This window comes from Pseudomonas sp. B34(2017) (genome assembly GCF_002112915.1).
Classification (GTDB): domain Bacteria; phylum Pseudomonadota; class Gammaproteobacteria; order Pseudomonadales; family Pseudomonadaceae; genus Aquipseudomonas; species Aquipseudomonas pharyngis.
The window spans coordinates 112,785-170,455 of the sequence record NZ_NEJA01000003.1; the positions used below are offsets into that span (position 1 = coordinate 112,785).

General features: G+C 60.0%; 51 protein-coding genes (2 of these 51 cut by a window edge). 37 read left to right on the top strand and 14 right to left on the bottom strand.

Going from position 1 to position 57,671, the window contains the following annotated elements; translation table 11 throughout:
* The 4 genes from glyQ to CAF80_RS10160 all read left to right on the top strand — a co-directional run.
* Positions 1-383 carry the final stretch of a glycine--tRNA ligase subunit alpha gene (glyQ, locus tag CAF80_RS10145; RefSeq protein ID WP_003187265.1) on the top strand. Its footprint begins 571 nt before the window's first position, so 383 of the gene's 954 nt are visible here — the last part of the coding sequence; its start codon lies off the left edge, out of view; its stop codon occupies positions 381-383.
* Entirely contained in the window at positions 380-2,434 is a 2,055-nt protein-coding gene (glyS, locus tag CAF80_RS10150) for a glycine--tRNA ligase subunit beta (RefSeq protein WP_064592404.1), read from the top strand. The genes glyQ and glyS overlap by 4 nt, the downstream gene beginning before the upstream one ends.
* Before the next feature lie 4 nt (positions 2,435-2,438).
* Positions 2,439-2,978, top strand: coding sequence for a D-glycero-beta-D-manno-heptose 1,7-bisphosphate 7-phosphatase (gmhB, locus tag CAF80_RS10155; RefSeq protein WP_170928282.1), 540 nt, complete (start codon positions 2,439-2,441; stop codon positions 2,976-2,978).
* Positions 2,979-3,060: 82 nt separating this feature from the next.
* Positions 3,061-3,840, top strand: a complete 780-nt coding sequence (locus CAF80_RS10160) for a 1-acyl-sn-glycerol-3-phosphate acyltransferase (protein ID WP_085667302.1) — start codon at positions 3,061-3,063, stop codon at positions 3,838-3,840.
* Between the two features lie 157 nt (positions 3,841-3,997).
* On the opposite strand, the gene CAF80_RS10165 is transcribed toward CAF80_RS10160, so the two are convergent.
* Positions 3,998-5,539, bottom strand: a complete 1,542-nt coding sequence (locus CAF80_RS10165) for a HAMP domain-containing sensor histidine kinase (RefSeq protein WP_085667303.1) — start codon at positions 5,537-5,539, stop codon at positions 3,998-4,000.
* Positions 5,540-5,705: 166 nt separating this feature from the next.
* Between CAF80_RS10165 and CAF80_RS10170 the strand changes: the two genes are divergently transcribed.
* On the top strand, positions 5,706-6,422 hold the full coding sequence (locus CAF80_RS10170; RefSeq protein WP_085667304.1) for a response regulator transcription factor: 717 nt from the start codon (positions 5,706-5,708) through the stop codon (positions 6,420-6,422).
* 62 nt (positions 6,423-6,484) lie between these two features.
* Here CAF80_RS10170 and gyrB read toward each other — a convergent pair whose 3' ends face one another.
* From gyrB to dnaA, 4 genes are read right to left on the bottom strand one after another with little or no spacing between them, the layout of a single operon-like run.
* Complete coding sequence (gene gyrB, locus CAF80_RS10175; RefSeq protein WP_011331734.1) at positions 6,485-8,902, bottom strand: DNA topoisomerase (ATP-hydrolyzing) subunit B; 2,418 nt, start codon at positions 8,900-8,902, stop codon at positions 6,485-6,487.
* Between the two features lie 5 nt (positions 8,903-8,907).
* Positions 8,908-10,011, bottom strand: a complete 1,104-nt coding sequence (gene recF, locus CAF80_RS10180; RefSeq protein WP_003220208.1) for a DNA replication/repair protein RecF — start codon at positions 10,009-10,011, stop codon at positions 8,908-8,910.
* A 14-nt stretch (positions 10,012-10,025) separates the two neighbouring features.
* Positions 10,026-11,129, bottom strand: a complete 1,104-nt coding sequence (gene dnaN, locus CAF80_RS10185) for a DNA polymerase III subunit beta (RefSeq protein ID WP_011331733.1) — start codon at positions 11,127-11,129, stop codon at positions 10,026-10,028.
* A gap of 39 nt (positions 11,130-11,168) precedes the next feature.
* Positions 11,169-12,692 carry a chromosomal replication initiator protein DnaA gene (dnaA, locus tag CAF80_RS10190; RefSeq protein WP_039764962.1) on the bottom strand — a complete coding sequence of 508 codons (1,524 nt, stop codon included), beginning with the start codon at positions 12,690-12,692 and terminating at the stop codon, positions 11,169-11,171.
* Positions 12,693-13,260: 568 nt separating this feature from the next.
* Here dnaA and rpmH point away from each other — a divergent pair.
* The 25 genes from rpmH to CAF80_RS10320 all read left to right on the top strand — a co-directional run bounded on the left by rpmH (position 13,261) and on the right by CAF80_RS10320 (position 38,601).
* Entirely contained in the window at positions 13,261-13,395 is a 135-nt protein-coding gene (gene rpmH / locus CAF80_RS10195) for a 50S ribosomal protein L34 (protein WP_003213577.1), read from the top strand.
* Positions 13,396-13,411: 16 nt separating this feature from the next.
* The gene (rnpA, locus tag CAF80_RS10200; protein WP_039765426.1) at positions 13,412-13,813 is read left to right on the top strand and encodes a ribonuclease P protein component; all 402 of its coding nucleotides are present in this window, start codon (positions 13,412-13,414) and stop codon (positions 13,811-13,813) included.
* Entirely contained in the window at positions 13,806-14,051 is a 246-nt protein-coding gene (yidD, locus tag CAF80_RS10205; RefSeq protein ID WP_010465488.1) for a membrane protein insertion efficiency factor YidD, read from the top strand. The genes rnpA and yidD overlap by 8 nt, the downstream gene beginning before the upstream one ends.
* 2 nt (positions 14,052-14,053) lie before the next feature.
* Positions 14,054-15,736 (top strand): membrane protein insertase YidC, encoded by a 1,683-nt coding sequence (gene yidC, locus CAF80_RS10210; protein ID WP_074689782.1) that lies wholly within the window; start codon positions 14,054-14,056, stop codon positions 15,734-15,736.
* A gap of 81 nt (positions 15,737-15,817) precedes the next feature.
* Positions 15,818-17,188, top strand: a complete 1,371-nt coding sequence (gene mnmE, locus CAF80_RS10215) for a tRNA uridine-5-carboxymethylaminomethyl(34) synthesis GTPase MnmE (protein ID WP_039764968.1) — start codon at positions 15,818-15,820, stop codon at positions 17,186-17,188.
* A gap of 552 nt (positions 17,189-17,740) precedes the next feature.
* Positions 17,741-19,639: a tRNA uridine-5-carboxymethylaminomethyl(34) synthesis enzyme MnmG gene (mnmG, locus tag CAF80_RS10225; RefSeq protein WP_074689783.1), complete on the top strand. Its 1,899-nt coding sequence runs from the start codon at positions 17,741-17,743 to the stop codon at positions 19,637-19,639.
* Positions 19,636-20,280 (top strand): 16S rRNA (guanine(527)-N(7))-methyltransferase RsmG, encoded by a 645-nt coding sequence (rsmG, locus tag CAF80_RS10230; RefSeq protein WP_074689784.1) that lies wholly within the window; start codon positions 19,636-19,638, stop codon positions 20,278-20,280. Before mnmG ends, rsmG begins: the two co-directional genes overlap by 4 nt.
* An 18-nt stretch (positions 20,281-20,298) precedes the next feature.
* The gene (locus tag CAF80_RS10235; protein WP_039764974.1) at positions 20,299-21,096 is read left to right on the top strand and encodes a ParA family protein; all 798 of its coding nucleotides are present in this window, start codon (positions 20,299-20,301) and stop codon (positions 21,094-21,096) included.
* 9 nt (positions 21,097-21,105) lie between these two features.
* Complete coding sequence (locus CAF80_RS10240) at positions 21,106-21,978, top strand: ParB/RepB/Spo0J family partition protein (RefSeq protein WP_011336720.1); 873 nt, start codon at positions 21,106-21,108, stop codon at positions 21,976-21,978.
* Positions 21,979-22,126: 148 nt separating this feature from the next.
* Positions 22,127-22,534, top strand: a complete 408-nt coding sequence (locus CAF80_RS10245; RefSeq protein WP_003229783.1) for a F0F1 ATP synthase subunit I — start codon at positions 22,127-22,129, stop codon at positions 22,532-22,534.
* Between the two features lie 16 nt (positions 22,535-22,550).
* Positions 22,551-23,420: a F0F1 ATP synthase subunit A gene (gene atpB, locus CAF80_RS10250; protein ID WP_039764981.1), complete on the top strand. Its 870-nt coding sequence runs from the start codon at positions 22,551-22,553 to the stop codon at positions 23,418-23,420.
* A gap of 134 nt (positions 23,421-23,554) precedes the next feature.
* The gene (atpE, locus tag CAF80_RS10255) at positions 23,555-23,812 is read left to right on the top strand and encodes a F0F1 ATP synthase subunit C (protein ID WP_003097235.1); all 258 of its coding nucleotides are present in this window, start codon (positions 23,555-23,557) and stop codon (positions 23,810-23,812) included.
* Positions 23,813-23,869: 57 nt separating this feature from the next.
* Positions 23,870-24,340 (top strand): F0F1 ATP synthase subunit B, encoded by a 471-nt coding sequence (locus CAF80_RS10260; protein ID WP_007954149.1) that lies wholly within the window; start codon positions 23,870-23,872, stop codon positions 24,338-24,340.
* Between the two features lie 12 nt (positions 24,341-24,352).
* Positions 24,353-24,889, top strand: a complete 537-nt coding sequence (locus CAF80_RS10265; RefSeq protein WP_011336717.1) for a F0F1 ATP synthase subunit delta — start codon at positions 24,353-24,355, stop codon at positions 24,887-24,889.
* 21 nt (positions 24,890-24,910) lie between these two features.
* On the top strand, positions 24,911-26,455 hold the full coding sequence (gene atpA, locus CAF80_RS10270) for a F0F1 ATP synthase subunit alpha (protein WP_039764983.1): 1,545 nt from the start codon (positions 24,911-24,913) through the stop codon (positions 26,453-26,455).
* 50 nt (positions 26,456-26,505) lie between these two features.
* The gene (gene atpG, locus CAF80_RS10275) at positions 26,506-27,366 is read left to right on the top strand and encodes a F0F1 ATP synthase subunit gamma (protein WP_007954161.1); all 861 of its coding nucleotides are present in this window, start codon (positions 26,506-26,508) and stop codon (positions 27,364-27,366) included.
* A 27-nt stretch (positions 27,367-27,393) separates the two neighbouring features.
* Positions 27,394-28,770 (top strand): F0F1 ATP synthase subunit beta, encoded by a 1,377-nt coding sequence (gene atpD, locus CAF80_RS10280; protein ID WP_007954162.1) that lies wholly within the window; start codon positions 27,394-27,396, stop codon positions 28,768-28,770.
* Positions 28,771-28,815: 45 nt separating this feature from the next.
* Positions 28,816-29,241 (top strand): F0F1 ATP synthase subunit epsilon, encoded by a 426-nt coding sequence (locus CAF80_RS10285; RefSeq protein WP_007954164.1) that lies wholly within the window; start codon positions 28,816-28,818, stop codon positions 29,239-29,241.
* A gap of 118 nt (positions 29,242-29,359) precedes the next feature.
* Positions 29,360-30,727, top strand: a complete 1,368-nt coding sequence (gene glmU / locus CAF80_RS10290; protein WP_085667305.1) for a bifunctional UDP-N-acetylglucosamine diphosphorylase/glucosamine-1-phosphate N-acetyltransferase GlmU — start codon at positions 29,360-29,362, stop codon at positions 30,725-30,727.
* A gap of 127 nt (positions 30,728-30,854) precedes the next feature.
* The gene (locus CAF80_RS10295; protein ID WP_039764989.1) at positions 30,855-31,631 is read left to right on the top strand and encodes a DeoR/GlpR family DNA-binding transcription regulator; all 777 of its coding nucleotides are present in this window, start codon (positions 30,855-30,857) and stop codon (positions 31,629-31,631) included.
* 2 nt (positions 31,632-31,633) lie between these two features.
* Positions 31,634-33,466, top strand: coding sequence for a glutamine--fructose-6-phosphate transaminase (isomerizing) (glmS, locus tag CAF80_RS10300; protein ID WP_039764991.1), 1,833 nt, complete (start codon positions 31,634-31,636; stop codon positions 33,464-33,466).
* A gap of 198 nt (positions 33,467-33,664) precedes the next feature.
* Complete coding sequence (locus CAF80_RS10305; RefSeq protein ID WP_239065528.1) at positions 33,665-34,864, top strand: Fic family protein; 1,200 nt, start codon at positions 33,665-33,667, stop codon at positions 34,862-34,864.
* A gap of 10 nt (positions 34,865-34,874) precedes the next feature.
* A complete protein-coding gene (locus CAF80_RS10310; RefSeq protein WP_085667306.1) occupies positions 34,875-35,801 on the top strand; it encodes a LysR family transcriptional regulator in 927 nt (308 codons plus the stop codon).
* 104 nt (positions 35,802-35,905) lie between these two features.
* Positions 35,906-36,532, top strand: a complete 627-nt coding sequence (locus CAF80_RS10315; protein WP_085612468.1) for a glutathione S-transferase family protein — start codon at positions 35,906-35,908, stop codon at positions 36,530-36,532.
* Positions 36,533-36,570: 38 nt separating this feature from the next.
* Positions 36,571-38,601, top strand: a complete 2,031-nt coding sequence (locus CAF80_RS10320) for a pyridoxamine 5'-phosphate oxidase family protein (RefSeq protein WP_085667307.1) — start codon at positions 36,571-36,573, stop codon at positions 38,599-38,601.
* A gap of 4 nt (positions 38,602-38,605) precedes the next feature.
* Here CAF80_RS10320 and CAF80_RS10325 read toward each other — a convergent pair whose 3' ends face one another.
* The 8 genes from CAF80_RS10325 to CAF80_RS10360 are packed head-to-tail and all read right to left on the bottom strand — an operon-like array spanning position 38,606 to position 47,595.
* Positions 38,606-39,736 carry a glycosyltransferase family 4 protein gene (locus tag CAF80_RS10325; protein WP_085667308.1) on the bottom strand — a complete coding sequence of 377 codons (1,131 nt, stop codon included), beginning with the start codon at positions 39,734-39,736 and terminating at the stop codon, positions 38,606-38,608.
* Positions 39,737-40,867, bottom strand: coding sequence for a glycosyltransferase family 1 protein (locus CAF80_RS10330; RefSeq protein ID WP_085667309.1), 1,131 nt, complete (start codon positions 40,865-40,867; stop codon positions 39,737-39,739).
* Positions 40,851-42,218 (bottom strand): glycosyltransferase family 1 protein, encoded by a 1,368-nt coding sequence (locus tag CAF80_RS10335; RefSeq protein ID WP_085667310.1) that lies wholly within the window; start codon positions 42,216-42,218, stop codon positions 40,851-40,853. Before CAF80_RS10335 ends, CAF80_RS10330 begins: the two co-directional genes overlap by 17 nt.
* Positions 42,215-43,465 (bottom strand): ABC transporter ATP-binding protein, encoded by a 1,251-nt coding sequence (locus tag CAF80_RS10340; RefSeq protein WP_085667311.1) that lies wholly within the window; start codon positions 43,463-43,465, stop codon positions 42,215-42,217. The genes CAF80_RS10335 and CAF80_RS10340 overlap by 4 nt, the downstream gene beginning before the upstream one ends.
* On the bottom strand, positions 43,465-44,262 hold the full coding sequence (locus tag CAF80_RS10345; protein WP_085612464.1) for an ABC transporter permease: 798 nt from the start codon (positions 44,260-44,262) through the stop codon (positions 43,465-43,467). Before CAF80_RS10345 ends, CAF80_RS10340 begins: the two co-directional genes overlap by 1 nt.
* On the bottom strand, positions 44,263-45,705 hold the full coding sequence (locus tag CAF80_RS10350; protein WP_085667312.1) for a mannose-1-phosphate guanylyltransferase/mannose-6-phosphate isomerase: 1,443 nt from the start codon (positions 45,703-45,705) through the stop codon (positions 44,263-44,265).
* Between the two features lie 7 nt (positions 45,706-45,712).
* Positions 45,713-46,684 carry a GDP-mannose 4,6-dehydratase gene (gene gmd, locus CAF80_RS10355; RefSeq protein WP_039765008.1) on the bottom strand — a complete coding sequence of 324 codons (972 nt, stop codon included), beginning with the start codon at positions 46,682-46,684 and terminating at the stop codon, positions 45,713-45,715.
* On the bottom strand, positions 46,681-47,595 hold the full coding sequence (locus tag CAF80_RS10360; protein ID WP_085667313.1) for a GDP-mannose 4,6-dehydratase: 915 nt from the start codon (positions 47,593-47,595) through the stop codon (positions 46,681-46,683). Before CAF80_RS10360 ends, gmd begins: the two co-directional genes overlap by 4 nt.
* A 426-nt stretch (positions 47,596-48,021) precedes the next feature.
* Between CAF80_RS10360 and CAF80_RS10365 the strand changes: the two genes are divergently transcribed.
* The 7 genes from CAF80_RS10365 to CAF80_RS10395 are packed head-to-tail and all read left to right on the top strand — an operon-like array spanning position 48,022 to position 57,078.
* Positions 48,022-49,569 carry a glycosyltransferase gene (locus CAF80_RS10365; protein ID WP_235375855.1) on the top strand — a complete coding sequence of 516 codons (1,548 nt, stop codon included), beginning with the start codon at positions 48,022-48,024 and terminating at the stop codon, positions 49,567-49,569.
* Complete coding sequence (locus tag CAF80_RS10370) at positions 49,563-50,867, top strand: glycosyltransferase (protein ID WP_039765013.1); 1,305 nt, start codon at positions 49,563-49,565, stop codon at positions 50,865-50,867. Before CAF80_RS10365 ends, CAF80_RS10370 begins: the two co-directional genes overlap by 7 nt.
* On the top strand, positions 50,864-51,748 hold the full coding sequence (locus tag CAF80_RS10375) for a class I SAM-dependent methyltransferase (RefSeq protein WP_085667314.1): 885 nt from the start codon (positions 50,864-50,866) through the stop codon (positions 51,746-51,748). Before CAF80_RS10370 ends, CAF80_RS10375 begins: the two co-directional genes overlap by 4 nt.
* Positions 51,745-52,899 carry an acyltransferase gene (locus CAF80_RS10380; protein ID WP_085667315.1) on the top strand — a complete coding sequence of 385 codons (1,155 nt, stop codon included), beginning with the start codon at positions 51,745-51,747 and terminating at the stop codon, positions 52,897-52,899. Before CAF80_RS10375 ends, CAF80_RS10380 begins: the two co-directional genes overlap by 4 nt.
* The gene (locus CAF80_RS10385) at positions 52,893-53,711 is read left to right on the top strand and encodes a class I SAM-dependent methyltransferase (RefSeq protein WP_064379692.1); all 819 of its coding nucleotides are present in this window, start codon (positions 52,893-52,895) and stop codon (positions 53,709-53,711) included. The genes CAF80_RS10380 and CAF80_RS10385 overlap by 7 nt, the downstream gene beginning before the upstream one ends.
* A gap of 48 nt (positions 53,712-53,759) precedes the next feature.
* On the top strand, positions 53,760-54,953 hold the full coding sequence (locus CAF80_RS10390) for a DUF3142 domain-containing protein (protein WP_085667316.1): 1,194 nt from the start codon (positions 53,760-53,762) through the stop codon (positions 54,951-54,953).
* Positions 54,940-57,078, top strand: coding sequence for a hypothetical protein (locus CAF80_RS10395; RefSeq protein ID WP_085667317.1), 2,139 nt, complete (start codon positions 54,940-54,942; stop codon positions 57,076-57,078). Before CAF80_RS10390 ends, CAF80_RS10395 begins: the two co-directional genes overlap by 14 nt.
* Here the strand turns inward: CAF80_RS10395 and CAF80_RS10400 are convergent.
* Positions 57,075-57,671, bottom strand: partial view of a LysE family translocator gene (locus tag CAF80_RS10400; protein ID WP_039765022.1) — the 3' portion only. 33 nt of this gene lie beyond the right edge of the window; 597 of the gene's 630 nt are visible here — the last part of the coding sequence; its start codon lies off the right edge, out of view; the stop codon is at positions 57,075-57,077. The two genes, CAF80_RS10395 and CAF80_RS10400, sit on opposite strands and share 4 nt — an antisense overlap.

Here is a 57,671-nt window from a genome sequence, read left to right on the forward strand (position 1 = left end):
CGTTCGGCAAAGTGACCTACGGCGACGTGTTCCACCAGAACGAAGTGGAGCAGTCCACCTACAACTTCGAACACGCCAACGTCGACAAACTGTTCGAACTGTTCGACTTCTATGAAAGCGAAGCCAAGCGCCTGATCGAACTCGACCAGCCGCTGCCGTTGCCAAGCTACGAAATGGTCCTGAAGGCCTCGCACACCTTCAATCTGCTGGATGCGCGCCGGGCGATCTCGGTGACTGCGCGTCAGCAATACATTCTGCGCGTTCGCACCCTGGCGCGTTCCGTCGCCCAAGCCTACCTGCTGGCCCGCGCCAAGCTGGGCTTCCCGATGGCAACCCCGGACCTGCGTGACGAAGTACTGGCCAAGCTGGAGGCTGCACAATGAGTGCTCAAGATTTTCTGGTTGAACTGGGCACCGAAGAACTGCCACCCAAAGCCCTGAACACCCTGGCCGAAGCGTTCCTGGCCGGTATCGACAAGGGCCTGCAGGCTGCCGGCCTGAATTACGAGAGCAAAACCGTTTACGCCGCGCCGCGTCGCCTGGCTGTGCTGATCACTGCGCTGGCCACCCAGCAGCCGGACCGCAGCATCAACCTCGACGGCCCGCCACGTCAGGCTGCGTTCGATGCAGAAGGCAATCCGACTCAAGCGGCACTGGGTTTTGCCAAGAAGTGCGGCGTCGAGTTGAGCGAAATCGACCAGAGCGGTCCGAAACTGCGCTACAGCCAGAACATCGCCGGCAAGCCGACTGCAAGTCTGCTGCCGACCATCGTCGAAGACTCGCTGAACGACCTGCCGATCCCGAAACGCATGCGTTGGGGTGCGCGCAAGGAAGAGTTCGTGCGTCCGACCCAGTGGCTGGTGATGCTGCTCGGCGATCAGGTCATCGACTGCACGATCCTCGCGCAGAAGGCTGGCCGTGAATCCCGTGGCCACCGTTTCCACCACCCGCAAAGCGTGCGCATCGGTTCGCCTTCGAGCTACCTGGCCGACCTGCGTGCCGCCTACGTGCTGGCCGATGCCAACGAGCGTCGCGAAATCATCAGCAAGCGCACCGAAGAACTGGCGACCCGTCAGGAAGGCACCGCGATCGTGCCTCCTGCGTTGCTCGACGAAGTGACCGCGCTGGTCGAGTGGCCGGTGCCGCTGGTGTGCTCGTTCGAGGAACGCTTCCTCGACGTGCCGCAGGAAGCGCTGATCACCACCATGCAGGACAACCAGAAGTACTTCTGCCTGCTGGATGCCGACGGCAAGTTGCTGCCACGTTTCATCACTGTGGCCAACATCGAATCCAAAGACCCGCAGCAGATCATCGCCGGTAACGAGAAGGTGGTTCGCCCACGCCTGACCGACGCCGAGTTCTTCTTCAAGCAGGACAAGAAGCAGAAGCTCGAAGCGTTCAACGATCGCCTGCAGAACGTGGTGTTCCAGGAGAAACTCGGCAGCGTCTACGACAAGGCCGAGCGCGTGTCGAAACTGGCCGCGTACATCGCCGCACGCATCGGCGGCAACGCTTCGTGGGCTGCCCGTGCAGGCCTGCTGTCGAAGTGCGACCTGGCCACCGAAATGGTCGGCGAGTTCCCGGAGATGCAAGGTGTCGCCGGTTACTACTACGCCCTCAATGACGGCGAGCCGGAAGACGTCGCCCTGGCGCTGAACGAGCAGTACATGCCGCGCGGTGCCGGCGCTGAACTGCCTGCCACCCTGACCGGTGCGGCCGTGGCCATCGCCGACAAGCTCGACACCCTGGTCGGCATCTTCGGCATCGGCATGCTGCCGACCGGGAGCAAAGACCCGTATGCCCTGCGCCGTGCGGCATTGGGCGTGCTGCGGATCCTGATCGAGAAACAACTGGATCTGGACCTGAACGACGCCGTGGCGTTCGCCGTGAATGCCTTCGGTGCCAAGGTCAAGGCTGCCGGCCTGAACGACGCGGTGCTGGAGTTCATCTTCGACCGTCTGCGTGCGCGTTACGAAGACGAAGGCGTGGATGTCGCCACCTACCTGTCGGTGCGTGCCCTGAAGCCGGGTTCGGCGCTGGACTTCGACCAGCGTGTGCAAGCGGTTCAGGCCTTCCGCAAACTGCCGGAAGCGGCAGCGCTGGCGGCGGTGAACAAGCGCGTATCGAACCTGTTGAGCAAGGTGGAAGGCTCGGTGCCGACCGAAGTCCAGGCCAAATACTTCGACAACGCCAACGAGTTCTCGCTGTACTCGGCGATCCAGCAAGCGGACCAGGCTGTACAGCCAATGGCTGCGGCGCGTCAGTACAACGAATCGCTGGCACGTCTGGCTGCACTGCGCGAGCCGGTGGATGCGTTCTTCGACGCGGTGATGGTCAATGCCGACGACGCCAATGTGCGGGCCAACCGTTACGCGCTGCTGGCGCGTCTGCGGGGCCTGTTCCTGGGCGTTGCCGACATTTCGCTGCTGGGTTGAGGGATTGCTGTTGAAACTGCTGATTCTCGATCGGGACGGAGTGATCAATTACGACTCCGACGCTTACATCAAGTCGGTGGAAGAGTGGATTCCGCTGCCCGGCTCGATCGAAGCGATTGCGCAGTTGAGCAAGGCCGGCTGGACGGTGGCGGTCGCCACCAACCAGTCGGGCATTGCTCGCGGCTACTACGACCTCGCCACCCTCGATGCCATGCACGCGCGTCTGCGCGAACTGGTGGCGGAGCAGGGCGGAGAAGTCGGGTTGATCGTGTATTGCCCGCATGGGCCGGACGAGGGTTGCGACTGCCGCAAGCCGAAACCGGGGATGTTGAGAACCATCGCGCAGCATTACAACGTCGCGCTGACGAATGTCTGGTTCGTCGGCGACAGCCTTGGTGACCTGGAGGCCGCCAAAGCCGTCGATTCACAGCCCGTTTTGGTAAAGACCGGGAAAGGCGAAAAGACTCAGGCCAAGACCTTGCCGGTGGGCACCCTGATTTTTGACGATCTCGCGGCAATTGCCGCAGAACTTATCCACAACTAGAGTGCTTCTGAAGTTCCTGACCAGGGATTGATCGGGAGTGCGCTTGAACAGTCGGGCATTGCCCGTAACGGTAAACGTCGCCATGTCGATACTGCAGGCCATCAGAATCTTCCTCTTTTACCTGCTGCTGGGTACCACCGCTCTGCTGTGGTGCAGCCTGAGCTTTTTTATCGCGCCCTTTCTGCCGTTCAAGGCGCGCTATCGTTTCATCAACGTGTACTGGTGCCGTTGCGCCTTGTGGTTGACCAAGGTGTTCCTCGGTATCAGTTACGAAGTCAAAGGCGCGGAAAACGTGCCTGACCGGCCCTGCGTGATTCAATCGAACCACCAGAGCACCTGGGAGACGTTCTTTCTCTCCGCTTATTTCTCGCCCTTGAGCCAGGTGCTCAAGCGCGAATTGCTGTACGTGCCGTTCTTCGGCTGGGCCATGGCCATGCTGCGACCGATCGCGATTGACCGCGACAACCCGAAAGCCGCCCTCAAGCAGGTGGCGGCGAAAGGTGACGAGCTGCTCAAGGACAATGTCTGGGTGCTGATCTTCCCTGAAGGCACTCGCGTTCCCCACGGCACCATCGGCAAGTTCTCCCGCAGTGGCAGCGCATTGGCGGTGAATGCGGGGCTTCCGGTACTGCCGATTGCACACAATGCCGGCAAGTTCTGGCCGAAAATCGGTTGGGGTAAAAAGCAGGGTGTGATTACCGTGGTCATCGGTGAGCCGATGTACGCCGAGGGTAGTGGCCCGCGCGCCATCGCCGATCTGAATGACCGGGTGCAGGCGTGGAACGAGAAAACACAACGAGAAATGGGCTCGCTGCCTCCGGCCCCTCAGGCACCGGCTGCGAACGATCAGATCGCTGTCTGAGATTTGTGGATAACCTGTGTACGGTTTGTTCGCAAAATCCCGAATTATCGAATTAACTTACTGATTTACTTATATATTTCCGAAGCTGATAAAACACCGTAAAAGGTGCATAAGTTTTTTTCGGAAGTAAGGAAACCGGCTGATATAGCCGGTTTTTTTATGCCTGCTCTTCAGGAATCAGTGGCAGTTCCAGACGGAACGTCGTGCCTTGATCGACCACACTCAGGCATTCGATCCGACCGCCGTGGTGATCGACCACGGCTTTGACCATCGACAGTCCAAGCCCCACGCCATCGATACCCTGCGCAGAGGAAAACCGCCGGTACTGGCTGAACAGGTCAGGCAGTTCTTCTGCAGCGATGCCTTTGCCTTGATCGGACAGTTCACAACGCAGCCAGTCGTTGTCGCAACTGACACGCAGATTCACTGTGGATCCAGCCGGGCTGTACTTGATCGCATTTTCCAGCAGGTTGAACAGGGCGCGGGTCAACAAGCCTTGATCGGCCAAAATCAGACGCTCCTGTGATTGTTCGTCCATGTCGCTCAAGAGCTCGATGCGTTTTTGCTGAGCGATGGGCAACGCCTGATCCAGAACGTCCATGACCAGCATCCCGAACAGGCTCGGTTGAAACTGGTACGCCTCGGATTCCGCACGGGCCAGCAGAACGAAGCCGTCGGTGAGTTCCAGCGCCCGGCGTACCTGGCGCTCAATCTGTTCGAACAGTGGCGAATCCGTTCCCGCCTGATGTCGGTGCACATCGAGCAGGGCAAGAATCGCCGAATGGGGCGCGCGCAGGTCATGGGACAGGAAGCGCAGCAACACACCGCGCTGTTCCTCGGCGGCGCGTTCGGCGCTGAGGTCAGTGAGACTCAGGAGCCAGCCGATCGGCAGGTCGCCATCAACCGGCAACAATGCGGCGCGTTCCAGGCGCAGGCTACGTTCCTTGTGGTCACGAAACTCCAGCAGAGGCAGCTCGGACAGCGGCGGGTGTGGCTCTGTGGATAACTCCGGATAGCCCAGGCCCGCCAGTTGATCGAGCACATCCTCGCCCACCAGATTGTGATCGAACAGGCTCCGGGCCTTGCGATTGCCCAACAAGACTTGCCCCCGTGGATCGCTGATCAGGGTCGCGACCGGCAGATACTCCAGCCCGTCGGCGATGAATCGGCGGGTATCGCGAGTGCGGCTCATGGCTTGCTCAAGCGCCATGATCTGCCCCTGCAAGCGGTCGGCGCTGGGAAACTGCGCCCGACGCCGTTCGGGAAAGACTTTCGGTTCACTGTCCAGCCGCGCCAGCTCCCAGCCGAAGTAGGTCAGCACCACACTCAGGCGTCGCCAGTTCCAGATCAGATAGCCGAACAGCATGCCCAGCACCGCAGGCGTGGGTGACCACCAACGCCGCATTTCAGCCAGGCCTGCACTGGTCAGCAGCACACAGGCCATCCCGCCCAAAGTCAGCCAGAGCGCCAGGGGCGGGCGCCACAGCAGCAACCCAAGTACGCACGCGACCAAGGCAACTGAAAGTCCCGCGCCCATCAACGGAGCCGGATCATGCAAATTGATCTGCGCACGCCAGGAAAGCAGTGCAGTCAGCGGCAACAGCACTAGACTTATCCACACCCACTCGCGCACCAGTTGCCGGAACAAACGCTGAACCTGGCTGGGTACGCGGCTTTCGTGTCGGCGGTGGTTATTCATGGGAAACAGGGCAGGGCGGGTTGAATGGTTTCATAGGCGGCCGGTCTGAGGACGTAGACCCGAAGAATCATAGCGGCTCACCCCACGGCGTGCCGCTTACTTTCACTGCATGGAGTGAGCCGATCCGGTCGGCACCCATTGCCCGAGCGACAAGGAATCACCGCGTATGCGCGTTGCGATACTGGACGATGAACCCGCCGAACTGCGCCGGGTCGAGCAGACCCTGCAACAAATGGCCGAGGTCGGGGGGCAGCCCTGGTCACTGCACAGCTTCGAAAGCGGTGAAGTCCTGCTGCGACAGTTGCGCCGGGAAACCTTCGACCTGCTGATCCTCGACTGGCAATTGCCCGACCTCACCGGCCTGGCGCTGCTGCGCTGGACCCGCGAACACATGGAAGCACCACCGGCGGCCATCATGCTCACCAGCCGCGATGGCGAGAGCGATATCGTTCAGGCGCTGAATGCGGGAGCCGACGATTATGTCAGCAAGCCGTTTCGGCCCAATGAACTGAAGGCCCGCGTGGCGGCGGTATTGCGCCGGCACAACCTGCAACGCAGCACCCCGGCCGACGTCCTGCGTTTCAACGATCTGGTGTTCGACGACGCCGAACTGACCGTCACCCGCGATGGAAAACCGATCGTCATGACCGAGCGCGAGTATCGTCTCGCCCATTGCCTGTTCAGCAACCTCGGCCGACCACTGTCACGGGATTACCTGTACGAACGATTCTGGCCCCACGAAGAGATGTCCACCTCGCGACCGCTGGACACGCATATCTATCGCCTGCGCAACAAGCTCGGGCTGACGGCGGATCGGGGTTGGCAGTTGCTGACGATTTATGGGTATGGGTATCGGTTGGAGAGTGTGGCAGCGGGGGAGTGAATCGCAGGCAATAAAAAAGGCCAACGCTGGTGCGTTGGCCTTTTCGTTGGTGCTGACCGGGATCAGAAATCCAGGTTGGACACCGCCAGAGCATTGCTCTCGATGAAGTCACGGCGAGGTTCGACCGCATCACCCATCAGGGTGTTGAAGATCTGGTCTGCGCCAATGGCGTCTTCGATGGTGACTTTCAGCATGCGGCGCACGCTTGGGTCCATGGTGGTTTCCCAAAGCTGATCCGGGTTCATTTCACCCAGACCTTTGTATCGCTGGATGGTGTGGCGCTTGGTGCTTTCGGCCATCAGCCAGTCCAGGGCCTCCTTGAACTCGGTGACCGCTTTCTTGCGCTCGCCACGCTGGATGTACGCGCCTTCGTCGAGCAGGGTGCTCAGTTGAGCGCCGAGGGTGACGACGGTCTTGTAGTCGTTGCTGCCGAAGAAATCGCGGTTGAAGGTGACGTAGTTCGACAGGCCGTGGGAGATCAGTTCGACCTCTGGCAGCCACACGCCACGCTCGCGGTCTTCACGCAGGCTGGCCTTGTAGACCAGGCCCGACTTCTCGACGGTGCGCAGACGGACTTCGTACTGGGCCAGCCAGTCCTGCATCTTCGCGTGGTCGCCGAGCATTTCCAGGCTGACGGCCGGCAGATAGATGAAGTGCTCGGTCAGCTCCTGCGGGTACAGGCGCGACAGACGCTTGAGGGTCTTCATCACCATGCGGAAGTCGTTCACCAGACGTTCCAGCGCTTCACCGGAAATACCCGGGGCGTCTTCGTTCAGGTGCAGGCTCGCATCTTCCAGGGCCGACTGCGTCATGTACTCTTCCATGGCGTCGTCGTCTTTGATGTATTGCTCTTGCTTGCCTTTCTTGACCTTGTACAGCGGCGGCTGGGCGATGTAGATGTAGCCGCGCTCAATCAGCTCCGGCAACTGACGGAAGAAGAAGGTCAGCAGCAGGGTACGGATGTGCGAACCGTCGACGTCAGCATCGGTCATGATGATGATGTTGTGATAGCGCAGCTTGTCGATGTTGTACTCTTCGCGACCGATACCGCAGCCCAGCGCGGTAATCAGGGTGCCCACTTCCTGGGACGAGATCATCTTGTCGAAACGAGCTTTCTCGACGTTGAGGATCTTGCCCTTCAGCGGCAGGATGGCCTGGGTCTTCCGGTTGCGTCCCTGCTTGGCAGAGCCGCCCGCGGAGTCACCTTCCACAAGGTACAGTTCGGACAGCGCCGGGTCTTTTTCCTGGCAGTCAGCGAGCTTGCCCGGCAGGCCGGCGATGTCCAGCGCGCCTTTGCGGCGGGTCATCTCACGAGCCTTGCGCGCGGCTTCACGGGCACGGGCGGCGTCGATCATCTTGCCGACAACCAGTTTGGCTTCGTTCGGGTTTTCCAGCAGGAAGTCGGAGAAGTACTTGCCCATTTCCTGTTCGACCGCGGTCTTCACTTCGGAAGACACCAGCTTGTCTTTGGTCTGGGAGCTGAACTTAGGATCCGGCACCTTTACCGAGATGATCGCGGTCAGGCCTTCACGGGCATCGTCACCGGTGGTGGCGACTTTGTGCTTCTTCGCCAGACCTTCCTGCTCAATGTAGTTGTTCAGGTTACGCGTCAGTGCGGAACGGAAGCCCACCAGGTGGGTACCGCCGTCGCGCTGTGGAATGTTGTTGGTGAAGCACAAGAGGTTCTCGTTGAAGCTGTCGTTCCACTGCAGGGCGATTTCCACGCCGATGCCGTCTTCACGCTGGATGTTGAAGTGGAACACCTGGTTGACCGCAGTCTTGTTGGTGTTCAGGTATTCAACGAACGCACGCAGGCCGCCTTCGTATTTGAACAGCTCTTCCTTGCCGCTGCGTTCGTCCTTGAGGACGATACCGACACCAGAGTTGAGGAAGGACAGTTCACGAATGCGCTTGGCCAGGATGTCCCAGCTGAAATGAATATTCTTGAAGGTTTCGCTGGAAGCCTTGAAGTGAATCTGGGTGCCGGTGGTTTCGCTGTCGCCAACGATCGCCATCGGTGCCTGAGGTACGCCGTGGACGTAGGTCTGTTCCCAGATCTTGCCGCTGCGGCGAACGGTCAGGACCAGTTCTTCGGACAGCGCGTTCACAACCGAAACACCTACACCGTGCAGACCGCCGGATACCTTGTAGGAGTTGTCGTCGAACTTACCGCCGGCGTGGAGGACAGTCATGATGACCTCGGCGGCGGAAACGCCTTCCTCTTTGTGCACGTCTACCGGGATGCCACGGCCGTTGTCTTTAACGGTGATGGACTCATCCGGGTGGATGATGATGCTGATGTCGTCGCAATGGCCGGCGAGGGCTTCGTCGATCGAGTTGTCGACCACCTCGAACACCATGTGGTGCAGACCGCTGCCATCGTCGGTGTCACCAATGTACATACCGGGACGTTTGCGCACGGCATCCAGGCCTTTCAGCACTTTAATGCTCGATGAGTCGTACGTATTTTCTTCGCTCAATGCCTTCACTCCCGATGGTCGTGGGTCTGGGTGATACGGCCCTGTTCCACGTGGAACAGAGCGACTGGCGTTTCCGTCTGCCAGCCTTCCCTCAATAATTCGTGATCTACACAGGTGATAAAAACCTGGCAGCGTAAGTCTTCCAGCAAGCGGCACAGCGCGCGACGGTGGCTCTCGTCCAGTTCGGACGGCAAGTCATCCACCAGATAAATACACTGGCCGCGTCGGGCCTGGCTCACCAGATGCCCCTGGGCAATCCGCAACGCACAGACCACCAACTTCTGCTGACCCCGGGACAAGATGTCCGCGGCGTTGTGTGCGCCCAATCTAAGACGCAAGTCAGCCCGTTGTGGACCGGCCTGGGTATGACCCATTTGCTGGTCCCGTTGCACGGATCCGGCAAGTACGGCGCTCAATTCCCGGTCTTTGTCCCAGCCCCGGTAATAGCTGAGCGTCAAACCTTCGAGCTCAACCAGTTCGCTCAAGGTTTGTTCAAAGACTGGTTTCAAGGCTTTGATGTAAGCGCGGCGGTATTCATCGATTTCAGCGCTGGCCTGGCACAGTTCCCTGTCCCAAACCGCTTGCGAAACGGCGTCAAGTGTACCATGCCGCAGCCAGGAGTTTCTCTGGCGCAAGGCCTTCTGCAAACGCTGCCAGGTGGCCATGAACCGTGGCTCGACGTGGAATACGCCCCAATCGAGGAACTGCCGGCGAATCTTCGGCGCACCCTCCAGCAGGCGAAAGCTGTCGGGGTTGATCAACTGCAGCGGCAGAATCTCCGCCAGTTGCGCAGCACTGCGTGCATTCTGACCGTCAATGCGAATCTGGAACTCGCCCTGACGATCGCGAGATATCCCCAATGCACTATGGCCACCCTCGGCAAGTTCAACCTGACCGAATACGGTGCAGGCGAGTTGCTCATACTGGATGACCGGCAACAGCCGCGTGCTACGAAACGAACGGGCAAGCCCCAGCAGGTGAATGGCTTCCAGAACACTGGTTTTGCCGCTGCCGTTGGCGCCGTAAAGAATGTTGATTCGGGGGGAGGGGGAGAAGGTCACCGGGTGCAGATTGCGCACCGCGGTGACCGAAACGCGACTTAACGACATCCAGAGTCAGCTGATTACAGACGCATCGGCATGACAACGTAAGCCGAATCGTCGTTGTCGGACTCTTGCACCAGCGCACTGCTGTTGGAGTCGGACAGGATCAGACGAACCTGCTCGGTGGTCATCACGCCCAGCACGTCGAGCAGATAGCTGACGTTGAAGCCGATTTCCAGAGAGCCGCCGTTGTATTCCACGCCTACTTCTTCTTCCGCTTCTTCCTGCTCCGGGTTGTTGGCCTGGATCTTCAACTGACCGCTGGCCAGTTGCAGACGGATACCGCGGTACTTCTCGTTGGACAGAATCGCGGTACGGCTGAACGCTTCACGCAGCGCCTGACGATCGCCCAGTACCAACTTGTCGCCGCCTTTCGGCAGAACACGCTCGTAGTCCGGGAACTTGCCGTCGACCAGCTTGGAGGTGAAGGTGAATTCGCCGGTGGTCGCGCGGATGTGGTGCTGGCCCAGCACGATGCTGACATTGCCATCAGGCTCGGTGAGCAGACGTGCCAGTTCGAGAATACCTTTACGAGGCACAATCACCTGATGGCGATCCTGCTGGCCGATGTCGGCCTGCATCGAGCACATGGCCAGACGGTGACCGTCGGTGGCCACGGCACGGATCACACCGGTCGACACTTCCAGCAACATGCCGTTGAGGTAATAACGCACGTCTTGCTGGGCCATGGCGAAACTGGTGCGTTCGATCAGACGACGCAGCTTGCTCTGTTCCAGGCTGGTGGTCAGCGAACCCGGGCCTTCTTCCACAGTCGGGAAGTCGTTGGCCGGCAGGGTCGACAGGGTGAAACGGCTACGGCCGGCTTTCACCACCAGCTTCTGCTCGTCGACCTTGATGTCGATCAGCGCATCGTTTGGCAGGCTCTTGCAGATGTCCATCAGCTTGCGCGCAGGCACGGTGATGGAACCCGTTTCAGCCGGCTCCTCGAGTTGCACGCGACCGACCAGCTCGACTTCCAGGTCGGTACCGGTCAGCGACAGTTGCTGGCCATCGACAACCAGCAGCACGTTGGACAGTACCGGCAAGGTCTGTCGGCGCTCGACGACGCCTGCGACCAGTTGCAGGGGTTTCAACAGGGCTTCGCGTTGAATGGTGAAATGCATGGTCTAGTCCCTTGCCTTAATAAGCTGCGCTGGTGTTCATCAAGTGGTCAGTGTACGCAGCAGGTTCTTGTAGTCCTCGCGGATGTCCGCGTCGGATTCCTTAAGTTCATTGATCTTGCGGCAGGCGTGCAACACGGTCGTGTGGTCGCGACCGCCAAACACATCGCCGATTTCCGGCAGGCTGTGGTTGGTCAGTTCCTTGGACAATGCCATGGCCACCTGACGCGGACGAGCGACCGAACGCGAACGGCGCTTGGACAGCAAGTCGGAGATCTTGATCTTGTAGTACTCGGCGACGGTGCGCTGAATGTTATCCACAGAGACCAGTTTGTCCTGCAGCGCCAACAGGTCTTTCAGGGATTCGCGAATCAACTCGATGGTGATGTCGCGGCCCATGAAGTGCGAGTGGGCGATCACGCGTTTCAGCGCGCCTTCCAGCTCACGGACGTTGGAGCGAATGCGCTGGGCAATGAAGAACGCCGCATCGTGTGGCAACTCGACTTTGGCCTGGTCGGCCTTCTTCATCAAGATGGCGACGCGGGTTTCCAGCTCCGGCGGCTCGACGGCAACCGTCAGGCCCCAGCCGAAGCGGGATTTGAGGCGCTCTTCAAGGCCTTCGATTTCTTTCGGGTAGCGATCACTGGTGAGGATGACCTGCTGGCCACCTTCAAGCAGGGCGTTGAAGGTGTGGAAAAACTCTTCCTGGGAACGTTCCTTGCGGGCGAAGAACTGAATGTCGTCGATCAACAGGGCGTCCACCGAACGGTAGAAACGCTTGAACTCGTTGATCGCGTTCAGCTGCAGCGCCTTGACCATGTCGGCCACGAAACGCTCGGAATGCAGGTATACAACCTTGGCATTCGGGTTCTTCTTTAATAGATGGTTGCCCACCGCGTGCATCAAGTGCGTCTTACCCAGACCCACGCCACCATAAAGGAAGAGCGGGTTGTAGCCGTGCTTGGGATTGTCTGCCACTTGCCAGGCCGCCGCACGGGCGAGCTGGTTGGATTTACCTTCGACGAAGTTTTCGAAGGTGAAGGTGCGATTCAGGTAGCTGGTGTGTTTGAGCGCGCCTTCGACTTGCACGGTGCGCTGTTCGGCGCGAACCGGGGCTTGTTGCGAAGCGGCACCGGCCATCGGATCGAAGCTGTCGCGGGACGGCTCTTCACTGATTTCTTCGGTTTTCTGCGTCGAACGCTTGGTCGGTGCAGGCGTGGGAGCTGGCGCTGGCGCGCTTGCCGGCGCGGCATTGGTCTGAGCCTGGGACACTTGCGCAGCGGCCAATGGCGCATTCGGTGCGGCACGCGGTGCCGAACTGCGTTTGCTGCCTATTAATAAGGAAAGCGACGGTGCCAGACCGTTGCCATGCTCATCCAGCAGTTCAAGGACGCGCCCCAGGTACTTTTCGTTGACCCAGTCCAGAACAAAACGGTTCGGTGCGTAGACGCGCAACTCGTCGCCTTCGGCTTCGACCTGTAGTGGACGGATCCAGGTGTTGAATTGTTGGGCAGGCAGCTCTTCGCGCAAAAGCTCCACGCACTGCTGCCAAAGTTCCACTGACACGGATATCCCCTAAGTTGAAAGCCGGTGAGGCAAAAACAAGCGGCCATTGTAGCGGCCAGTCGTCCACTTATCCACATGCAGGTTGCCCGGTGGACATGATTTATCAATGCGTTAAACGAGAAAAAGGCGACCGACGGTGTGTGCATAAGCTCTGTGGATAACCCTATCTGAGCACACTGGACAACTGGGGGCGAAACTCGGTGGATAACCATCCTGTGGATAACCACCCATTCCACACACAGGTTATCCGACAGCACAGCACAGGCTGAACACGGTTTTCCACTGTAGTTGTCATTCTCTGTACATCGCTTGAAACAAGGCCTTGAGCCAGTTATCCACAGACAGTGGTGTTCCTAGCTTTTACAAGCTTTACAGAAAAGCTTTAAATAATTCCCTTCTTTATTTTTATCTCTGGCAAACCGAGTAATCAGGTCCTGACAGCTCCGAAGATCTATTTATAAGGAAACGTTGGTTGGAAATTGACCTATTGGCTTGCTTTCTCTAGAATCCCCGGTCTCTTAAAACGGGGGCCATTCCGGCCCGTTGTGGACGAACCAGGTAACACGACATGAAACGTACTTTCCAACCAAGCACTATCAAACGCGCTCGTACCCACGGTTTCCGTGCTCGCATGGCTACCAAGAACGGTCGTGCCGTACTGTCGCGTCGTCGCGCCAAAGGCCGCGCACGTCTGGCAGTTTGATAATCCGGCACTGGAGGTGAGTCAGGACTTCAGTCGGGAAAAGCGTCTGCTTACTCCCCGGCATTTCAAGGCAGTCTTTGACTCCCCTACCGGCAAGGTTCCGGGGAAAAATCTCCTGCTCCTTGCGCGCAACAACGATCTCGATCACCCCCGTCTCGGACTGGTTATCGGGAAAAAGAGTGTAAAACTCTCCGTCGAGCGCAATCGCCTCAAACGTCTGATGCGCGAATCGTTTCGCCTGCACCAGGATTCACTGGTCGGCTGGGACATCGTTATCGTCGCGCGCAAAGGTTTGGGTGACGTAGAAAACCCCGAATTGATTCAGCATTTCGGCAAACTCTGGAAACGTCTGGCACGCAACAAGCCGGCACCAGCAGTCAAAACCGAAACTGTAGGGGTAGACAGTCCAGATGCGTAAACTGGCACTCGTTCCGATCCAGTTTTATCGCTACGCTATTAGTCCCCTGATGGCCAGTCACTGTCGTTTCTACCCCAGTTGTTCTTGCTACGCGTATGAAGCCATCGAAAATCATGGCCTTCTGCGCGGTGGCTGGCTGACCTTTCGTCGTTTAGGTCGCTGTCATCCGTGGAATCCCGGTGGTTATGACCCGGTTCCACCTATCCCTACCTCCCGTTCTTCTTCGATGGCCGAGTAATCATGGATATCAAACGCACGATCCTGATCGTCGCCCTGGCAATCGTGTCCTATGTCATGGTCCTTAAATGGAACCAGGACTATGGCCAGGCTGCCCTGCCGACTCAGAATGTTGCTTCCAGTACGACTACATCCGGTTTGCCGGACACCGCCACTGGCAATAATGCTGCTGCCAGTGACGATATTCCGCGCGCCGCAAGTGATACCAGCGCACCTGCCGAAACGCCGGTCGCCGTCAGCAAGGATCTGATCCAGATCAAGACCGACGTGCTCGATCTCGCGATCGATCCACAAGGCGGTGATGTTGCCCAGCTGACCTTGCCGCTGTATCCACGTCGTCAGGATCGTCCGGACGTTCCGTTCCAGCTGTTCGACAACGGTGGTGAACGTACTTATCTGGCACAGAGCGGTCTGATTGGCACCAACGGTCCGGATGCAAACCCGGCCGGTCGTCCGATCTACTCCTCGGAGAAGAAGACTTATCAACTGGCTGACGGTCAGGACCAACTGGTCGTCGACCTGAAATTCAGCAAGGACGGCGTCAATTACATCAAGCGTTTCACTCTGAAACGTGGCCTGTATGACGTGACCGTGACCTATCTGATCGACAACCAGAGCGCTCAGCCCTGGTCCGGTTCGATGTTCGCCCAGCTGAAACGCGATGCCAGCGCCGATCCTTCGTCCACAACTGCAACCGGTACCGCGACGTACCTGGGCGCCGCCCTGTGGACAAGTTCCGAGCCGTACAAGAAAGTGTCCATGAAGGACATGGACAAAGCTCAGCTCAAGGAAACCGTCACCGGTGGTTGGGTAGCCTGGCTGCAACACTACTTCGTGACTGCATGGGTTGCTCCGAAGGGCGAAAACAACATCGTCCAGACCCGTAAAGACAGCAAAGGCAACTACATCATCGGTTACACCGGTCCTTCGCTGACCGCTGCACCGGGTGCGAAAGTCGAGACCAGCGCTGTTCTTTACGCCGGTCCGAAAAGCCAGGCGGTGCTGAAAGAGTTGTCCCCAGGTCTGGAACTGACTGTCGACTACGGCATTCTGTGGTTCATTGCCCAGCCAATCTTCTGGCTGCTGCAACATATCCACAGCATCGTCGGCAACTGGGGCTGGTCGATCATCTTCCTGACCATGCTGATCAAAGGGATTTTCTTCCCTCTGTCGGCCGCCAGCTACAAGTCGATGGCCCGCATGCGCGCCGTGGCTCCGAAACTGGCTGCACTGAAAGAGCAACATGGCGATGACCGGCAGAAAATGTCGCAAGCCATGATGGAGCTGTACAAGAAAGAGAAGATCAATCCGCTGGGTGGCTGCTTGCCGATCCTGGTGCAGATGCCGGTTTTCCTTTCCCTGTACTGGGTTCTGCTGGAAAGCGTGGAAATGCGCCAGGCGCCGTTCATGCTGTGGATTACCGACCTGTCGATCAAGGATCCGTTCTTCATCCTGCCGATCATCATGGGCGCGACCATGTTCATCCAGCAGCGTCTGAACCCAACACCTCCGGATCCGATGCAGGCCAAGGTGATGAAAATGATGCCAATCATCTTCACCTTCTTCTTCCTGTGGTTCCCGGCGGGTCTGGTGCTGTACTGGGTTGTGAACAACTGCCTGTCGATTGCCCAACAGTGGTACATCACGCGTAAGATCGAAGCGGCGACGAAAAAAGCCGAGGCGTAACTTACTCTGTGGATAACACCACTCAAAACGCCCCCTAGTGGGGCGTTTTGCTATCTGCCATTTTTGTCTGGATACCGGTTTATGAGCGCACCTCGTGAAACCATCGCAGCCGTCGCTACCGCCCAGGGCCGTGGCGGCGTGGGCATCGTTCGAATTTCCGGGCCGCTGGCCAGTGTTGCGGCCAAAGCCATCAGCGGCCGTGAACTGAAACCACGGTTTGCCCACTACGGCCCGTTCTTCAGTGACGACCAACAGGTGCTGGATGAAGGTCTGGCGCTGTATTTCCCCGGGCCGAACTCGTTCACCGGCGAAGATGTACTGGAACTGCAGGGCCACGGTGGCCCGATCGTCCTCGACATGTTGCTCAAGCGTTGTCTGGAACTGGGCTGCCGTCTGGCCCGTCCCGGAGAATTCAGCGAACGCGCCTTCCTCAATGACAAACTCGACCTTGCTCAGGCCGAGGCCATCGCCGACCTGATCGAAGCCAGTTCTGCACAGGCCGCGCGCAACGCCTTGCGCTCCTTGCAAGGTGCATTTTCCCAACGTGTGCATAACCTCACCGAACAGCTGATCGGCCTGCGGATCTATGTAGAAGCGGCTATCGACTTCCCGGAAGAAGAAATCGATTTTCTCGCCGATGGCCACGTGCTGAGCATGCTCGACAAGGTTCGTAACGAGTTATCCACCGTATTGCGCGAAGCCGGGCAGGGCGCGTTGCTGCGGGACGGTATGACCGTGGTGATCGCCGGTCGTCCGAATGCCGGTAAATCCAGCCTGCTGAATGCGCTGGCCGGTCGTGAAGCCGCGATCGTGACCGAAATCGCCGGCACCACTCGGGATATCTTGCGCGAACATATCCACATCGACGGCATGCCGCTGCACGTTGTGGACACCGCCGGTCTGCGCGATACCGATGACCATGTGGAAAAAATCGGCGTTGAACGAGCATTGAAAGCCATTGGCGAGGCTGACCGAGTGCTGCTGGTAGTCGACGCCACTGCGCCAGAGGCCGCCGATCCGTTCGCCTTGTGGCCGGAATTCCTCGAAACCCGGCCGGATCCGGCGAAGGTCACATTGATCCGCAACAAAGCCGATCTGACTGGCGAAGCCATTGCCCTGGAAGTCAGTGACGATGGCCATGTGACGATCAGCCTGAGCGCCAAATCTGCGGGAGAAGGTCTGGATCTGCTGCGTGATCACCTCAAAGCCTGCATGGGTTACGAGCAAACTTCGGAAAGCAGCTTCAGCGCACGACGCCGGCACCTGGAAGCCTTGCGTCATGCCAGTGATGCCCTGGAACATGGACGTGCCCAGCTGACGTTGGCGGGTGCTGGTGAACTGCTGGCCGAAGACCTGCGTCAGGCCCAGCAGTCCCTTGGGGAAATCACCGGAGCGTTCAGCTCGGATGATCTGCTGGGACGGATCTTTTCCAGCTTCTGCATCGGTAAATAAGCCTTCCGTTGTCCACAGACAGGTCCGTTTGCGACCTGTCTGTTCTCCCTCCCTCGTATTTCCTTCCTCCAGTGCCGGACAGATTCCTGTTCCTGAGCGGATTTTCTGTGTCCGCGATTCCTTCATTCACCCGATTTCTGTGGATTAAGCCCTGTGAATAACTGCCACTGAGGGCAGTTGATAACAGGACCTGAAAGCTGAACATAACTACCTCTGTGGATAACCTACCCTTTCATCCACAGGCTTACACCGGTTATCCAACGGCCTCATGGCGACATGGCCACAGGGTTTTGAATCTCTGTACACATTGAAAATAAAGGCCTGTGTAAATCTATCCACAGAAATCATGGGCAGTAAGAATAAGCTTTAAAACAAAGGTTTTATAAATTTCTCTCTTTTTTATTCTTTTAACCGCGAGTTCTCCACAGCTGGTTAAATTTTGTGCAAAGGGTTCTTTAGGAAGGGCGAAGTCCCTATACTTGCCGACCAGGTCCAGAAACCTGATCTCAAACTATTCCTGAATTACCTACTTAAGCAGGCACGAGGTGCGTGGTGGATTTCCCTTCCCGTTTTGAAGTGATCGTCATCGGCGGCGGTCATGCCGGTACCGAGGCAGCACTGGCCTCAGCACGCATGGGTGCAAAAACCCTTCTGCTGACGCACAACGTGGAAACCCTCGGTGCCATGAGTTGCAACCCGGCTATCGGTGGCATCGGCAAAAGCCATCTGGTCAAGGAAATCGACGCCCTCGGCGGCGCGATGGCCATGGCCACCGATCTGGGCGGTATCCAGTTTCGCGTGTTGAACAGCCGCAAAGGCCCGGCCGTACGGGCGACCCGTGCGCAAGCCGACCGGATTTTGTACAAAGCCGCTGTCCGCGAAATACTGGAAAACCAGCCGAACCTGTGGATATTTCAACAAGCCGCTGACGACCTGATCGTCGAGCAGGAACAGGTACGCGGTGTCGTCACGCAAATGGGTCTGCGTTTCTTCGCCGATTCCGTGGTTTTGACCACCGGTACGTTCCTGGGCGGACTTATCCACATCGGCTTGCAGAATTTTTCCGGTGGTCGCGCCGGTGATCCACCATCGATCGCCCTGGCGCATCGTCTGCGTGAATTGCCGCTGCGTGTCGGTCGCCTGAAAACCGGTACGCCACCACGTATCGACGGCAAGTCTGTGGATTTCTCGGTGATGACCGAGCAGCCAGGCGATACGCCGATCCCGGTGATGTCGTTCATGGGCAACAAGGAACAACATCCACGGCAAGTCAGTTGCTGGATTACCCACACCAACGCCCGCACTCACGAAATCATTGCCGCGAACCTCGATCGCTCGCCGATGTATTCCGCTGCAGGCGAAATCGAAGGCATTGGTCCGCGTTATTGCCCGTCGATCGAAGACAAGATTCACCGATTTGCCGACAAGGAAAGCCATCAGGTGTTCATCGAGCCGGAAGGCCTGACCACCCATGAGCTTTATCCGAACGGGATATCCACAAGCTTGCCGTTCGACGTGCAATTGCAGATCGTGCAATCGATCCGCGGCATGGAAAATGCGCACATCGTGCGTCCGGGTTATGCGATCGAGTACGACTATTTCGATCCGCGCGACCTGAAGTACAGCCTGGAAACCAAAGTCATCGGCGGCCTGTTCTTCGCTGGCCAGATCAACGGCACCACCGGTTACGAAGAAGCCGGTGCGCAGGGTTTGCTCGCCGGTGCCAACGCCGCATTGCGTGCGAAAGGCAAAGAAGCCTGGTGCCCGCGTCGCGACGAAGCCTACATTGGGGTATTGGTCGACGACCTGATCACCCTCGGTACCCAAGAGCCGTACCGCATGTTCACTTCCCGTGCCGAGTACCGCCTGATCCTGCGTGAGGACAACGCCGACCTGCGTCTGACCGAAAAAGGTCGCGAACTGGGCCTGGTCGATGACGCGCGCTGGGCAGCGTTCTGCAAGAAACGCGAAAGCATCGAAATCGAAGAGCAACGCCTGAAAAGCACCTGGGTTCGCCCGGGCACCGCGCAGGGCGATGCGATTGCCGACAAATTCGGCACGCCGCTGACTCACGAATACAACTTGCTCAATCTCTTGAGCCGTCCGGAAATCGACTACGCTGGTCTGGTCGAAGTGACCGGGCAGGGCGCCGAAGATCCACAGGTCGCCGAACAGGTCGAGATCAAGACCAAGTACGCCGGTTACATCGATCGCCAACAGGACGAAATCGCCCGTCTGCGTGCCAGTGAAGACACGAAACTGCCTGTGGATATCGATTACACCAACATTTCCGGTCTCTCCAAGGAGATCCAGAGCAAGCTGGGTGCCACGCGTCCCGAGACGCTGGGCCAGGCTTCGCGGATCCCCGGTGTGACCCCGGCAGCGATCTCGCTGTTGATGATTCATTTGAAAAAACGCGGCGCGGGCCGTCAGTTGGAGCAAAGCGCTTGAGTTCTAAGGTCACTTCGCAACACGCCGAAGAGTTATCCACAGGAGCCAGCGAGCTCGGTGTCAATCTCACTGAAACCCAGCACGAACTGCTGCTTGGTTATCTGGCCCTGTTGATCAAATGGAACCAGGCCTACAACCTGACTGCCGTTCGCGATCCGGACGAAATGGTTTCCCGTCATTTGCTCGATAGCCTGAGCGTGATGTCGTTCATCGAAAATGGGCGCTGGCTGGATGTCGGCAGCGGCGGCGGTATGCCGGGGATCCCTCTGGCGATCCTGTATCCGGACTCGCAGGTGACCTGTCTGGACAGCAACGGCAAGAAAACCCGCTTCCTGACCCAGGTCAAACTCGAACTCAAACTGGATAACCTGCAAGTTATCCACAGTCGCGTCGAAGCCTTCCAGCCTGCACAGCCGTTCAACGGGATCATTTCCCGGGCGTTCAGCAGCATGGAGAACTTCACCAACTGGACTCGCCACCTCGGCGACGCCGATACGCGCTGGCTGGCAATGAAGGGCGTCCATCCGGCGGATGAGCTGGTAGCATTGCCGGCAGACTTCAAACTCGATAGCGAACACGCCCTGGCCGTACCCGGTTGCCAAGGCCAACGCCATCTGCTGATACTGCGCCGCACGGCATGATTGGGAACACAAGCAAGAATGGCTAAGGTATTCGCGATAGCGAACCAGAAGGGTGGTGTGGGCAAGACCACCACCTGCATCAACCTCGCAGCATCCCTGGTCGCGACCAAGCGCCGGGTGCTGTTGATCGATCTCGATCCACAGGGCAACGCCACCATGGGTAGCGGTGTGGATAAGCATGGCCTGGAAAACTCGGTCTATGACCTGCTGATCGGCGAATGCGATCTGGCCCAGGCAATGCACTACTCCGAACATGGCGGCTATCAACTGCTGCCGGCCAACCGTGACCTGACGGCGGCCGAAGTGGTGTTGCTGGAAATGCAGATGAAAGAAAGCCGTCTGCGCAGCGCGCTGGCGCCGATCCGCGAGAACTACGATTACATTCTGATCGACTGCCCGCCGTCACTGTCGATGCTCACGCTGAACGCACTGGTCGCCGCTGACGGGGTCATTATCCCCATGCAGTGCGAGTACTTTGCGCTCGAAGGTCTGAGCGACCTTGTGGATAACATCAAGCGCATCGCTGAACTGCTGAACCCGAACCTGAAAGTCGAAGGCCTGTTGCGGACCATGTACGACCCGCGTCTGAGCCTGATGAACGACGTTTCAGCCCAGCTCAAGGAACACTTCGGCGATCAACTGTACGACACGGTGATCCCGCGCAACATTCGTCTGGCCGAAGCACCGAGCTACGGCATGCCGGCGCTGGCCTACGACAAGCAATCGCGTGGCGCGCTGGCCTATCTGGCCCTGGCGGGCGAGATGGTTCGCCGTCAGCGCAAAAATTCACGCACCGCCGCTGCCCAGCCAACTTAAGGAATCCCCATGGCCGTCAAGAAACGAGGTCTCGGACGAGGACTGGATGCGCTGTTGAGCGGTCCGACTGTCAGCTCGCTGGAAGAACAAGCGGCGCAGGCTGACAGCCGCGAGTTGCAGCACCTGCCGCTGGACCTGCTGCAGCGCGGCAAGTATCAGCCACGCCGGGACATGGATCCGCAGGCGCTGGAAGAGCTGGCGCAGTCGATCAAGGCCCAGGGCGTGATGCAGCCGATCGTGGTTCGCCCGATTGGTGGTGGTCGTTTTGAAATCATTGCCGGCGAGCGTCGCTGGCGCGCGAGTCAACAAGCCGGGCAGGAAACCATCCCGGCGATGGTGCGCGATGTGCCGGATGAAACGGCAATCGCCATTGCGCTGATCGAGAACATCCAGCGCGAAGACCTGAACCCGATCGAAGAGGCGGTAGCCCTGCAGCGCTTGCAGCAGGAATTCCAGCTCACTCAGCAACAGGTGGCCGAGGCTGTGGGTAAGTCCCGCGTCACCGTGGCCAACCTGTTGCGCCTGATTGCGCTGCCGGAAGTCATCAAGACCATGTTGTCCCATGGCGACCTGGAGATGGGTCATGCCCGTGCATTGCTCGGTCTGCCGGACAATCAGCAGGTGGAAGGGGCGCGACATGTTGTCGCACGCGGTCTTACCGTGCGCCAAACTGAGGCACTGGTTCGCCAATGGTTGAGTGGCAAACCGGAGCCGGTAGAGCCTGCCAAACCTGACCCGGATATCGCCCGCCTCGAACAGCGTCTGGCCGAGCGCCTGGGCTCTGCGGTGCAGATCCGCCACGGGAAGAAGGGCAAGGGTCAGCTGGTGATCGGATACAACTCCCTCGATGAGCTTCAAGGTGTGCTCGCACACATCCGCTGAAACAATTCCTCTTGTAGCGCGCAGTCGGAAATCACTACCTGACAGTTGAATAGGGGCAGAACCGCCCCTATACTCTGCGCGCATTTTGTCGGCACAAATTATGCCAAGTTATTGAATTTCGGCAGCCGACCATTGGAGAGCAATAGTGATGGAAACCCGCAAGCCAAACCGCCTGCCGTTCCATCGCCTGGCGGTTTTTCCGGTGTTAATGGCTCAATTTGTCATTTTGCTCATTGCCGCTTTGGCGCTCTGGCAATGGCACGGAGTCGTTGCCGGATACTCGGGACTTTGCGGAGGCCTGATAGCCTTGCTGCCCAATGTTTATTTCGCTCACAAGGCATTTCGGTTTTCCGGCGCCCGAGCAGCCCAGTCCATCGTCCGGTCTTTCTATGCCGGCGAGGCAGGCAAACTGATTTTGACGGCAGTGCTGTTTGCACTGGTGTTTGCAGGTGTGAAGCCACTGGCGCCGATCGCTGTATTCGGCGCCTTCGTGCTGACTCAGTCGGTCAGCTGGTTCGCTCCCCTGCTGATGAGAACAAGACTTTCGAGACCTTAGGGCGTTTGAGGCAACCATGGCAGAAACAACCGCTTCGGGCTATATCCAGCACCACTTGCAGAACCTGACCTTCGGTCAGCTACCCAACGGCGGCTGGGGCTTTGCCCACACCGCAGCAGAAGCCAAGGAAATGGGCTTCTGGGCTTTCCACGTCGATACCCTCGGCTGGTCGGTCGCGCTGGGTCTGATCTTCGTCATTCTTTTCCGCATGGCGGCCAAGAAGGCGACTTCCGGTCAGCCGGGTGCACTGCAGAACTTCGTTGAAGTCCTGGTCGAATTCGTCGATGGCAGCGTGAAAGACAGCTTCCATGGCCGTAGCCCGGTGATCGCACCGCTGGCACTGACCATCTTCGTCTGGGTGTTCCTGATGAACGCCGTCGACCTGGTACCGGTCGACTGGATTCCTCAGCTGGCCATCCTGATCTCCGGCGACCACCACATCCCGTTCCGCGCCGTGTCGACTACCGACCCGAACGCGACCCTGGGCATGGCGTTCTCGGTTTTCGCACTGATCATTTTCTATAGCATCAAGGTCAAGGGCATCGGCGGTTTCATCGGCGAACTGACCCTGCACCCGTTCGGCAGCAAGAACATCTTCGTTCAGGCCCTGCTGATCCCGGTGAACTTCCTGCTGGAATTCGTGACCCTGATCGCCAAACCGATCTCTCTGGCTCTGCGTCTGTTCGGCAACATGTATGCCGGCGAGCTGGTGTTCATCCTGATCGCTGTGATGTTCGGCAGCGGCCTGCTCTGGCTCAGCGGCCTGGGCGTTGTCCTGCAGTGGGCGTGGGCTGTGTTCCACATCCTGATCATCACCCTGCAGGCGTTCATCTTCATGATGCTGACCATCGTCTACCTGTCGATGGCGCACGAAGAAAACCATTAAGACCAGTCTCGACTAGTCTGATGTCCTTCCCGGTCAAACGGGAAGGGGCTCCTCACGGGGCACCATGAAACGATTTGTTTTACCGCTTTAATCTAAAAAACCTAAACCATACGACGTAAAAGTCGGGAGGAAAGATGGAAACTGTAGTTGGTCTAACCGCTATCGCTGTTGCACTGTTGATCGGCCTGGGCGCACTGGGTACCGCAATTGGTTTCGGCCTGCTGGGCGGCAAGTTCCTGGAAGGCGCAGCGCGTCAGCCAGAAATGGTTCCAATGCTGCAAGTTAAAATGTTCATCGTTGCCGGTCTGCTCGACGCCGTAACCATGATCGGTGTTGGTATCGCTCTGTTCTTCACCTTTGCGAACCCGTTCGTTGGTCAGATCGCTGGCTAATCATTCGGATCTCCGAGTGATTTGGTGTGATGGACAACGTAACTGCGAGGTGTTGGCGTGAACATTAATGCGACCCTGATTGGCCAGTCCGTTGCGTTCCTGATTTTTGTACTGTTCTGCATGAAGTTCGTATGGCCTCCGGTCATCGCAGCTCTGCACGAACGTCAAAAGAAGATCGCTGATGGTCTGGACGCTGCCAGCCGTGCAGCTCGCGACCTGGAGTTGGCCCAAGAGAAAGCGGGTCAGCAACTGCGCGAAGCGAAAGCTCAGGCAGCTGAAATCATCGAGCAAGCCAAGAAACGCGGTAACCAGATTGTCGAAGAGGCCGTTGAAAAGGCCCGCGTCGACGCTGACCGTGTGAAGGTTCAGGCTCAAGCCGAGATCGAACAGGAACTGAACAGTGTCAAAGACAAGCTGCGCGCCCAAGTGGGCTTGCTGGCTGTCGGCGGCGCCGAGAAGATCCTGGGTGCCACAATCGATCAAAACGCGCACGCAGAGCTGGTTAACCAACTGGCTGCTGAAATCTAAGCGAGGGCGATCATGGCAGAACTGACCACGTTGGCCCGACCTTACGCTAAGGCGGCCTTCGAGCACGCTCAGGCCCACCAGCAACTGGCCAATTGGTCAGCCATGCTCGGCCTGGCAGCAGCGGTGTCGCAAGACGACACCATGCAGCGCGTGCTCAAGGCCCCGCGACTGACGAGCGCAGAAAAGGCCGCCACGTTCATTGACGTGTGCGGCGACAAGTTTGATGCCAAGGCACAGAACTTCATCAATGTCGTTGCCGAAAACGACCGTCTCCCGCTTCTGCCGGAGATCGCCGCTCTTTTCGACCTGTACAAGGCCGAGCAAGAGAAATCGGTAGACGTTGAAGTGACCAGTGCTTTTGCATTGAACCAAGAACAGCAAGACAAACTCGCCAAGGTTCTCAGTGCACGACTCAACCGGGAAGTGCGCCTGCAAGTCGAGGAAGACAGCTCCCTTATCGGGGGTGTGGTCATCCGCGCCGGCGACCTGGTTATCGATGGCTCGATTCGCGGCAAAATCGCGAAACTTGCCGAAGCATTGAAATCTTGAGTTTGAAGGGGCAGCAGAGCAATGCAGCAACTCAATCCTTCCGAAATAAGTGAAATTATCAAGGGCCGCATCGAAAAGCTCGATGTGACCTCCCAAGCCCGTAACGAAGGCACTGTCGTCAGCGTATCTGACGGCATCGTGCGGATTCACGGTCTGGCCGACGTCATGTACGGCGAGATGATCGAGTTTCCGGGCGGCGTCTACGGTATGGCCCTCAACCTGGAGCAAGACTCCGTAGGTGCCGTTGTACTGGGCGCGTACACCAGTCTGGCTGAAGGCATGAGCGCCAAGTGCACCGGCCGCATCCTCGAAGTTCCGGTTGGTAAGGAACTGCTGGGTCGCGTTGTCGACGCACTGGGTAACCCTGTTGACGGCAAAGGTCCACTGGGCAACACCGAGACCGACGCGGTCGAGAAAGTTGCTCCGGGCGTGATCTGGCGTAAGTCGGTAGACCAGCCTGTACAGACTGGCTACAAGGCTGTCGATGCCATGATCCCTGTCGGCCGTGGCCAGCGTGAGCTGATCATCGGTGACCGTCAGATCGGTAAAACCGCTCTGGCGATCGACGCGATCATCAACCAGAAAGACAGCGGCATTTTCTGCGTCTACGTGGCAATCGGTCAGAAGCAATCGACCATCGCCAACGTGGTTCGCAAGCTGGAAGAAAACGGTGCACTGGCTAACACCATCATCGTTGCAGCGAGCGCCTCGGAATCTGCAGCACTGCAATTCCTGGCTCCGTACTCCGGTTGCACCATGGGTGAATTCTTCCGCGACCGCGGTGAAGACGCGCTGATCGTCTATGACGATCTGTCCAAGCAAGCAGTGGCTTACCGCCAGATTTCCCTGCTGCTGCGCCGTCCACCAGGCCGTGAAGCTTACCCAGGCGACGTGTTCTATCTCCACTCCCGTCTGCTGGAGCGTGCATCCCGCGTTTCGGAAGAGTACGTAGAGAAGTTCACCAACGGCGCAGTGACCGGCAAAACCGGTTCCCTGACCGCACTGCCGATCATCGAAACCCAGGCTGGCGACGTTTCCGCGTTCGTTCCGACCAACGTGATTTCCATCACCGACGGTCAGATCTTCCTGGAATCGGCCATGTTCAACTCGGGCATCCGCCCTGCAGTGAACGCCGGTGTTTCGGTATCCCGTGTGGGTGGTGCCGCTCAGACCAAGATCATCAAGAAGCTGTCCGGTGGTATCCGTACCGCTCTGGCTCAGTACCGTGAACTGGCGGCATTCGCCCAGTTCGCTTCTGACCTGGACGAAGCGACCCGCAAGCAACTTGAGCATGGTCAGCGCGTTACCGAGCTGATGAAGCAGAAGCAATACGCGCCAATGTCGATCGCCGACATGTCGCTGTCGCTGTATGCCGCTGAGCGTGGGTTCCTGACTGACATTGAAATCGCCAAGATCGGCAGCTTCGAACAAGCGCTGATTGCTTTCTTCAACCGCGATCACGCCGATTTGATGGCGAAGATCAACGTTAAAGGTGACTTCAATGACGAAATCGACGCTGGCCTGAAGGCTGGTATCGAGAAGTTCAAGGCCACCCAAACCTGGTAAGCCGCAGCGGGAGCCGCAAGGCTCCCGCTTGCTAACCTGATAGGTGTTACATGGCAGGCGCAAAAGAGATTCGCAGTAAGATTGCGAGCATCAAAAGCACGCAAAAAATTACCAGCGCCATGGAAAAAGTGGCGGTCAGCAAAATGCGCAAGGCACAAATGCGCATGGCTGCTAGCCGTCCTTATGCGGAGCGTATCCGCCAGGTAATTGGGCATCTGGCCAACGCCAACCCGGAATACCGCCATCCGTTCATGATCGATCGCGAAGTAAAGCGCGTCGGTTATGTCGTGGTGAGCAGTGACCGTGGTCTGTGCGGCGGCTTGAACACCAACCTGTTCAAGGCCCTGGTCAAGGACATGGCGGTAAACCGCGAAAACGGCGTCGAGATCGATCTGTGTGTCGTTGGTAGCAAGGGTGCGGCCTTTTTCCGCAACTTCGGCGGTAACGTCGTTGCAGCTATCAGCCACCTGGGTGAAGAGCCGTCGATCAATGATCTGATCGGCAGCGTCAAGGTGATGCTGGATGCCTACCTGGACGGCCGTATCGACCGCCTGTCCGTGGTATCCAACAAGTTCATCAACACCATGACGCAACAGCCTACCGTGGAGCAGTTGATTCCATTGGTGGCGACCCCGGATCAAGAACTCAAGCACCACTGGGACTACCTCTACGAACCAGACGCCAAAGAGCTGCTTGACGGCTTGATGGTGCGTTACGTGGAGTCGCAGGTGTACCAGGCGGTGGTCGAGAACAACGCGGCTGAACAGGCTGCGCGGATGATCGCGATGAAGAACGCTACCGACAACGCCGGTGATTTGATCAGCGATTTGCAGCTGATCTACAACAAGGCGCGTCAGGCTGCGATCACCCAAGAGATCTCGGAAATCGTCGGCGGCGCTGCCGCGGTTTAACGGTTCAAATATTCAGAGGATCCAGCTATGAGTAGCGGACGTATCGTTCAAATCATCGGCGCCGTTATCGACGTGGAATTTCCACGCGACAGCGTACCGAGCATCTACGACGCCTTGAAGGTTCAAGGCGCCGAAACCACTCTGGAAGTTCAGCAGCAGCTGGGCGACGGCGTGGTTCGTACCATTGCGATGGGCTCCACCGAAGGCTTGAAGCGCGGTCTGGACGTCAACAACACTGGCGCAGCCATCTCCGTACCGGTCGGTAAAGCGACTCTGGGCCGGATCATGGACGTACTGGGCAACCCGATCGACGAAGCTGGCCCGATCGGCGAAGAAGAGCGCTGGGGTATCCACCGCGCCGCTCCTTCCTTCGCTGAACAGGCCGGTGGCAACGAGCTGCTGGAAACTGGCATCAAGGTTATCGACCTGGTTTGCCCGTTCGCCAAGGGCGGTAAAGTCGGTCTGTTCGGTGGTGCCGGTGTAGGCAAGACCGTAAACATGATGGAACTGATCCGTAACATCGCCATCGAGCACAGCGGTTATTCCGTGTTCGCCGGTGTGGGTGAGCGTACTCGTGAGGGTAACGACTTCTACCACGAGATGAAGGACTCCAACGTTCTCGACAAGGTAGCCCTGGTCTACGGTCAGATGAACGAGCCACCGGGAAACCGTCTGCGTGTAGCGCTGACCGGTCTGACCATGGCCGAGAAGTTCCGTGACGAAGGTAACGACGTTCTGCTGTTCGTCGACAACATCTATCGTTACACCCTGGCCGGTACCGAAGTATCCGCACTGCTGGGCCGTATGCCTTCGGCAGTAGGTTACCAGCCGACCCTGGCTGAAGAGATGGGCGTGCTGCAAGAGCGCATCACTTCGACCAAGCAAGGTTCGATTACTTCGATCCAGGCCGTATACGTACCAGCGGACGACTTGACTGACCCGTCGCCAGCGACCACGTTTGCTCACCTGGACGCCACCGTCGTTCTGTCCCGTGACATCGCTTCCCTGGGTATCTACCCGGCGGTAGACCCACTGGACTCGACTTCGCGTCAGCTGGACCCGAACGTGATCGGCAATGATCACTACGAGACCGCTCGTGGTGTTCAGTACGTGCTGCAGCGTTACAAAGAGCTGAAGGACATCATCGCGATCCTGGGTATGGACGAGCTGTCGGAAGCCGACAAGCAGTTGGTAAACCGTGCTCGTAAGATCCAGCGCTTCTTGTCGCAGCCGTTCTTCGTGGCTGAAGTCTTCACCGGTGCTTCGGGTAAATACGTTTCCCTGAAAGACACCATTGCTGGCTTCAAAGGCATCCTCAACGGTGACTACGACCACCTGCCAGAACAAGCGTTCTACATGGTCGGCGGCATCGAAGAAGCGATCGAGAAAGCCAAGAAACTGTAATCCAGGCGCCCGGCAACGGGCGCTAATTTAGGTTGAGGCAATCAGATGGCTATGACAGTCCATTGCGACATCGTCAGCGCGGAAGGAGAAATCTTTTCCGGCCTGGTCGAGATGGTGATTGCGCACGGTGCTCTGGGTGATCTTGGTATCGCTCTGGGCCACGCGCCGCTGATCACTAATCTGAAGCCAGGTCCGATCCGCCTGATCAAGCAAGGCGGGGAAGCCGAGGTGTTCTACATCTCCGGTGGTTTCCTCGAGGTTCAGCCGAACATGGTCAAGGTGCTTGCCGATACCGTGCAACGTGCCGCCGACCTGGATGAAGCTCAGGCTCAAGCAGCTCTCAAGGCTGCCGAAGCTGCTCTGCATGAGAAGAGCGCAGATTTCGACTACGGAGCTGCGTCCGCACGTCTGGCCGAGGCTGCAGCTCAGCTGCGCACCGTCCAGCAGATCCGCAAGAAGTTTGGCGGTTAATCCGTCAGCCACTTGTTGTGCGATTGATAAAAAAGGGTAGCCTCGGCTACCCTTTTTTCTTTTCAGAATTCCCGAAACCCGGTCGCAGTTGCTGACCACCCAGGATTGGTAGCCAGTCATGTCTCTTGAAATCGTTATCCTCGCGGCCGGTCAAGGCACCCGCATGCGTTCCGCGCTGCCAAAAGTGCTGCACCCGATTGCCGGCGACTCCATGCTCGGCCATGTTATCCACAGTGCCCGCCAACTTGATCCCCAACGCATTCACGTGGTCATCGGCCATGGTGCCGATGTCGTGCGTGAACGTCTGGCCGCCGATGATCTCAATTTCGTATTGCAGGACAAGCAGCTGGGCACCGGTCATGCGACTGCCCAGGCTGTGCCGTTCATCACCGCCGATACCGTTCTGATTCTCTACGGCGACGTGCCGCTGATCGAAGTCGAGACCCTGCAGCGTCTGCTCAAACACGTCGTGCCCGGGCAGATGGGCTTGCTCACCGTCGAGCTGGACGATCCGACCGGTTATGGCCGCATCGTGCGCGATGCCGACGGCAAGGTTGCCGCCATCGTCGAACACAAGGACGCCAGCGAAGCGCAACGGGCGATCACTGAAGGCAACACCGGCATCCTGGCAGTGCCGGCCAATCGTCTGGCGGACTGGATGAGTCGCCTGTCGAACAACAACGCTCAGGGCGAGTACTACCTGACCGACGTGATCGAGATGGCGGTCAGCGATGGCCTGACCGTCGCCACCGAACAACCTCACGATCCGATGGAAGTGCAGGGCGCCAATGATCGCAAACAGCTCTCCGAGCTGGAGCGTCATTACCAGCTGCGCGCCGGTCGTCGCCTGATGGCTCAGGGTGTCACCCTGCGCGATCCGGCCCGTTTCGATGTGCGAGGCGAAGTGACCGTCGGTCGCGATGTGCTGATCGACATCAACGTGATTCTCGAAGGCAAGGTTGTCATAGAGGACGATGTGATCATCGGCCCGAACTGCGTGATCAAGGACAGCACCCTGCGCAAAGGCGTGGTGGTCAAGGCCAACAGCCATATCGAAGGCGCGGTGCTGGGCGAAGGCAGCGATGCCGGCCCGTTTGCCCGTCTGCGTCCGGGCACTGTGCTGGAGGCCCGCGCCCATGTGGGTAACTTCGTCGAACTGAAAAACGCCCGCATGGGCGAGGGCGCCAAGGCCGGGCACCTGACTTACCTGGGCGATGCCGAGATCGGTGCACGCACCAACATCGGCGCCGGCACCATCACTTGCAACTACGATGGCGCCAACAAGTGGAAAACCGTGCTGGGCGAGGATGTGTTCATCGGTTCCAACAACTCGCTGGTAGCGCCTGTGGATATCTCTGCCGGTGCAACTACTGCAGCCGGCTCGACCATCACTCAGAATGTGGATAACGCGCAATTGGCTGTTGGCCGGGCGCGGCAGAAGAACATCGATGGCTGGAAGCGGCCTGAGAAGATCAAGAAGAGCTGAGTTATCCACAATGCTCAAATTAAAAAAGACCGCTGCCAGCGGTCTTTTTTTGGGCACCGACTTGACGATTCGCAGCTGATAGGTTTTGATTGCTTCCGTTATCTTTCGAATCGAAACTTAATTAGCCATGTCGAAACGCAACACACCTCAGCGCCGTCACAACATTCTGTCTTTACTCAATGAGCAGGGCGAAGTGAGTGTGGATGAACTGGCCAAGCGCTTCGAAACTTCGGAAGTTACGATTCGCAAGGATCTCGCCGCTCTGGAAAGTCATGGCTTGCTGCTGCGTCGCTATGGTGGCGCGATCACCATGCCCCAGGAACTGGTGGCGGACGTCAGTCAAAACGTTTCCAAATACAAACAGGCGATTGCCCGCGCCGCCGTCACACGCATCCGCGAGCACGCCCGCATCATCATCGACAGCGGTAGCACCACCGCCGCGATGATTCCCGAACTCGGCCAGCAGCCAGGCCTGGTGGTCATGACCAACTCCCTGCACGTGGCCAACGCCCTGAGTGAACTCGAGCACGAGCCTGTGCTGCTGATGACCGGTGGCACCTGGGATCCGCACTCGGAATCCTTTCAGGGCCAGGTCGCCGAGCAGGTACTACGCTCTTACGATTTCGACCAGTTGTTTATCGGTGCCGATGGCATCGACCTGGTGCGTGGCACCACCACCTTCAATGAATTGCTCGGCCTCAGCCGGGTGATGGCGGAAGTGGCGCGGGAAGTGATCGTGATGGTCGAGGCCGACAAGATCGGCCGCAAGATTCCCAACCTGGAGCTGCCATGGAGCAGCGTCCATACCCTAATTACCGATGATCGCCTGCCCCTGGATGCGCGCGATCAGATTCAGGCTCGCGGTATCAACTTGATTTGCGCGACTGTCAGTCAGGAGAAATAAGCATGTGTGGAATTGTCGGCGCGGTAGCTGAACGTAATATCACCGCCATTCTGGTCGAAGGCCTCAAACGCCTCGAATACAGGGGCTATGACAGTGCCGGTGTTGCGGTGTACACCAATGACGGCGCTCTGGAACGCACTCGTCGTGTCGGCAAAGTCAGCGAACTCGACGCGGCGCTGGCCGAACATCCGCTGGTTGGCCGTCTCGGTATTGCCCACACCCGCTGGGCCACCCATGGTGCGCCGAGCGAGCGCAATGCTCACCCGCATTTCTCCGGTGACGTCGCTGTCGTGCACAACGGCATCATCGAAAACCATGAGGCGCTGCGTGAACAGCTGAAGGCACTGGGCTACGTGTTCACCTCGGACACTGACACCGAAGTCATCGCTCACCTGCTGACTGAAAAACTCAAGACCTTGCCGGACCTGTCGGACGCTCTGAAGGCTGCGGTCAAGGAGCTGCATGGCGCTTACGGTCTGGCGGTTATCCACGCAAAGCAACCGGATCGACTGGTTGCTGCTCGCAGCGGCAGCCCGCTGGTAATCGGTCTGGGCCTGGGCGAAAACTTCCTCGCTTCCGATCAACTGGCCCTGCGTCAGGTCACCGACCGTTTCATGTACCTGGAAGAGGGCGATATCGCCGAAATCCAGCGGGACAAGGTGCAGATCTGGGACGTGACCGGCAAAGCCGTCGAGCGCCAGACCGTCCAGTACACCGACGGTGCCGAAGCCGCCGACAAAGGCGAGTTCCGTCACTACATGCTCAAGGAAATCCACGAGCAGCCATCCGTGGTGCAGCGCACCCTGGAAGGCCGATTGAGTGCGAATCAGGTGCTGGTGCAGGCTTTCGGTCCACAAGCTGCTGAACTGTTCGCCAAAGTGCGCAACGTACAGATCGTGGCGTGTGGTACCAGCTATCACGCGGGCATGGTTGCCCGTTACTGGCTCGAAGAGCTGGCCGGGATTCCGTGCCAGGTCGAGGTCGCCAGTGAGTTCCGCTACCGCAAGGTGGTGGTGCAGCCGGACACCCTGTTCGTCACCATCTCCCAGTCCGGCGAAACCGCCGACACCCTGGCCGCCCTGCGCAACGCCAAGGAACTGGGCTTCCTCGCCAGTCTGGCGATCTGCAACGTCGGCATCAGTTCGCTGGTGCGCGAATCCGACCTGACCCTGCTGACCCAGGCTGGTCGTGAAATCGGCGTGGCCTCGACCAAGGCCTTCACTACGCAACTGGTCGGTCTGCTGCTGCTGACCCTGTCTCTGGGCCAGGTGCGCGGTACATTGGGCAAAGGCGTTGAAGCCACGCTGGTCGAAGAACTGCGTCGTCTGCCAACTCGTCTGGGCGAAGCGCTGGCGATGGACAGCACGGTGGAAAAAATCGCAGAGCTGTTCGCCGAGAAAAACCACACGCTGTTCCTGGGCCGTGGCGCGCAATTTCCGGTGGCGATGGAAGGGGCCTTGAAGCTCAAGGAAATCTCGTACATCCACGCCGAAGCCTATCCAGCTGGCGAGCTGAAACACGGCCCGCTGGCGCTTGTGGATAACGACATGCCGGTGGTGACCGTCGCGCCGAACAACGAACTGCTGGAGAAGCTGAAGTCCAACCTGCAGGAAGTCCGCGCCCGCGGTGGCGAACTGATCGTGTTCGCCGACGAAAAGGCTGGGATGACCAACGGCGAAGGCACCCACGTAGTGCAGATGCCGCACATCCACGACATCCTGTCGCCGATCCTCTACACCATTCCGCTGCAACTACTGTCGTACTACGTTGCGGTGCTCAAGGGCACGGACGTGGATCAGCCGCGTAACCTGGCGAAGTCGGTGACGGTGGAGTGATGGGCTGCACAAGAGCGCGAATTATTCGCGCTCTTGTGCAGAACACAGATACACCGCAGCAATTCCTACAGAAAATCCGCAAAAAAATCCGCTAACTACACCCATTAATGAAATCTCCTACATTACTCAAGGCTAGGTAATTAAAGGCTTTGAGCGTAATCTTGAATTCGCAAAAAAATCCGCGATTCTGGAGGTTTGATGAGTGCTGAATCTGTCTTGGGAAACCATTGGCTCGAGCCGCTCATGCCTGTATTTCCCAGCGAAATATTGCAACTGGCCGAGCAAGTGCCCTTTCAGGCGGGAAAACTCAGCGCCATGGTTTCTCCCCCCATGCTGCAACGCGTCGGCGGCCTACTGCGTGTCACCAGCAGTTTTTACAGCAACCTGATAGAAGGCCAGTTCACGGAGCCAGTGACGCTTGCCCCGACAGCTCCAAAACGTCACCGCAAAGAGCTCACAGAGCTGGCTATGACGCACATCGGCACACAGCAGGCATTTGAACGAGCACTGACTATGCATAAGGACCTGTCATGGGAAACCCTGTTCAGTCCGGCATTCGTTACGCGCCTGCACAAGCGTCTTTTTCTCGGTGCTTGCGACGAGCAACTGAGCCTGAGTGACGGGAGTCAACTGGTGCCTGGTCAACTGCGGGATGTGGCGAGTCAGGAAGTGCTTGTCGGCAATCACGCGGCCCCCTCCTGCCAATCTGTATCGCCCATGCTTAACCGGATGCAGCAGGTATACGGTCGTTTGCCGGACGCTCGGAGTCGACTGCTTGCCGTCATGGCTTATCACCATCGATTGGCCTGGGTGCATCCTTTCGTTGACGGAAATGGACGAACAGTCAGGCTGGTGACGCATCTCCAGTTGCAGAAACTTGGGCTGGTTTCGCCGCTCTGGTCCTTATCCCGCGGGCTTGCTCGACAGCAGGCGTCCTATTACGCCCGGCTGGCCAACGCCGACAAGCCGCGTCGTGGGGATCTGGATGGTCGTGGTCAACTGACGCAGGCCGGTTTGTTCGAATTTGTCGGTTTCATGCTGGAAACCTGTCTCGACCAGATGCGTTATACAGAGCAGGCGTTGAACATCTCCAATATGCGCGAAAGGTTGCATACCATTTTTGCTTGGGACGAGCGGATCAAGCGAGAGGGAATCAAGCTGGAAACAGCCCGTGCTTTGCATGTTCTGCTGACGCAGGGCACGTTGAGCCGCGCGGATTTCAAAATCTTCACGGGATTGTCCGATCGGGTGGCAACGGATCAATTGAGAAGTCTCGTACAACTGGGTCTGGTTCAGAGTGCGACACCCAAGGCACGTGATCTCTATCCGGGTTTGCCGATCTGGTTTGCTCAACTGTTATTCCCTGACTTGCATCAGCGGATGAACGCCGCGGTTTAGGAGTTGAAAAGTGGATCGCTTCCAGGAAATGCAGGTTTTCGCCATCGTCGCCCAGGAACAGGGTTTTTCCGCTGCGGCGCGGCGTCTGGGTCTGTCGGCGGCGAGCGTGACCCGGGCGGTGGCGGCGCTGGAGCAGCGGATCGGCACGCAGTTGTTGATCCGTACCACCCGCAGCGTGCATTTGAGCGAAGCCGGTCTGCGTTTCCTGGAAGACTGTCGGAGGATTCTCGCCGAGATGCAGGAAGCGGAGGACTCCGCTGCCGGCAGTCATACCCAGCCCCGTGGGCAGTTGACGGTGACGGCGCCTGTTTTATTCGGCGAGCTGTTTGTCACGCCGGTGATGGCGCGTTATCTGACGCAATACCCGGACGTTTCCATCAACGCCCTGTTGCTCGACCGGGTAGTAAGCATGGTCGAGGAGGGCATCGACGTCGCGGTGCGCATCGGTGAGTTGCCGGACAGCAATCAGCATGCGATCCGTGTAGGTGAGGTACGACGGGTGATTTGCGGCTCGCCGGAATACTTCGCGGTCCATGGTCGGCCTGCCCATCCACAGGCATTGGCCGGGGCGCCGGTGGTGGCGACTTCGGCCATCGGCCAGCAGCGTAGCTGGCCATTTATGGAACACGGTGAACTCATCGGGGTAAAACCGGAACCGCGTCTGGTGGTCACGGCCAATCAGGCTGCAATCACGGCGGCGTCGCTGGGCCTGGGACTGACCCGGGTGCTGTCTTATCAGGTGGCCAGCAAGGTCGCCTCCGGCGAACTGGAAATCGTCCTCGCCGAGTTCGAACTGCCTGCGTTGCCGATCCATGTGGTGTATCAGGGCGGACGCAAGGCGCCGGCGCGGGTGCGCAGTTTTGTCGATTTCATGGTGAACGCATTGCGTGAGCATCCGGCGCTGAAAAACGCCGCGTTATTTCATCCAGAGAAATAATGGATTGCGTTTGCTGGTGATTCTGTTGTTCTCACGATAGGTGGAAGATGGCTCCCACGGCCGCCGTCCACCCTGAACGGCGCCATCATCCAGCGGAGTCGACCATGCAAGCGATCAAACTCTACAACTTCCCGCGTTCCGGCCACGCCCATCGCGTCGAACTGATGTTGTCACTGTTGCAACTGCCGACCGAACTGATCTTCGTCGATCTGGCCAAGGGCGAACATAAACAGGCGCCATACCTGGCTATCAACAGCTTTGGTCAGGTTCCGGCCATTGATGACAATGGCGTGGTACTGGCCGACTCCAACGCGATTCTCGTCTACCTGGCACAGAAATACGGCAACGGCCGCTGGCTGCCGAGCGATCCGGTCGGCGCCGCGCATGTGCAGCGCTGGTTGTCCGCTGCCGCCGGGCCGATTGCTTTCGGCCCTGCGGCCGCCCGCCTGATCACGGTGTTCGGGGCGAAGTTCAACGCCGAGGAAGTCATCACCCGTGCGCACAACTTTCTGAAGGTGATGGACCTGGAACTGGGCAAAACCCCGTATTTGGCGGGTACTGAGCCGACCATCGCTGACGTGGCGGCCTACAGCTACATTGCCCACGCACCGGAAGGCAATGTGTCGCTGGACGACTACGCTAACGTTCGCGCCTGGCTTTCGCGCATCGAGGCGCTGCCCGGTTTTGTCGGCATGCCGCGCACCGTTGCCGGCCTGCAAACCACCGTCTGACATTCAATCTGCGCCGACGGCGCAGGGGAGAGACCGTGATGGAACGTTCACCGTGGCACGCTGGCGAGCAACAGTTACAGGCCCATGTCGGCGTTGCCGAGCGCATGGCGGAATTCGGGCGTAAGGTGATTCGCACCTGGATGCCGGATCAACACCGCCAGTTCTATGAGCAATTGCCTTTCATGCTGTACGGCGCGGTGGATGCCGAAGGTCGACCCTGGGCCAGTGTGCTGGAGGGGGAGCCGGGCTTTGCTCACTCTCCCGAGCCGACGCAACTGCAGTTCGCCAGTCTGCCGGCTGCCGATGACCCGGCGCAGTTACAAGCCGGCGCCGCCATTGGTCTGCTTGGTATCGAACTGCACACCCGCCGGCGCAATCGGCTCAATGGCCACATCGATAATCTTGACGCGAACGGGTTCGGTCTGACGGTGGATCAATCGTTCGGCAACTGCCCGCAATACATTCAATTGCGTCAGTTTCAGCGGGTGCCGCTGACCGATCCGCAGACCCGCAAAGCCGAACACCGTGACAGCCTCGATGACGCCGCCATTGCGCTGATCGAAAGCGCCGACACTTTCTTTGTCGCCAGTTACGTTGATGTCGACGGCGAGCGTTCGGTGGATGTTTCCCACCGCGGCGGTCAGCCCGGTTTTGTGCGGATCGAGGGTAATCGCCTGACGATCCCTGATTTTGCCGGCAACCTGCACTTCAACACGCTGGGCAATCTGCTGCTCAATCCCTTGGCCGGCTTGCTGTTCATCGACTTTTCCACAGGTGATGTGTTGCAGCTCAGCGGTCGCACCGAGATCATTCTCGAGGCGCCGCAGATCGAGGCCTTCCAGGGCGCCGAACGCCTGTGGACGTTTGAGGTGGAGAAACTGGTTCGGCGTCCGGCAGCGCTGGCTCTTCGCTGGCGCTTCGACGGCATGTCACCCACCAGCCTGCTGACCGGTAACTGGGCCCAGGCCGATGCACGGTTGCAGGCCAAGGCATTGGGGGACAGCTGGCGGCCATTGCGCGTGGCAAAAGTCGAAATGGAAAGCCGTCACATCCGCTCGATCTATCTGGAGCCGGACGATGGCGCAGGACTGCCGGTGTTTCTCGCCGGTCAGCATCTGCCGCTGCGGTTCACCCTCGATGGCGAGGTGCACATCCGTACCTACAGCCTGTCCGGCGCGCCGTCGGACGATTTTTTCCGGATCAGCGTCAAGCGCGAAGGACGGGTGTCGACGCACCTGCATGAGCAGATTCGCGTAGGCGATGTGCTGGAGGCGCGCTTGCCTCAAGGGCATTTCACGGTCGAGGCGCTGGAGCGCCGTCCACTGGTGTTGTTGGCGGCCGGAGTCGGCATTACGCCGTTGCTGTCGATGCTGCGTGAGGTGGTCTATCAGGGCCTGCGGACGCGGCGGATTCGTCCGACCCTGTTTGTTCAGAGTTCCCGCAGCCTCGCCGACCAGCCGTTCCGCGCAGAGGTGGATCGTTTGCTGGAGGATGCCGGTGACGCCGTGAAGGTGTTGCGAGTGCTCAGCCAGCCGGAAGACGATCTGGTCGAAGGAAAAGACTTCGACCTGCGTGGCCGTATCGATGGCGATCTGTTGCGCAATCTGCTGACCGACGAGGACTTCGATCAGGTCGACTTCGTGCTCTGCGGCCCCGGCGGTTTTACCCAGGGTATTTATGACATCTTGCGCGAACTGGATGTGCGGGACGGGAAGATCCATGCCGAAACCTTCGGCCCTTCGACCCTCAAGCGCCAAGCCGATCCGGACGCGATCGTGATGGAACAACCGCCGGCTGCGACCACGTCGGTGCCGGTGGTGTTCGAACGTTCAGCCAAGGAAGCGCGCTGGCAGCCCGATGGCGGCAGTCTGCTGGAGCTGGCGGAAAGTCGCGGCTTGCGTCCGGAATTCAGTTGTCGCGGGGGTTCGTGCGGCACCTGCAGGACGCGGCTGATCAGTGGCGCGGTGAATTATCCACAGCCTCCGGCAGAAGTGCCGGAGGAGGGGCAGGTGCTGATTTGCTGCGCGGTGCCGGCGCAGAGTGACCAGGCGCTGGTTCTGGATCTGTAACGGATCAGGCGTAGGACAACGCCTTTTCTTCCAGCAGCTCCTGATACAGCTCGGTCCATTTGCGGCCCATTTCATCGGCTGTGAATAACTGCCGATAGCGGGCCTCAGCCTTGAGGCCCATTTCGGCAGCGCGGGCCGGGTTTTCCCACAGGGTCCGCATGGCTTCACGAAACGCCTGTGGATGACTCGGTGGCACCACCAGTCCGGTTTCGTTATGGATGTTGATGTAGCTGGTGCCGGTGCCGATCTCGCTGGAGATCATCGGTTTGCCGTACATCGCGCCTTCGAGTAGCGAAATGCCGAACGCTTCCGAGCGCAGGTGCGACGGGAACACGATGGCGTAGCTCAGTTGCAGCAGGGCGACCTTATCTTCATCGCTCAGCCGCCCGAGGAAATGAATGTTGCGCAGACCCAGGGCCGCGGCCTGGGCGTGCAGTTCCTGCTCCAGCGGGCCGGCGCCGACGATCACCACCGGATAGTCCACGTCTTTCAAGGCTTCGAGCAGGATGTGCAGGCCTTTGTAATAGCGCATCACCCCGACGAACAGGAAAAACTTGTCCCCAAGCTGCTGGCGCCAGCGATTCATGCGCTCGATGTCGGGCTGTGGATAACCGGCCTTGTTCAAGCCGTAGGGGATCACGCGAGTCTTGTCCTGGAATTGCTGCAACACATCGCTGGTGTGCAGATAGTTCGGCGAAGCCGCGACAATCCGGTCGGCGCTGGCGAGGAAGCGGTTCATCAGCGGGCGATAGAGTTTGAGCAGGTGCTTCTGGCGAATGATGTCCGAGTGATAGGTCACCACCGTCGGTTTGTTCACGCCGCTGGCGAAATGCACCAGATCCATGAACGGCCACGGGAAGTGGTAGTTGATTACGTCGGCTTCGGCGGCCAGTTCGCGAAACTGCTTGAACACGCTCCAGGAAAAACCCGTGGAGGCGAACTGGATATCCAGTTTGGCCCGATGCACTTCGTGCTGGCCGAGACGCACCACCGCAGGCTCTGGATTGGCGCTGAGCGTCAGCACCTGGCCTTCGATGCCGTGCTGGGCGCCACTCTCGCAGAGTTGAAAGATGACTTGCTCGATACCGCCGACCGAGTCAGGCAGGTACGTCTTGAAGAAATGGAGAACTCGCATTCAACCTCCCATGGCCTGGTGGTAGGCGCCGGCCGTGGCCTGCGCGCAACGCTTCCAGGAAAAAAGCCGTGCCTGCTGCAATCCGGCTTCCCGGCATGCCTGCCAGTGCGCTTGATCATCGATCAGTCGGCTCATCGCATCACGCAAGCCGTCTGCATCGTCAGCTTCAATATAGTTGCCGGCGTCGCCCGCCACTTCCGGCATGGCCGAAGAGCGGGTGAGTACCACTGGCGTGCCGCTGGCCATCGCTTCCAGCACCGGCAGGCCGAAACCTTCATACAGCGACGGAAAAATCAGCGCCCGGGCGCCGGCCAGCAATTGCGCGACTTGCTCATCGGGCAGGTAGCCGAGCAGGCACACGTGCCCGCTAGCCAGTGCCTGTCGCAATTCATCACTGAACTGGTCGCGCTGCCAGCCGGCCATGCCGACGATCAACAGCGGGAAACGCTGGCGCACCCGATCTGGCAACAGCGCGTGGGCGCGCAGGGCCAGATTCAGGTTCTTGCGCGGCTCCAGGGTGCCGACGCAGAGGAAGTACTCCCGGTACTCGACCGCATGGGCCTTGAGCACCGCATCGATGGCTTGTGGATCGCGCGGCCTGAAACGCTCGGCGACACCCAGCGGCGCGACCACGAAGCGCTCGGCAGGCAGTCCGAAATACTCCCGGGCCTCGTCAGCGATGGCTTGCGAGTCGGTCAGAATGATCCGCGCCTGGCGTACGCCTTCGGCGAGCCGGCGCTCGATTTCCCGCAGCCGCGCCGGTGGCTGGGTCTCGGGGAAATGCAGGTGCGTGAGATCGTGCAGGGTAATCACGGTCGGGCCATCGAAGGCCAGCGGCCACAGACTCGGTTCGTGGTACAGATCGACCGGTTGCGCCGGGCCCTGATCGAAGCGTTTCTGTTCAAGCCAGCGGCGCGCCTGATAGGCCCCGGGGATCTGCCGCAGCAGCGGCGTCAGGCGCGAATAACCGGGCATCGCCGCTTCCGGCAGTTGCGCACTCCAGCCCCAGCCATGGAACAGCGCCACCTCGATATCGGTTTCAGTGTGCAAGGCATTCACCAGTTCGGCCACGTAATGGCCGATGCCGGTGCGCGGTGCCTGGAGGATGCGGGCGTTAAGGGCTATGCGCATGTTGCCTCGCTGACACCTGAGGTGCCTCCAGCACATGGCGCGCGGTACGCTCGGCCAGTTGCGCGCTGGCTTCCCGCCAGCCGATCCAATGCCAGTCGCTGACATCGCGGGCGGCGGGGAATCGGCCGCTGCGCTCAAAGCTCTGCACCAGATCGGCGAGGCTTTGCGGCGACTGCAGGTCGAAATAGGCCATGAACTCACCGCCGATCTCGCGAAACACCGGGATGTCGCTGCCCATCGCCGGCAGCCCGCGCTGCATGGCTTCCACCAGCGGCAGGCCGAAACCTTCGACGAACGAGGGAAACACCAGCGCGCTGGCATGGGCGTAGGCATGTTCGAGGCTGGTGTCGCTCAAGTCGTTGAACATGAACAGGCGTCGGTTCAGCTCGGGATGATGGCGGATCCGGGCCAGCAGCGCGTCGCACTTCCAGCCAATGCGCCCGGCAATGCACAACCGGGCTTTCGAGCCGTTCGCCCAGGCATGGTCGAAGGCATCCAGCAGATAGTCGTGGTTCTTGCGCGGCTCGATGGTGCTGACCATCAGGAACACCGGCTCCGGTGTTGCGAACAGCTGTTGCAAACGTGGTTCGACGGCGGCTTCGACGCTCTGCAGATCCAGCTCCGAACCGAGGTGAAAGTAGTCGAACCAGCGTTTGCCGACTTGTGCCGACCCGAGGCGACGCTGCATTTCTGCACGCAACTGATCACGCACGGTGGCGGAAATGGCCATGAAGCCGTCGGCGTTGCGGGCGATCCAGTCGAACCACTCGCTGTACACCTCGACCAGCCGCGTGTCGTAGAACTGCGGGTGGGACAAGGGAATCAGGTCGTAGATCACCGCAACGATGCCCAGACCTTCCTGTTTGAGGCGCTCGGCATGCAGGAAAAAGTCGGAATGCCAGGACGAATCCAGCAGCACCAGTTGATCGCCCGGCTGGTGTTGCAGCGGCTCGCAGCGTTGGGGCATTTGATAGCGATTGACTAGCCCGACCAGCCGCAGCGGTAGCCCGAATGCACCGAACGAGGTCAGGCGATAGCCGACGTACAACACGCGTCGTGCCAGTTTTGTGCGGCAACGAGTGTCCAGCCGTTGATGCAGCTGCCAGAAACGATGAGCCAGCCGTTCAAGACGTTCGCCAAACGTGACGATGGCATTGAACAGCGGCGAATCCAGCGGCGCCAGACGCTTCACTCGGTACAACTGGCCCTTGAGCAGAACCACCGGCACGCATTCGATCCCTTCGGCGCTCGGCGGCAGCTGTTTGATGACGTTGCGCACCACCCGCTGAATCCCCGAATTGACCTTCGGGTGTTTGAACACGTGGGTGCATTCAACCAGCAGGCGGGTCATGGCGCGCGCTCCGCGAGGCTGTCCGCGTGGCGGGTGATCGAGGTGCTGGCGCCCAGCCATGAACAGCCGACGAAATCATCCTGGCGGTTGTTGATCACGTGGAACACCAGACCGTAGTCACGCCATTCGAAGTTGCGGTCCAGGTGCGAGTCCAGTCGCGACAGGCTCAGGGCCACGGAGTAATTGCCCTTGCCCAGGCCCATGACGAAGGCGAAGCGATAGATGATGCGTTCACCCGCACTCAGGTCTTCCAGCGCCTGGTTCTGACGGTGGGTGTTGATGCCGTACATGGCCTGGCCCAGGCGATCCTTGATCATGAAGCCGAGCACCAGCCGCTCGATGTCCTGGCGAATCTCCACCTCGACTTCCAGTGTCACCGGCTGACCGACTTCGGCGGCGTCGATGGAGCGTCCGCGTTCATCGAGCAGGCGCACGCTGAGGATCCCGGCCTCGCCGGTGCCCGACACAGTGCGTACCTGGCCGCCGTCGAGCAGTTCCTGGCGCACGGTCTGGCCTTCGCGTTCGGCGAGCAGGGCGTTGTAGTAATCCATGACCGCTTCGGGTTTGTCGTGCATCACCATGTGGCCGCCTTCGAGCAGGATCGCCGAGTCGCAGATCGACTGGATCGCGGAGCGGTCGTGGGACACGATCAACAGCGTGGTGCCGGCCTTGCGGAAGCTGCGGATGCGGTCGAAGCTCTTGTGTTGGAAGTAGGCATCGCCCACCGAAAGCGCTTCGTCGACGATCAAAATATCCGGGCGGCGCGCGGTGGCGACGCTGAAGGCCAGGCGCATCTGCATGCCGCTGGAGTAGGTGCGCACCGGGTGATCGATGGCCTCGCCGATTTCCGCGAAGCGTTCGATGTCCGGCATCAGGGCTTCGATGTCTTCGACCTGCATGCCCAGCAGTTGCCCGGCCATGATTGCGTTCTGTCGGCCGGTGAAGTCCGGGTGAAACCCCATGCCCAGTTCCAGCAGCGCCGCGACCCGGCCCACAAGCTGAATCTGGCCGCAGGTCGGTTGAGTGGTTCCGGTGATCATTTTCAACAGGGTGCTTTTGCCGGCGCCGTTGACCCCGACAATCCCCACCGCTTCACCGGGAGCGATTTCAAAATTCACGTCCTGCAGCACCCAGTGCTGGCGATGGCGCATCGGCGAAAACGGAATCAGCCATTCGGCCAGGCGACTCCAGCGGGTGGGGTACTGCTTGTAGGCTTTGCCCAGGCCTGTGACGCGTATGTGCCCCATCAGAGTTCATCCACCATTTCGCCGACCCGCCGACGAAACAGGCGCAGGCCGATCGCGCACAACAGCAGGCCGATCACGAAGATCGGCAGCAGCGAACTCCACACCGGCCACTGACCGTAGAGAAACAGGTTCTGATAGCTGCCGATCAGGTTGGTCAGCGGATTGAGCTGTAACAGGCGCTGCACCCACTCGGGCAGGATGCTCAGCGGATACACGATCGGCGTCAGCCAGAACCAGAATTGCAGGCAGATGGCGAACAATTGCCCGACATCGCGAAAGAACACGTTGAGCACGCCGAGGATCATCCCCAGTCCGGCGCAGAACAGCACTTGCAGCGCCAGCAGCGGCACCAGTGCCAGCAACGCCATGCCCGGCCAGCGCCCGCTGATCAACAGAAACCCTAGGAACAGGCCGATGATGATCGCGAAGTTGATTCCGGCATTGAGCAGCACGATCACCGGCAGGCAGAGGCGCGGGAAGCTGATTTTCTTCAGCAGGTTGGCGTTTTCCAGAAACATGTTCTGGCTGCGCAGGGTGATTTCCGAGAACAGGCCCCAGGTCAGCAGCCCGGCGCACAGGTAGACGCTGTAGGCCATGCCGTCGTCCACGCCGGGCAGGCGGGCGCGCATGATGTGGGAAAAGATCACCGTGTACACGATGATCATCGACAGCGGGTTGAGTACCGTCCACAGCGCGCCGAACAGCGAATTGCGATACCGCGCTTGAAACTCCCGCTTGACGCTACCGAGGATGAAACCCCGATAGTCGTGCAGCGAGCGGTACAGGGAAAGCAGCATTCACACCGTCCTGCCGTATTGGTCTTCGAAGCGGACGATGTCGTCCTCTCCCAGGTATTCACCGCTTTGTACTTCGATGATCACCAAGTCGATCACGCCGGGGTTTTCCAGACGGTGCTTGTGACCGGCGGCAATGAACGTCGATTCGTTCTTCGCCACCAGGGTCGTGCCGCTGCCGTTGTTGGTGACTTTGGCCATGCCTTCGACCACCACCCAGTGTTCATTGCGGTGATGGTGCATCTGCAACGACAGCTTGCCGCCGGGTTTGACCACGATGCGCTTGATCTTGAAGCGCGGGCCTTCTTCGAGCACGGTGTAAGTGCCCCACGGACGGCTGACCGTACGATGCAGGCGATAGGCTTCGTGGGATTTGTCCTTGAGCTGTTTGGCCACGCGTCGCACATCCTGTGCACGGTCGGCGTGGGCTACCAGCACGGCGTCGGCGGTGTCGATGATTATCAGGTCTTCCACACCGACGGCAGCCACCAGCCGGCCATCGCTTTGAACGAAGTTGTTGCGGCTGTCGATGAAGATCGCTTCGCCGCTGGCGCGGTTGTTATCCGCGTCCGCCGGCACCAGCGCGGCCACTGCACCCCATGATCCGATGTCGCTCCAGTCGAAACCCGCCGGCACCACCACAACCTTTTCCGAGCGCTCCATCAGTGCGTAGTCGATGGAGATGTCGGTGATCTCGGCGAACAGCTGGGGCGACAGTTCCTGTTGCAGGCAACCGGCGGTTTCCACCGGTTCGCTGGCGGCCATGCAGGCGCGGGCCTGTTCCAGCAGCTCGGGGGCGTGCAGCGCCAGCTCGGCGATCACCGTTGCGGTGGAGAAACAGAACATCCCCGAATTCCACAGGAAGTTGCCGCTCTCCAGATAATGGGTGGCGGTCTGCAGGTCGGGTTTTTCCACGAATCGCTGGACCTTGGCCGCGCCCCGGTCATTCAGCGGGGCGCCGGTCTCGATGTAGCCGAAGCCGGTTTCCGGGGCGGTCGGTACCACGCCGAAGGTCACCAGATAACCGTCCTTCGCCAGATTGATCGCGTGCTCGACCGCGCTTTTGAGCGCCTCTTCATTGACGATCAAATGGTCGGCGGGCATCACCACCATGATTGCCGCATCGCCGTGCAGGGCTTGCAGCGACAGTGCCGCCGCCGCAATGGCCGGTGCGGTGTTGCGTCCGGTGGGCTCGAGCAGGAAGTGCCCGCGATGCCGGGACAGGCGCGCGGCCTGATAGTGATCCTTGCTCTGGAAGTAGTACTCGCGGTTGGTCACCGTGACAATGTCGCCCCAACCGTCCAGCAGCGCGGCGGCGCGCCGGTAGGTCTTGCCCAGCAGCGACTGGCCGTCGGGCAGGGTCATGAACGGCTTCGGATGGCCCTCGCGGGACACCGGCCACAAACGGGTGCCGGCACCGCCGGACAGAATCACGGGGATCAGCATGGCCTGCCTACTCCTTGGCGACGCGTTTCATGTCCGCATCCATCATCATGCGGATCAGGGTGTCGAGGTCGGTCCTGGGTTTCCAGCCGAGCACGCGCTGGGCCTTGGCCGGGTTGCCGAGCAGCACTTCGACTTCCGCCGGGCGGAAAAACGCCGGGTCGATCTTCACGTAATCCCGGTAGTTCAGGCCGACGTGATCGAAGGCGATGCGGCACATCTCGCGCACGGTGGTGGTGACGCCGGTAGCGACCACGAAATCGTCGGGCTTGTCCTGTTGCAGCATCAGCCACATGGCCTCGACGTAATCACCGGCAAAGCCCCAGTCGCGCTTGGCGTCGATGTTGCCCAAGGCCAGCTCCTGCTGTTTGCCCTGTTTGATCCGGGCGGCGGCGTCGGTGACCTTGCGGGTCACGAATTCGATGCCGCGCAGGGGCGATTCATGATTGAACAAAATGCCGCTGCTGGCGTGCAGGTTGAAGCTTTCGCGGTAGTTGACGGTGATCCAGTGGCCATAGAGTTTGGCCACGCCGTAAGGACTGCGCGGGTAGAACGGGGTGTTCTCGTCCTGTTGCTCGGCCTGGATCAGACCGAACATTTCGCTGGTGGACGCTTGATAGAAACGCGTGTGCGGGCTGAACTGACGGATCGCTTCGAGCAGGTGGGTCACGCCCAGGCCATCGACGATCCCGGTGGTCACCGGTTGGTCCCAGGAGGCAGCGACGAAGCTCTGGGCTGCCAGGTTATACACCTCGTCCGGTGCCGACTTGATCACCGCGCGCTGCACCGAGCAGGCATCGGCCATGTCGCCATCCAGGTAGACGATGTCCGCTTCGACGCCCATCTCCCGCAGGCGCCAGCGTGAATCGCTGCTGCGCCGTGCGACAAGGCCGTGAACCTTGTAACCCTTGTCGAGCAGCAGCTTGGCCAGATACGCGCCGTCCTGGCCGGTGATTCCGGTGATCAATGCACTTTTTGTCATTCTTGTCGTACTCGCGTCTCCCAGTCGGACAGGATCGCCCGCAGGGATTGTTGTGTAGTGATTTGCGGCGTCCATCCTGTGGTCCGGGCCAGCCGTTGGTGGCTGCCGCAGACGCGACGCTGATCCGCGCGGCGCATGCGTGCCGGATCCTGAACCAGTTGCAGCTCGACCTCGGCCAGGTCGCCCATCTGTTCGATGAGGCTGCGGATGCTTTGCTCACGGCCTGAGCAAATGTTGTAGACCTGTCCTGGCGTGCCTTTTTCCAGCAGCGCGAAATAGGCCGAGACCACATCGCCGACGTCGAGGAAATCGCGGGTGACATCGATGTCGCCGACTTCCAGGCGCGGCGCTTGCAGTCCTTGCTTGATGCGGTTGATCTGCCGCGCGGCGCTGGCGATGACGAAGCTTTCCTTCTGCCCGGTACCGATGTGGTTGAACGGCCGCGCCACCAGCACCGGCCAGCCTTCGCTGAGGCCCCATTGCAGGCTGAGGAATTCGGCCGACAGCTTGCTGACCGCATAGGGATTGCGCGGGCAGGGTGGTTGTTGTTCGGTGATCGGCAGCGCGGGTTCTTCGACCTGGCCGTAGACATCGCCCGAGCTGACATACAGGAGCGTGCCCTTGAAGCCACGGGCCTTGAGGGCCTGCAACAGGTTCAAGGTGCCGAGCAGGTTGATGTCGAAGGTGCGTGCCGGGTCGCGGAAGGCTTCGGGGACGAAGGTCTGGCCAGCCAGGTGAATGACCGCGTCGGGCAGCTGTGGCCACAGATCGATGAGGCTGTCCGGTTTTGTCAGGTCGTAGGCCGAGGCGGCAGGCAGCAGCTGCCACGTCGCGCCTTCCCCTTGCAGACGTGACTGGATGTGTTGTCCTACGAACCCACTGAGGCCCGTGATGAACAGACTTTTTTTCAAACAGCGACCCCTTGGTCTTTAACTTTCACCTCTTCCCACAGGCTTTAAGGGAATGTCTGTCAGACCCCTGAAAAAACCGGGCAGAACGGCAGGTGAAGTCATTGTTGTAGTTGTTTGGCTGCCAATCTGTGCCAATTGCGCAGCAATTTCAACCGGCCAAACCGTGACCGGTCAGTTCTCGTCAGAGTAGTCGGGTTTTTCTCGCCGGGCGGTTCCCGAATGCGCGACGGATGTGTTTAGAATGCCCCTCGTCGCGATCCCCGGCGGCTGCTCGCAAGGATCGTGCGACAGGGTAAAACCGACCATTAAAACAAGAACAGAGACGTGCACGATGACGCAGGACGAACAGCGCTGATGCCGGTTCGATCCGACGCCCGGCCGTCATAGCGTGAAGCTGCCGGGATGGCGGTTGCACCGTGGGATGCCATGAATTTCATTCTCTACTCGGACGTCAACGACCGCTCCATCAGCCAGAGTCTTGGGCGTCCCGAATACAGTTATTACTTTGTGCTGAAGGCCTATCGCCCGGTGCTGGAAAGCCTGGGGCGAGTGCATGTGGTGTCCACCAGCGCCGAGGTTGATCCACTCTACCGACAACTGCTCGCCGCCGGTGAAAGCAGCGTTTTCCTGTCCTTCACGCCGCCACAAAATACCCCGACCGACCTTGAATGCCCGACGATTTGCGTCATCGCATGGGAGTTCGATTCGATCCCCGATGAATCATGGGACGATGATCCGCGCCACGACTGGACGCAGATGCTCGCACGACAGGGACGGGTCATCACGCTGTCGAGCCACACTGCCCGGGCGATCCGCCGCGCCATGGGCGAGGACTTTCCGGTACTCGTGCTGCCGACGCCCTTGTGGGAAAACTTCGCCGCCATTCGTGAGCAACATGTCAGTGAGCCGATCAATCCCGGCGCGACCCTGGCCATCAAGGGCTGCATTTTCGACAGTCGCACGCTGGCGTTATCTGCCGACGATCTGTTGCCCAAGCCGCTGACTGCCGAACAACTGGCTGAAATCGAGGCACTGCGCCCGCCACCGCTGACGTTCAAACGCCGCCTGGTCATTGCCCGCCATTATCTGCGTCTGTGGAGGCTGGGGGCGGGTGAAGAACGGGTGAAGTTCCTGCATCACTGGTACTGGGAAGGTGTGCAGGATCTGCTGTCGGATCGCACACACGCCTGGCTCGAGAAACGCCTGCCGGCCATTGCCGCTCCGCATGCGGTGGCCGTGGCCGAGCCACCGCCGCTGGATCTGCCGGACACGTCCTCGGTGGTCGAGACCACGGTGGAAGGCGTGATCTACGTGACGGTGTTCAACCCCAGGGACGGCCGCAAGAACTGGCATCATCTGGTTACCGCCTTCTGCTGGGCCTTTCGCGAAACGCCTGACGCGACACTGGTGCTGAAGATTACCCAGAACGATCTGGCGTCCTACTACAGCGAACTGATGACCCTGCTCGCACAACTGACACCGTTCGCCTGCCGGGTGCTGGTGATGCATGGTTATCTGGACGACGCGCAATACGCGCGGCTCTACCAGGCTGCGAGTTTCTACGTGAACGCCTCACGCTGCGAAGGCCTGTGCCTGCCATTGATGGAGTTCATGTCCAGCGGCAAACCGGTGATCGCCCCGGACCACACGGCCATGGAAGATTACATCGACGACACGGTGGCCTTCGTCGTGCAGTCCAGCGAAGAGCTGACGATCTGGCCTCAGGACACCCGCATCATCTACCGCACCCTGCGCTATCGGCCGGACTGGGCTTCGCTCAAAAGCGCCTATGAGAACAGCTACCGGATGGCCAAGGCGCAGCCGCAGGAATACGCGCGCATGTCTGCCGCCGCTGTCGAACGCATGCACGATTACTGCGCGTTTGCCCCGGTACAACGGCGCATGGCGGACTTTTTCGGCCTCGTGCCGCTGGCTGCCGATGCCGCCCCCGTGACGGACAACGCCTCATGCTGATCATCATTCATTCGGAAACCAACCAGCACACCATCGCGCAGAACCTGGGGCGTTCGGAGTACAGCTATTACTTCGTGCTCAAGGAGTATCGCCCGGTGCTCGAACGCCTTGGGCGTGTGGTGGAAGTCGTCGATCCGGCGCGCGAAGTCGATGCGTTGTATCTGGAATGCCTGTCCCGTGGCGAGCCCTGCGTGTTCCTGTCGTTCTCGCCGCCGCACCGCACGCCGATCCACCTGGCATGTCCGACGTTGCCGGTGTTCGCCTGGGAATTCAGCACCATCCCCAACGAACCCTTCGACAACGAGCCGCGCAATGACTGGCGCACGGTGCTCCGGGCCTGCGGCGCGGCGATCACCCATTCCACCTACACGGTCAACGCCGTGCGCGAGGCCATGGGCGCCGATTACCCGATTGTCGCGGTGCCGGCGCCGGTGTGGGATCGCTTCGCGGCCCGTGGCGCGCAGCTTCAGGGCCAGCCCTCGACAGGGCCGGTACGCCTGACGATCAAGGGGCTGGTGGCCGACAGTCGTCAGCTTGATCTCAATGCGTTTGGCCCGAAACACCTGCGCCGTGGCCAGGGTATCGATTTCCAGGCACCGGTGCGCGAGCAAGAGTTGCTACTGGAGGGGGTCGTCTATACCTCGGTATTCAATCCCGGTGACGGACGCAAGAACTGGGAAGACATGCTCAGCGCCTTCTGTGTGACGTTTCGCGATGTCGAAGACGCGACACTGGTGCTCAAGCTCACGCACCACGATGCCGAAGAGGCGCTCAGCGACATTCTTCATCATCTGTACAAGAACCAGTCCTACCGCTGTCGCATCGTGCTGATTTACGGCTACCTCGCGGATGCCGACTACGAGCGTCTCGTGCAGGCCACCCGGTACGTGGTCAACACGTCCTACGGCGAGGGCCAGTGTCTGCCACTGATGGAATTCATGTCCTGCGGCAAGCCGGCTGTGGCGCCGCGCACCACGGCGATGATCGATTACCTGAGCACCGATAACGCATTCGTGGTGGAGTCCACCGATGAACTCACCGCCTGGCCTCACGATCCGCGCAAGGCGTTCCGCACGTTGCGCTATATGACCAACTGGGCGTCGGTCTGTGTGGCCTATCGCGACAGCTATGAGGTGGCGAAGAACGATCCCCGGCGCTATGCACAGATGTCGGCGCAGGCCGTTGCCAGCCTGCAGGCGTTCTGCAGTCAGGCGGTGGCCGAGCAGCGGTTGCGTGATTTTCTCGTTCAGGTACACGAGCACCGTGGTGCCGCTGCAACGGAAGCCACGGGGACATGATCCGCGCATGGCTGAGGCGTTTGCGTCCGGTTGCGCACCCGGCGCCGGTATCCGTGCCTGAACCGGTTGCCGCGGGCGTGTCGCCCAGGGATGTGGGTCTGCATGACGCCATGCTCGACGGCTGGTTTAACGGCGACAGTGGTGAGTTGCTCAAGGGCTTTGTCATTGACGCGGACGACACCCTGCTCGACGTGGGGTGTGGCGAGGGTGTCGCGACATTGTTCGCCGTGCGCCAGGGCGCCTCGGTGATCTTCACCGACAGCGAACACGACAAGGTGCGCGACCTCGCCCGACAAGTCGAAGCGCAGAGCCGCAAGGCCAGTCTCGGTCTGGTCAGCAACAGCCTGCCATTGCCGCTGAGCGACGGCTGTGCGAGCAAGGTCGTGTGCATGGAAGTGCTGGAACACATCGATCATCCCGAGCCGTTCATGGCCGAGCTGGTACGCATGGGCCGTCCCGGTGCGCTGTACCTGCTCAGCGTGCCGGCACCGGTGGGCGAGCATTTGCAGCAGGGCATCGCCCCGGCGGGTTATTACCAGTCGCCCAATCATGTGCAGATCTTCACCCCGGAACGCTTCGCGGCATTGGTTGAGGATGCTGGTCTGGTGATTGAGCATCGTCAGGCCACGGGATTTTTCTGGGTCATGGGCATGATCTTTTTCTGGGCCAGCGAGCGGGCTGCCGGCCGTGACCTTGGCGGTGCCGTGCGCGACCGGATCCAGGCGCCGTATCCACCGTTGATGGAGAGCTGGGCCAGAACCTGGCAGGACTTGCTGGCGCAGCCCGATGGATTGGCGATCAAGCAGATGCTCGACCGGTTCATGCCCAAGAGCCAGGTGATCATTGCCCGCAAACCGCTCGATGCAGGACCTGTGTCATGAGCGGCAAGCGGATCATGGACATCGAAGTCCTGCGCGCTGTCGCGGTACTCGGCGTGCTGTTTCATCACCTGCAGGGCAGCCTGTTCACCGACCCGGTGCCGCTGCTTGAAAGGGTTCATGCCTGGGCGCAGCCGTGGTGGGGCGTCGACTTGTTTTTTGCGATCTCCGGGTTTGTCATCGCCCGCAGCCTGATCCCGGCGCTGCGCGGTTGCAGCAATCGCCAGGAATACTGGGAGCAGACGCGCAATTTCTGGCTGCGTCGGGCGTTTCGTCTGTTGCCCTCGGCCTGGCTGTGGCTGGCGTTGATGCTGCTGGCGTGCGTGTTTCTCAATCGATCAGGCGCGTTCGGGACGTGGTCCGCCAACGTCCAGGCCACGTTGGCCGGGGTGCTGCAGTACGCCAACTTCCGCTTTGCCGATGCGTTCTTTCATTACGAATACGGCAGCAGTTTCGTCTACTGGAGCCTGGCGCTGGAGGAGCAGTTCTACCTGTTGTTCCCGCTGTTGATCATGCTGTGCCGCAAGCATCTGGTGTGGGCATTGCTGGCGCTGGTGGCGGTGCAGCTGTTTACGGTGCGCACGCCGCTGCTGATGGTGATTCGTACCGATGCGCTGGCGCTGGGTGTGCTGTTGGCCATGTGGAGCGTGCAGCCGGGTTATCGCCGTTGGGAGCCGGTATTCCTGCGGCGGCCATGGGCCGGAGTGTTCGCGCTGATCGGCCTCGGAGCGCTGCTGAGCTTCATGGCCACCGACCGTTTCACCTTCGCCGGTTACCGCATCGGGTCTATCGCCGTGCTCAGCGCCGTGCTGGTGTGGATCGCTTCATACGACCGCAATTACCTGCTGCCGGCCGGTGGCCTGCAACGACTGATGGCATGGGTCGGCAGCCGCTCCTACGGCATTTACCTGATCCACATCCCGGCCTATCAACTGGTGCGGGAACTGATTTTCCGTTTGCAGGGTGCCGGCCTGCCGAGCCCGGCCGGGCATCCGATCATGACGCTGCTGATTGCCGGTGGCCTGATCGTGCTGCTCAGCGAACTCAATTACCGCTTGATCGAAATGCCCATGCGCAATCGAGGCGCCACGCTGGTGAAACGCCTCGGCACCTCGCGAACCGTTGTCTCGTCCCCTGGAGCCACCTCATGCTGAGCCTTTTGAAAAAACTCACGGCGGCTCCGGCCCCCGCACACGCTGTCGCACCGGTCGCCGACAAGGTCGACCCTTACATGCTCGGCCTGCACGACGCGATGCTCAGCGGCTGGTTCAACCAGCAAACCGGCGAGCTGTTCAAAGGCTTCCCGGTGACCGCCGACGACACCTTGCTGGACGTTGGCTGCGGCGACGGTGGCAACGTGCATTTCTGCGGCATGCGCGGGGCGAAGATCATCATTGCCGACATCGACGGCGCCAAGGTCGAGGCGACCCGCCAGCGCCTGAGCGATACGCCGGCACGTGGCGTCGAATGCCATGTGACCGACTGTAATCCGCTGCCGATCGCCGATGGCACCGCCACTCGCGTGGTGTCCACCGAAGTCATCGAACACGTCGACGACCCGGCGCAGTTCCTTGCCGAACTGGTGCGCGTCGGCCAGTCGGGCGCGCTGTATCTGCTGAGCGTGCCGCACCCCAGCTCCGAAGACCTGCAAAAGGACATCGCCGCGCCGGAGTATTTCCAGAAGCCCAACCACATTCGCATCATCAGTGAAGAGCAGTTCAAGGCGATGGTCAGCGAGGCGGGACTCGAGATCATCAGCCATAGCCAGTACGGCTTCTACTGGTCGATGTGGATGATGCTGTTCTGGGAAGCGAAGGTCGAATTCAGCAACCCGGATCATCCGCTGCTCAACCATTGGGCCGATACCTGGCAAGCGGTGCTCGACTCGCCGCGCGGCGCGCAGATCAAGCAGGCGCTGGATGCGGTGGTGGCGAAAAGTCAGGTCATCATTGCCCGCAAGCCCTGAACGCTTTTGTGTAACCTTGCAGTCTGATGTCTCAGGGATCTGCAAGGTATGCGCTTTATCATCGGGTGGTCAGCCCTGGTGGCTGTGTTGTTGCTGTGTGCTTGTGAACGACAGGACGCAGTGCCGCTCGATCAGCAGCTTTACGTCTGGCAACGGCAATGGACGCCGGCCCATGAACCTGCCCTGAACGACAGTCGCAGCGACTTTTCGACGTTGCGGGTCTTGGCGTTGCAGGCTTCCCCGAATGCCGGATGGAGCCGGGCACGCATCGATTCTGAGCTGCTGAAACGCGATGCCCGGCCGTTGATCGCGGTAATTCGCCTCGACGGCCAGCTCAAGGCGCTCGATTCGCAAGCGGTTACGGCGCAAATCCTTCAAGTGCTCGCTGACTGGCAAGTTCAGGGGCTTACCTTGGCCGGGGTCGAGATCGACCATGATGCCGGCAGTGCCCGACTGTCGGCCTATACCGAATTCCTCACACACTTGCGCGGCGCATTGCCGGCCAACCTGCCCCTGAGCATCACTGCGTTACCTGCCTGGCTCGACAGTCCGCAATTGCCCGCGCTGCTGGCGATCGTCGACAGCAGTGTGTTGCAGGTGCATGCCGTCAGCGATCCGCGTCGCGGTCTGTTCGATCCCGAGCAGGCGCAGCGCTGGGCCAAGGCCTGGGGGCGGATGACCGACAAACCGTTTTATCTGGCGCTGCCGGCCTATGGTGTGGCGCTGTTGCCGGATGTCGATGGCGCCCCGGTGGTGGAAAGCGAAGTACCGCTCGAACGGGGTGGCCAGCGCCGCGAATTGCTTGCCGATCCACAACAACTGGGCCGGCTGGCAAATGAGTTACGCGAGGATCGCCCGGCGCATCTGGCCGGCCTGATCTGGTTTCGTCTGCCGTTGGCCAACGACCGCAGAGCCTGGAGCCTGAGCACGCTGCGCGCGGTCGCCCGAGGCGATGCGTTGAGCAGCCAGCTCGGCGTGGTGTTTACCGAACAGAATGGCCTGCAAGACATTGCCCTGCGTAACGTCGGTAACCTCGACAGCGCCTGGCCCGCCCGCATCACCATCCAGGCCCGGGGCTGCGAAGGCGCTGACGCGCTCGCCGGTTATTCGTTGCAACAAGACCCGGATCTGCTTACCTTCACCCGCCTGCGCGACGGCCGATTGCCGGCGGGAGGGCAGCGCGCGATCGGTTGGGCACGCTGCGCAAATATTGATCAAGGAGGTTCGCATGTTGACCCGTAACTGGCCCCGCCATCTGCTTTGCCTGAGCCTCAGCCTGCCGCTGGGCTCGGCGCTGGCCTGTGGCCCGGACTTCCCGATGCGTCTGCTCGACGATCGCGGGCAATCGCTGGCGGAGCTGCCGGAGGGCAACTTCAGGTTCGAGATCAGTCGCCTCGGCAAAACCATCGCCGGGCTGAAGAACGTCACCGCCGCCACCCACAATCCGGATGACATCTACGCCGAGGCGCCAGAACCCGCCGAGGTGCGCGACAAGGCCGAGCAGATCGGCCTGACGCCTGAACAGCAAGCGCTGGTCAAACAGCTGCGCAGCCTGACCGACGCGCGTCAGGTCGACGCGCAGGGTGCGAGCCTGCCGGCGGAACTGCGTCTGTATGTGGCGGGCGCGGTGGCGTTCGGCGCCGGTGACCATCAACTGGCGGTCGAGTATTTCCGTCAGTTGCTGGCGCTGCCGGCCGATCAGCGTGCGTTGCGCAGCACCTGGGCTGCCTATTCTCTGGGCCGGGCGTACTTTGCCATGAGCAGCGAAGCGGGCGATGCGCTCGAAGCCTGGGAAAACGCTATCGACGCGTTCCGCCAGACGCGGCAACTGAGCATCGACGGTTTCAGCGATCCGCTGGAACTGGGCGTGGCCAGCCTTGGCGAAGAGGCGCGGGCGTTGCGCATGGCGGGTGACTGGAACAACGCCATCAAGCTGTATGCCGCGCAAAACCTGCACGGCTCGAACGTCGGTTACACCTCGCTGAAGCAGTTGATGAACGAACTGGCCGAGGAGCCCGAAGATCGGCTGGCGAAATTGCTGCGCCGCGAAGCGGTGCAGCAACTGGTGACCGCCTCGCTGATCAGCCGGATCGGCTGGTCGTTCGGCGATGAACCGCCGAACGAGAAGAAGCTGGTCAAAGCGCTGCAAGCGAGTACCCGAGGCAGCCTCGACAACGCTGATCGCCTGGCGGCGATGAATTATCAGCAAGGCGATTACGCCAGCGCCAAGGCGTTCCTCGAACACGCGGGCGACAGCGGTCTGGCGTGGTGGCTGCGGGCAAAACTGGCGGTGCGCGATGGCGATCGGAACGCAGCGGCTGCGGCCTACGCGAAGGCTGCGCAAGCGTTCCCGCAGGACGAATCCTGGGGCGAGCGGCGTACCGCCGACTGGAATCTCGAAACCGTGCAGCCGAAATGCCGGGTCGAAGGTGAAAGCGCAATTCTTGCGCTGCAACGTGGCGAGTACCTGCAGGCCTTCGACCAGTTGTATCGCAGCCAGCACATTTACTGGTTCGACGCCGCGACCGTGGCCGAGCGAGTGCTGACGGTCGGGGAGCTGAAGAACTACGTCGATGCCCATGTGCCGGCTCCACCCGCGCTGAGCCAGCAGGATCGCGACAATTACGTGCCGCTGCCGGTGGCCGCCAGCCTGCGCAATCTGCTGGGGCGGCGCTTGTTGCGTGAGGGGCACTACGCAGAAGCGGTCGGTTATTTCGACAATGCCGATCTGCAGAACAAGGCCCGGCTCTATGGCGAGCAACGCCTGAAGGCCGACTCAGCGTGGTGGCCGACCCAACGTGCCAGCGCACTGTTCAATGCTGCGTGGACAGCCCGTGAGTGGGGCATGGACATCCTGGGCTACGAAATGGCCCCGGATTACGCGACCTTCGGCGGCAACTACAGCCTGGAAAACACCGAGCTGAAAGTCGGGCCGCTGGTCAGCGAGGCCGAAGTGCGACGTCAGAAGGCCAGTGAAGCGCAACCGGATGAGCGTTATCACTATCGTTTTGTCGCCACGGCGCTGGCCAGTCGTGCGGCAGATAATCTGCCGCACACCAGCCAGGCGTTCGCCGCTGTGTTGTGCTCGGCGGCGGGCTGGAACAGCAGCCTGGAAGAGCAGAGCGCGTTGTACAAACGTTATGTCGATGAAGGGCCGTACGTGCCGTGGGCCGTGGATTTCGGCCATCAATGCCCTTATCCGGATTTTGAAAACGCTGACAAGCGCTACGTCACTCAGGTGACCGATTCGGTGCGTTCGACACTGCGGCCGTACAAGTGGCCGGTGCAGATCGGAGCGATCGTGGCCTTCACTGCTGTGGCGTTGCTGCTGATCACCCGCCGCCAGCGTAAGGCCCGCAAAGCCTAAGCCTGCTGGACGAACGTCAGGCGCACGGCGAAGCCGATCAACAGGCTGCCGAACAGCCACTGCTGCACCCGCTGGGCCGTCGGGCTGTGTTTCAGCCAGCGGCCCAGCGCGGCGCCGGTCAGGGCGTAGGCGCTGTCGAACAGCAGACCTGTGCCCACCAGCATCGCACCGAGCACGGCGAACTGGGTCAGCACCGCTGCGCCATTTGCCACGATGAACTGCGGCAGCAGCACCGAGCAGAACAGTAACGCTTTCGGGTTGAGCAGGTTGGTCAGCAGGCCGCGGCGGATGGCTGCATACCACTGCGCATGACTGTCCGTCACGGTGCCGGCGTCCAGATCCGGCAACAGCGTGGTGCGCAGGCATTGAATGCCGATCCACAGCAAATACGCCGCCCCGGCGATCCGCACAGCATCGAAGGTCCACGGCGCCGCCTTGAACAGCGCCGCCAGCCCCAGCGCCGCGAGCGCTACATGACAGCCTCGGGCGATGGCCAGACCCACCGCCGTGGCCAGCGCTGCGCCGCGTCCCTGACGGGCACCGGTCTGCAACAGCAGGATCATGTCCGGGCCGGGCAACAGAAAGACCACTGC

Bases quoted from the DNA above. Each gene is read 5' to 3' on its own strand.
- gmd (WP_039765008.1), bottom strand. From the start codon at position 46,684: ATGACAAAAAGTGCATTGATCACCGGAATCACCGGCCAGGACGGCGCG.
- CAF80_RS10390 (WP_085667316.1), top strand. From the start codon at position 53,760: ATGCGCTTTATCATCGGGTGGTCAGCCCTGGTGGCTGTGTTGTTGCTG.
- CAF80_RS10365 (WP_235375855.1), top strand. From the start codon at position 48,022: ATGAATTTCATTCTCTACTCGGACGTCAACGACCGCTCCATCAGCCAG.
- yidC (WP_074689782.1), top strand. From the start codon at position 14,054: ATGGATATCAAACGCACGATCCTGATCGTCGCCCTGGCAATCGTGTCC.
- CAF80_RS10240 (WP_011336720.1), top strand. From the start codon at position 21,106: ATGGCCGTCAAGAAACGAGGTCTCGGACGAGGACTGGATGCGCTGTTG.
- CAF80_RS10160 (WP_085667302.1), top strand. From the start codon at position 3,061: ATGTCGATACTGCAGGCCATCAGAATCTTCCTCTTTTACCTGCTGCTG.
- CAF80_RS10170 (WP_085667304.1), top strand. From the start codon at position 5,706: ATGCGCGTTGCGATACTGGACGATGAACCCGCCGAACTGCGCCGGGTC.
- rpmH (WP_003213577.1), top strand. From the start codon at position 13,261: ATGAAACGTACTTTCCAACCAAGCACTATCAAACGCGCTCGTACCCAC.
- CAF80_RS10315 (WP_085612468.1), top strand. From the start codon at position 35,906: ATGCAAGCGATCAAACTCTACAACTTCCCGCGTTCCGGCCACGCCCAT.
- glmU (WP_085667305.1), top strand. From the start codon at position 29,360: ATGTCTCTTGAAATCGTTATCCTCGCGGCCGGTCAAGGCACCCGCATG.
- atpE (WP_003097235.1), top strand. From the start codon at position 23,555: ATGGAAACTGTAGTTGGTCTAACCGCTATCGCTGTTGCACTGTTGATC.
- recF (WP_003220208.1), bottom strand. From the start codon at position 10,011: ATGTCGTTAAGTCGCGTTTCGGTCACCGCGGTGCGCAATCTGCACCCG.
- CAF80_RS10165 (WP_085667303.1), bottom strand. From the start codon at position 5,539: ATGAATAACCACCGCCGACACGAAAGCCGCGTACCCAGCCAGGTTCAG.
- CAF80_RS10305 (WP_239065528.1), top strand. From the start codon at position 33,665: ATGAGTGCTGAATCTGTCTTGGGAAACCATTGGCTCGAGCCGCTCATG.
- mnmE (WP_039764968.1), top strand. From the start codon at position 15,818: ATGAGCGCACCTCGTGAAACCATCGCAGCCGTCGCTACCGCCCAGGGC.
- yidD (WP_010465488.1), top strand. From the start codon at position 13,806: ATGCGTAAACTGGCACTCGTTCCGATCCAGTTTTATCGCTACGCTATT.
- CAF80_RS10320 (WP_085667307.1), top strand. From the start codon at position 36,571: ATGGAACGTTCACCGTGGCACGCTGGCGAGCAACAGTTACAGGCCCAT.
- atpB (WP_039764981.1), top strand. From the start codon at position 22,551: ATGGCAGAAACAACCGCTTCGGGCTATATCCAGCACCACTTGCAGAAC.
- glmS (WP_039764991.1), top strand. From the start codon at position 31,634: ATGTGTGGAATTGTCGGCGCGGTAGCTGAACGTAATATCACCGCCATT.
- CAF80_RS10330 (WP_085667309.1), bottom strand. From the start codon at position 40,867: ATGCGCATAGCCCTTAACGCCCGCATCCTCCAGGCACCGCGCACCGGC.
- glyS (WP_064592404.1), top strand. From the start codon at position 380: ATGAGTGCTCAAGATTTTCTGGTTGAACTGGGCACCGAAGAACTGCCA.
- CAF80_RS10265 (WP_011336717.1), top strand. From the start codon at position 24,353: ATGGCAGAACTGACCACGTTGGCCCGACCTTACGCTAAGGCGGCCTTC.
- CAF80_RS10235 (WP_039764974.1), top strand. From the start codon at position 20,299: ATGGCTAAGGTATTCGCGATAGCGAACCAGAAGGGTGGTGTGGGCAAG.
- CAF80_RS10395 (WP_085667317.1), top strand. From the start codon at position 54,940: ATGTTGACCCGTAACTGGCCCCGCCATCTGCTTTGCCTGAGCCTCAGC.
- CAF80_RS10370 (WP_039765013.1), top strand. From the start codon at position 49,563: ATGCTGATCATCATTCATTCGGAAACCAACCAGCACACCATCGCGCAG.
- atpG (WP_007954161.1), top strand. From the start codon at position 26,506: ATGGCAGGCGCAAAAGAGATTCGCAGTAAGATTGCGAGCATCAAAAGC.
- CAF80_RS10285 (WP_007954164.1), top strand. From the start codon at position 28,816: ATGGCTATGACAGTCCATTGCGACATCGTCAGCGCGGAAGGAGAAATC.
- CAF80_RS10335 (WP_085667310.1), bottom strand. From the start codon at position 42,218: ATGACCCGCCTGCTGGTTGAATGCACCCACGTGTTCAAACACCCGAAG.
- CAF80_RS10345 (WP_085612464.1), bottom strand. From the start codon at position 44,262: ATGCTGCTTTCCCTGTACCGCTCGCTGCACGACTATCGGGGTTTCATC.
- CAF80_RS10340 (WP_085667311.1), bottom strand. From the start codon at position 43,465: ATGGGGCACATACGCGTCACAGGCCTGGGCAAAGCCTACAAGCAGTAC.
- atpA (WP_039764983.1), top strand. From the start codon at position 24,911: ATGCAGCAACTCAATCCTTCCGAAATAAGTGAAATTATCAAGGGCCGC.
- CAF80_RS10295 (WP_039764989.1), top strand. From the start codon at position 30,855: ATGTCGAAACGCAACACACCTCAGCGCCGTCACAACATTCTGTCTTTA.
- CAF80_RS10325 (WP_085667308.1), bottom strand. From the start codon at position 39,736: ATGCGAGTTCTCCATTTCTTCAAGACGTACCTGCCTGACTCGGTCGGC.
- dnaN (WP_011331733.1), bottom strand. From the start codon at position 11,129: ATGCATTTCACCATTCAACGCGAAGCCCTGTTGAAACCCCTGCAACTG.
- CAF80_RS10375 (WP_085667314.1), top strand. From the start codon at position 50,864: ATGATCCGCGCATGGCTGAGGCGTTTGCGTCCGGTTGCGCACCCGGCG.
- CAF80_RS10245 (WP_003229783.1), top strand. From the start codon at position 22,127: ATGGAAACCCGCAAGCCAAACCGCCTGCCGTTCCATCGCCTGGCGGTT.
- CAF80_RS10350 (WP_085667312.1), bottom strand. From the start codon at position 45,705: ATGCTGATCCCCGTGATTCTGTCCGGCGGTGCCGGCACCCGTTTGTGG.
- CAF80_RS10380 (WP_085667315.1), top strand. From the start codon at position 51,745: ATGAGCGGCAAGCGGATCATGGACATCGAAGTCCTGCGCGCTGTCGCG.
- atpD (WP_007954162.1), top strand. From the start codon at position 27,394: ATGAGTAGCGGACGTATCGTTCAAATCATCGGCGCCGTTATCGACGTG.
- CAF80_RS10385 (WP_064379692.1), top strand. From the start codon at position 52,893: ATGCTGAGCCTTTTGAAAAAACTCACGGCGGCTCCGGCCCCCGCACAC.